The 57,232-nt window shown below is 51.8% G+C and carries 55 protein-coding genes and 17 tRNA genes (2 of these 72 only partly in view); 56 read left to right on the plus strand and 16 right to left on the minus strand.

From position 1 onward, the window contains the following. On the plus strand, positions 1-265 hold the end of the coding sequence (gene kdpD, locus FDW98_RS02170) for a two-component system sensor histidine kinase KdpD (RefSeq protein ID WP_096757861.1). The gene continues 2,420 nt to the left of window position 1, outside the view; the window shows 265 of its 2,685 coding nt (coding positions 2,421-2,685); the start codon falls outside the window, past its left edge; its stop codon occupies positions 263-265. Continuing rightward, the gene (kdpE, locus tag FDW98_RS02175) at positions 262-939 is read left to right on the plus strand and encodes a two-component system response regulator KdpE (RefSeq protein WP_096757862.1); all 678 of its coding nucleotides are present in this window, start codon (positions 262-264) and stop codon (positions 937-939) included. Before kdpD ends, kdpE begins: the two co-directional genes overlap by 4 nt. Positions 940-1,037: 98 nt before the next feature. Here the strand turns inward: kdpE and pgm are convergent, their stop codons facing one another. Together pgm and seqA are read right to left on the minus strand one after the other, a co-directional pair. After that, a complete protein-coding gene (gene pgm, locus FDW98_RS02180) occupies positions 1,038-2,678 on the minus strand; it encodes a phosphoglucomutase (alpha-D-glucose-1,6-bisphosphate-dependent) (RefSeq protein ID WP_096757863.1) in 1,641 nt (546 codons plus the stop codon). Between the two features lie 24 nt (positions 2,679-2,702). Further along, entirely contained in the window at positions 2,703-3,245 is a 543-nt protein-coding gene (gene seqA, locus FDW98_RS02185; RefSeq protein WP_096757864.1) for a replication initiation negative regulator SeqA, read from the minus strand. Between the two features lie 195 nt (positions 3,246-3,440). On the opposite strand from seqA, the gene ybfF reads away from it, so the two are divergent. The 5 genes from ybfF to fur all read left to right on the plus strand — a co-directional run bounded on the left by ybfF (position 3,441) and on the right by fur (position 6,250). Continuing rightward, on the plus strand, positions 3,441-4,214 hold the full coding sequence (gene ybfF / locus FDW98_RS02190; RefSeq protein WP_096757866.1) for an esterase: 774 nt from the start codon (positions 3,441-3,443) through the stop codon (positions 4,212-4,214). A gap of 128 nt (positions 4,215-4,342) precedes the next feature. Then, on the plus strand, positions 4,343-4,630 hold the full coding sequence (gene ybfE, locus FDW98_RS02195; RefSeq protein ID WP_096757867.1) for a LexA regulated protein: 288 nt from the start codon (positions 4,343-4,345) through the stop codon (positions 4,628-4,630). Positions 4,631-4,983: 353 nt separating this feature from the next. Next, entirely contained in the window at positions 4,984-5,514 is a 531-nt protein-coding gene (gene fldA / locus FDW98_RS02200; RefSeq protein WP_167456047.1) for a flavodoxin FldA, read from the plus strand. A 210-nt stretch (positions 5,515-5,724) separates the two neighbouring features. Then, positions 5,725-5,811, plus strand: coding sequence for a ryhB-regulated fur leader peptide (locus FDW98_RS02205; protein WP_117342237.1), 87 nt, complete (start codon positions 5,725-5,727; stop codon positions 5,809-5,811). Continuing rightward, positions 5,804-6,250 (plus strand): ferric iron uptake transcriptional regulator, encoded by a 447-nt coding sequence (gene fur / locus FDW98_RS02210; RefSeq protein ID WP_096757870.1) that lies wholly within the window; start codon positions 5,804-5,806, stop codon positions 6,248-6,250. Before FDW98_RS02205 ends, fur begins: the two co-directional genes overlap by 8 nt. A 102-nt stretch (positions 6,251-6,352) precedes the next feature. On the opposite strand, the gene chiQ is transcribed toward fur, so the two are convergent. The 4 genes from chiQ to nagE form a co-directional block, all read right to left on the minus strand. Next, on the minus strand, positions 6,353-6,685 hold the full coding sequence (chiQ, locus tag FDW98_RS02215) for a ChiQ/YbfN family lipoprotein (RefSeq protein ID WP_096757871.1): 333 nt from the start codon (positions 6,683-6,685) through the stop codon (positions 6,353-6,355). A 49-nt stretch (positions 6,686-6,734) separates the two neighbouring features. Then, positions 6,735-8,141: a chitoporin gene (chiP, locus tag FDW98_RS02220; RefSeq protein WP_096757872.1), complete on the minus strand. Its 1,407-nt coding sequence runs from the start codon at positions 8,139-8,141 to the stop codon at positions 6,735-6,737. A gap of 566 nt (positions 8,142-8,707) precedes the next feature. After that, positions 8,708-10,375 (minus strand): glutamine--tRNA ligase, encoded by a 1,668-nt coding sequence (glnS, locus tag FDW98_RS02225; RefSeq protein ID WP_096757873.1) that lies wholly within the window; start codon positions 10,373-10,375, stop codon positions 8,708-8,710. A 212-nt stretch (positions 10,376-10,587) separates the two neighbouring features. Next, positions 10,588-12,534, minus strand: a complete 1,947-nt coding sequence (gene nagE, locus FDW98_RS02230; RefSeq protein WP_096757874.1) for a PTS N-acetyl glucosamine transporter subunit IIABC — start codon at positions 12,532-12,534, stop codon at positions 10,588-10,590. 344 nt (positions 12,535-12,878) lie between these two features. Between nagE and nagB the strand changes: the two genes are divergently transcribed. The 22 genes from nagB to FDW98_RS02340 all read left to right on the plus strand — a co-directional run bounded on the left by nagB (position 12,879) and on the right by FDW98_RS02340 (position 20,979). Continuing rightward, positions 12,879-13,679, plus strand: coding sequence for a glucosamine-6-phosphate deaminase (nagB, locus tag FDW98_RS02235; protein ID WP_003022803.1), 801 nt, complete (start codon positions 12,879-12,881; stop codon positions 13,677-13,679). 61 nt (positions 13,680-13,740) lie between these two features. Beyond that, on the plus strand, positions 13,741-14,889 hold the full coding sequence (gene nagA / locus FDW98_RS02240) for an N-acetylglucosamine-6-phosphate deacetylase (protein WP_096757875.1): 1,149 nt from the start codon (positions 13,741-13,743) through the stop codon (positions 14,887-14,889). 8 nt (positions 14,890-14,897) lie between these two features. Further along, positions 14,898-16,118 (plus strand): N-acetylglucosamine repressor, encoded by a 1,221-nt coding sequence (locus tag FDW98_RS02245; RefSeq protein WP_096757876.1) that lies wholly within the window; start codon positions 14,898-14,900, stop codon positions 16,116-16,118. A gap of 103 nt (positions 16,119-16,221) precedes the next feature. Further along, a complete protein-coding gene (gene nagD / locus FDW98_RS02250; RefSeq protein WP_096757877.1) occupies positions 16,222-16,974 on the plus strand; it encodes a ribonucleotide monophosphatase NagD in 753 nt (250 codons plus the stop codon). Between the two features lie 253 nt (positions 16,975-17,227). Further along, the gene (asnB, locus tag FDW98_RS02255; protein ID WP_096757878.1) at positions 17,228-18,892 is read left to right on the plus strand and encodes an asparagine synthase B; all 1,665 of its coding nucleotides are present in this window, start codon (positions 17,228-17,230) and stop codon (positions 18,890-18,892) included. Positions 18,893-19,115: 223 nt separating this feature from the next. Beyond that, a tRNA-Met gene (locus tag FDW98_RS02260) sits at positions 19,116-19,192 on the plus strand. 8 nt (positions 19,193-19,200) lie between these two features. Then, positions 19,201-19,285, plus strand: a tRNA-Leu gene (locus FDW98_RS02265). Positions 19,286-19,308: 23 nt separating this feature from the next. Beyond that, positions 19,309-19,383 (plus strand) — tRNA-Gln (locus tag FDW98_RS02270). 36 nt (positions 19,384-19,419) lie between these two features. Next, positions 19,420-19,494: transfer RNA gene (locus FDW98_RS02275), tRNA-Gln, on the plus strand. A 36-nt stretch (positions 19,495-19,530) separates the two neighbouring features. Beyond that, positions 19,531-19,605, plus strand: a tRNA-Gln gene (locus FDW98_RS02280). Positions 19,606-19,641: 36 nt separating this feature from the next. Then, positions 19,642-19,716, plus strand: a tRNA-Gln gene (locus tag FDW98_RS02285). Between the two features lie 36 nt (positions 19,717-19,752). Next, positions 19,753-19,827: transfer RNA gene (locus tag FDW98_RS02290), tRNA-Gln, on the plus strand. Positions 19,828-19,848: 21 nt separating this feature from the next. Then, positions 19,849-19,925: transfer RNA gene (locus FDW98_RS02295), tRNA-Met, on the plus strand. Positions 19,926-19,969: 44 nt separating this feature from the next. After that, positions 19,970-20,044: transfer RNA gene (locus tag FDW98_RS02300), tRNA-Gln, on the plus strand. 36 nt (positions 20,045-20,080) lie between these two features. Next, positions 20,081-20,155: transfer RNA gene (locus FDW98_RS02305), tRNA-Gln, on the plus strand. Positions 20,156-20,243: 88 nt separating this feature from the next. Beyond that, positions 20,244-20,318, plus strand: a tRNA-Gln gene (locus FDW98_RS02310). Between the two features lie 36 nt (positions 20,319-20,354). Next, positions 20,355-20,429: transfer RNA gene (locus tag FDW98_RS02315), tRNA-Gln, on the plus strand. A gap of 21 nt (positions 20,430-20,450) precedes the next feature. Beyond that, positions 20,451-20,527, plus strand: a tRNA-Met gene (locus FDW98_RS02320). 44 nt (positions 20,528-20,571) lie between these two features. Continuing rightward, positions 20,572-20,646 (plus strand) — tRNA-Gln (locus FDW98_RS02325). A gap of 36 nt (positions 20,647-20,682) precedes the next feature. Then, positions 20,683-20,757 (plus strand) — tRNA-Gln (locus FDW98_RS02330). Between the two features lie 36 nt (positions 20,758-20,793). Beyond that, positions 20,794-20,868, plus strand: a tRNA-Gln gene (locus FDW98_RS02335). 36 nt (positions 20,869-20,904) lie between these two features. Continuing rightward, positions 20,905-20,979 (plus strand) — tRNA-Gln (locus FDW98_RS02340). Positions 20,980-21,099: 120 nt separating this feature from the next. On the opposite strand, the gene ubiF is transcribed toward FDW98_RS02340, so the two are convergent. After that, entirely contained in the window at positions 21,100-22,275 is a 1,176-nt protein-coding gene (ubiF, locus tag FDW98_RS02345; protein ID WP_096757879.1) for a 3-demethoxyubiquinol 3-hydroxylase, read from the minus strand. Between the two features lie 145 nt (positions 22,276-22,420). Here ubiF and miaB point away from each other — a divergent pair, with 145 nt between their 5' ends. The 5 genes from miaB (at position 22,421) to lnt (ending at position 28,175) form a co-directional block, all read left to right on the plus strand. Further along, the gene (miaB, locus tag FDW98_RS02350; RefSeq protein WP_096757880.1) at positions 22,421-23,851 is read left to right on the plus strand and encodes a tRNA (N6-isopentenyl adenosine(37)-C2)-methylthiotransferase MiaB; all 1,431 of its coding nucleotides are present in this window, start codon (positions 22,421-22,423) and stop codon (positions 23,849-23,851) included. 273 nt (positions 23,852-24,124) lie between these two features. Next, positions 24,125-25,171 carry a PhoH family protein gene (locus FDW98_RS02355; protein ID WP_167456046.1) on the plus strand — a complete coding sequence of 349 codons (1,047 nt, stop codon included), beginning with the start codon at positions 24,125-24,127 and terminating at the stop codon, positions 25,169-25,171. Beyond that, positions 25,168-25,635 (plus strand): rRNA maturation RNase YbeY, encoded by a 468-nt coding sequence (gene ybeY / locus FDW98_RS02360; RefSeq protein ID WP_096757883.1) that lies wholly within the window; start codon positions 25,168-25,170, stop codon positions 25,633-25,635. Before FDW98_RS02355 ends, ybeY begins: the two co-directional genes overlap by 4 nt. Before the next feature lie 98 nt (positions 25,636-25,733). Next, positions 25,734-26,612 carry a CNNM family magnesium/cobalt transport protein CorC gene (corC, locus tag FDW98_RS02365; protein WP_096757884.1) on the plus strand — a complete coding sequence of 293 codons (879 nt, stop codon included), beginning with the start codon at positions 25,734-25,736 and terminating at the stop codon, positions 26,610-26,612. Positions 26,613-26,636: 24 nt separating this feature from the next. Further along, positions 26,637-28,175 carry an apolipoprotein N-acyltransferase gene (lnt, locus tag FDW98_RS02370; RefSeq protein ID WP_096757885.1) on the plus strand — a complete coding sequence of 513 codons (1,539 nt, stop codon included), beginning with the start codon at positions 26,637-26,639 and terminating at the stop codon, positions 28,173-28,175. A 33-nt stretch (positions 28,176-28,208) separates the two neighbouring features. Here the strand turns inward: lnt and FDW98_RS23355 are convergent, their stop codons facing one another. Further along, positions 28,209-28,550, minus strand: coding sequence for a hypothetical protein (locus FDW98_RS23355; protein WP_170975190.1), 342 nt, complete (start codon positions 28,548-28,550; stop codon positions 28,209-28,211). Here FDW98_RS23355 and gltI point away from each other — a divergent pair. The 5 genes from gltI to rihA all read left to right on the plus strand — a co-directional run bounded on the left by gltI (position 28,545) and on the right by rihA (position 32,803). After that, entirely contained in the window at positions 28,545-29,453 is a 909-nt protein-coding gene (gene gltI, locus FDW98_RS02375) for a glutamate/aspartate ABC transporter substrate-binding protein GltI (RefSeq protein WP_096757887.1), read from the plus strand. The genes FDW98_RS23355 and gltI overlap by 6 nt on opposite strands. Positions 29,454-29,611: 158 nt before the next feature. Then, positions 29,612-30,352 carry a glutamate/aspartate ABC transporter permease GltJ gene (gene gltJ, locus FDW98_RS02380; RefSeq protein WP_096757888.1) on the plus strand — a complete coding sequence of 247 codons (741 nt, stop codon included), beginning with the start codon at positions 29,612-29,614 and terminating at the stop codon, positions 30,350-30,352. Further along, a complete protein-coding gene (gene gltK, locus FDW98_RS02385) occupies positions 30,352-31,026 on the plus strand; it encodes a glutamate/aspartate ABC transporter permease GltK (protein WP_096757889.1) in 675 nt (224 codons plus the stop codon). The genes gltJ and gltK overlap by 1 nt, the downstream gene beginning before the upstream one ends. Then, positions 31,026-31,751, plus strand: a complete 726-nt coding sequence (gene gltL / locus FDW98_RS02390; protein ID WP_096757890.1) for a glutamate/aspartate ABC transporter ATP-binding protein GltL — start codon at positions 31,026-31,028, stop codon at positions 31,749-31,751. Before gltK ends, gltL begins: the two co-directional genes overlap by 1 nt. 116 nt (positions 31,752-31,867) lie before the next feature. Further along, entirely contained in the window at positions 31,868-32,803 is a 936-nt protein-coding gene (gene rihA, locus FDW98_RS02395; protein WP_096757891.1) for a pyrimidine-specific ribonucleoside hydrolase RihA, read from the plus strand. Positions 32,804-32,848: 45 nt separating this feature from the next. Here the strand turns inward: rihA and FDW98_RS02400 are convergent, their stop codons facing one another. Further along, positions 32,849-33,331 (minus strand): zinc ribbon-containing protein, encoded by a 483-nt coding sequence (locus tag FDW98_RS02400; protein WP_096757892.1) that lies wholly within the window; start codon positions 33,329-33,331, stop codon positions 32,849-32,851. A gap of 235 nt (positions 33,332-33,566) precedes the next feature. Between FDW98_RS02400 and leuS the strand changes: the two genes are divergently transcribed. The 4 genes from leuS to nadD are packed head-to-tail and all read left to right on the plus strand — an operon-like array spanning position 33,567 to position 38,431. Beyond that, a complete protein-coding gene (gene leuS, locus FDW98_RS02405) occupies positions 33,567-36,149 on the plus strand; it encodes a leucine--tRNA ligase (protein ID WP_096757893.1) in 2,583 nt (860 codons plus the stop codon). A 14-nt stretch (positions 36,150-36,163) separates the two neighbouring features. Beyond that, positions 36,164-36,757: an LPS assembly lipoprotein LptE gene (lptE, locus tag FDW98_RS02410; RefSeq protein WP_096757894.1), complete on the plus strand. Its 594-nt coding sequence runs from the start codon at positions 36,164-36,166 to the stop codon at positions 36,755-36,757. Next, positions 36,757-37,788 (plus strand): DNA polymerase III subunit delta, encoded by a 1,032-nt coding sequence (gene holA / locus FDW98_RS02415; RefSeq protein ID WP_096757895.1) that lies wholly within the window; start codon positions 36,757-36,759, stop codon positions 37,786-37,788. The genes lptE and holA overlap by 1 nt, the downstream gene beginning before the upstream one ends. Position 37,789: 1 nt before the next feature. After that, positions 37,790-38,431, plus strand: coding sequence for a nicotinate-nucleotide adenylyltransferase (gene nadD, locus FDW98_RS02420; RefSeq protein WP_096759450.1), 642 nt, complete (start codon positions 37,790-37,792; stop codon positions 38,429-38,431). Here the strand turns inward: nadD and cobD are convergent. Then, complete coding sequence (cobD, locus tag FDW98_RS02425; RefSeq protein ID WP_096757896.1) at positions 38,406-39,500, minus strand: threonine-phosphate decarboxylase CobD; 1,095 nt, start codon at positions 39,498-39,500, stop codon at positions 38,406-38,408. The two genes, nadD and cobD, sit on opposite strands and share 26 nt — an antisense overlap. A 96-nt stretch (positions 39,501-39,596) precedes the next feature. Between cobD and FDW98_RS02430 the strand changes: the two genes are divergently transcribed. The 10 genes from FDW98_RS02430 to lipA all read left to right on the plus strand — a co-directional run bounded on the left by FDW98_RS02430 (position 39,597) and on the right by lipA (position 49,066). Continuing rightward, positions 39,597-40,208, plus strand: a complete 612-nt coding sequence (locus FDW98_RS02430) for an adenosylcobalamin/alpha-ribazole phosphatase (RefSeq protein WP_096757897.1) — start codon at positions 39,597-39,599, stop codon at positions 40,206-40,208. Positions 40,209-40,462: 254 nt separating this feature from the next. Beyond that, positions 40,463-40,780 carry a ribosome silencing factor gene (gene rsfS, locus FDW98_RS02435; RefSeq protein WP_096757898.1) on the plus strand — a complete coding sequence of 106 codons (318 nt, stop codon included), beginning with the start codon at positions 40,463-40,465 and terminating at the stop codon, positions 40,778-40,780. Positions 40,781-40,783: 3 nt separating this feature from the next. Further along, the gene (gene rlmH, locus FDW98_RS02440; RefSeq protein WP_003022725.1) at positions 40,784-41,251 is read left to right on the plus strand and encodes a 23S rRNA (pseudouridine(1915)-N(3))-methyltransferase RlmH; all 468 of its coding nucleotides are present in this window, start codon (positions 40,784-40,786) and stop codon (positions 41,249-41,251) included. Positions 41,252-41,281: 30 nt separating this feature from the next. After that, a complete protein-coding gene (mrdA, locus tag FDW98_RS02445) occupies positions 41,282-43,183 on the plus strand; it encodes a peptidoglycan DD-transpeptidase MrdA (protein WP_096757899.1) in 1,902 nt (633 codons plus the stop codon). A 2-nt stretch (positions 43,184-43,185) separates the two neighbouring features. Continuing rightward, on the plus strand, positions 43,186-44,298 hold the full coding sequence (gene mrdB, locus FDW98_RS02450; protein ID WP_096757900.1) for a peptidoglycan glycosyltransferase MrdB: 1,113 nt from the start codon (positions 43,186-43,188) through the stop codon (positions 44,296-44,298). Between the two features lie 10 nt (positions 44,299-44,308). Next, positions 44,309-45,412 (plus strand): endolytic peptidoglycan transglycosylase RlpA, encoded by a 1,104-nt coding sequence (gene rlpA, locus FDW98_RS02455; RefSeq protein ID WP_096757901.1) that lies wholly within the window; start codon positions 44,309-44,311, stop codon positions 45,410-45,412. Positions 45,413-45,554: 142 nt separating this feature from the next. Continuing rightward, positions 45,555-46,766 (plus strand): D-alanyl-D-alanine carboxypeptidase DacA, encoded by a 1,212-nt coding sequence (dacA, locus tag FDW98_RS02460; RefSeq protein WP_096757902.1) that lies wholly within the window; start codon positions 45,555-45,557, stop codon positions 46,764-46,766. Between the two features lie 106 nt (positions 46,767-46,872). Next, positions 46,873-47,136, plus strand: coding sequence for a DUF493 family protein YbeD (gene ybeD, locus FDW98_RS02465; RefSeq protein ID WP_003022706.1), 264 nt, complete (start codon positions 46,873-46,875; stop codon positions 47,134-47,136). A gap of 117 nt (positions 47,137-47,253) precedes the next feature. Beyond that, positions 47,254-47,895, plus strand: a complete 642-nt coding sequence (gene lipB, locus FDW98_RS02470) for a lipoyl(octanoyl) transferase LipB (RefSeq protein ID WP_096757903.1) — start codon at positions 47,254-47,256, stop codon at positions 47,893-47,895. Positions 47,896-48,100: 205 nt separating this feature from the next. After that, positions 48,101-49,066 carry a lipoyl synthase gene (gene lipA / locus FDW98_RS02475; protein WP_049269752.1) on the plus strand — a complete coding sequence of 322 codons (966 nt, stop codon included), beginning with the start codon at positions 48,101-48,103 and terminating at the stop codon, positions 49,064-49,066. 96 nt (positions 49,067-49,162) lie between these two features. Here lipA and tatE read toward each other — a convergent pair whose 3' ends face one another. Then, on the minus strand, positions 49,163-49,366 hold the full coding sequence (tatE, locus tag FDW98_RS02480; RefSeq protein WP_045441030.1) for a twin-arginine translocase subunit TatE: 204 nt from the start codon (positions 49,364-49,366) through the stop codon (positions 49,163-49,165). A 128-nt stretch (positions 49,367-49,494) separates the two neighbouring features. Beyond that, entirely contained in the window at positions 49,495-50,283 is a 789-nt protein-coding gene (locus FDW98_RS02485; RefSeq protein WP_096757904.1) for a deaminated glutathione amidase, read from the minus strand. 90 nt (positions 50,284-50,373) lie between these two features. On the opposite strand from FDW98_RS02485, the gene crcB reads away from it, so the two are divergent. Next, positions 50,374-50,757, plus strand: a complete 384-nt coding sequence (crcB, locus tag FDW98_RS02490) for a fluoride efflux transporter CrcB (protein ID WP_096757905.1) — start codon at positions 50,374-50,376, stop codon at positions 50,755-50,757. Between the two features lie 51 nt (positions 50,758-50,808). Here crcB and cspE read toward each other — a convergent pair whose 3' ends face one another. Beyond that, positions 50,809-51,018 carry a transcription antiterminator/RNA stability regulator CspE gene (gene cspE, locus FDW98_RS02495; protein ID WP_000034826.1) on the minus strand — a complete coding sequence of 70 codons (210 nt, stop codon included), beginning with the start codon at positions 51,016-51,018 and terminating at the stop codon, positions 50,809-50,811. Between the two features lie 188 nt (positions 51,019-51,206). Next, positions 51,207-51,770, minus strand: coding sequence for a lipid IV(A) palmitoyltransferase PagP (gene pagP / locus FDW98_RS02500; RefSeq protein WP_096757906.1), 564 nt, complete (start codon positions 51,768-51,770; stop codon positions 51,207-51,209). Between the two features lie 461 nt (positions 51,771-52,231). Between pagP and dcuC the strand changes: the two genes are divergently transcribed. Further along, entirely contained in the window at positions 52,232-53,614 is a 1,383-nt protein-coding gene (gene dcuC / locus FDW98_RS02505) for an anaerobic C4-dicarboxylate transporter DcuC (RefSeq protein WP_096757907.1), read from the plus strand. Between the two features lie 116 nt (positions 53,615-53,730). Here the strand turns inward: dcuC and dpiA are convergent, their stop codons facing one another. Together dpiA and dpiB are read right to left on the minus strand one after the other, a co-directional pair. Then, positions 53,731-54,411: a two-component response regulator DpiA gene (dpiA, locus tag FDW98_RS02510; RefSeq protein WP_096757908.1), complete on the minus strand. Its 681-nt coding sequence runs from the start codon at positions 54,409-54,411 to the stop codon at positions 53,731-53,733. Next, positions 54,380-56,041 (minus strand): sensor histidine kinase DpiB, encoded by a 1,662-nt coding sequence (dpiB, locus tag FDW98_RS02515; RefSeq protein WP_096757909.1) that lies wholly within the window; start codon positions 56,039-56,041, stop codon positions 54,380-54,382. The genes dpiA and dpiB overlap by 32 nt, the downstream gene beginning before the upstream one ends. A 387-nt stretch (positions 56,042-56,428) precedes the next feature. Between dpiB and citC the strand changes: the two genes are divergently transcribed. Beyond that, positions 56,429-57,232: the 5' portion of a [citrate (pro-3S)-lyase] ligase gene (citC, locus tag FDW98_RS02520; RefSeq protein WP_137398732.1), read on the plus strand. The gene runs 273 nt beyond the window's last position; 804 of the gene's 1,077 nt are visible here — the first part of the coding sequence; its start codon is at positions 56,429-56,431; the stop codon falls past the right edge of the window.

Genomic DNA, 57,232 nt, shown 5'->3' on the forward strand with positions numbered 1-57,232 from the left:
TGAGCATCTGCTTCTGGATGTATGGGATAATGGCCCCGGCATTCCAGCGGGCCAGGAGCACGCTATTTTCGACAAATTCTCCCGGGGAAACAAAGAATCCTCTGTACCGGGCGTAGGGCTGGGACTGGCTATTTGTCAGGCGATTGTGAACGTACACGGCGGGACGATTACCGCCCACAATCGACCGCAGGGTGGCGTATGCTTCCGTGTTACACTCCCGCAGGAAACGCCCCCTGAACTTGAAGATTTTCATGAGGATATGTGACAAACGTACTGATTGTTGAAGATGAACAGGCCATTCGCCGCTTTCTGCGCACCGCGCTGGAAGCCGATGGCCTGCGCGTTTACGAAGCAGAAACGCTGCAACGTGGCCTGCTGGAAGCGGCCACGCGAAAACCCGATCTCATCATTCTCGATCTCGGCCTGCCGGACGGTGACGGCATCGATTTTATTCGCGACCTGCGACAATGGAGTGCTATCCCGGTGATTGTGCTTTCTGCCCGCAGTGAAGAGAGCGACAAAATCACCGCGCTGGACGCCGGTGCCGACGATTATCTCAGCAAACCGTTTGGTATTGGTGAGCTGCAGGCGCGTTTACGCGTGGCCTTACGCCGCCACGCAACCGGGCAAACGCCCGAACCGGTGGTTCAATTCTCAAACATTAAAGTGGATATTGCCGCGCGGCTGGTACACCGTGGTGAAGAGGAAATACATCTGACGCCGATTGAGTTTCGCCTGCTGGCAGTCCTGCTGAACAACGCAGGTAAAGTGCTCACCCAACGCCAGTTGTTAAACCAGGTATGGGGACCTAATGCCGTCGAACACAGCCACTACCTGCGAATCTATATGGGGCACTTGCGCCAGAAGCTCGAGCTGGACCCGGCCCGTCCACGTCACTTTATTACCGAAACAGGGATCGGCTATCGATTTATGCCGTGAACAGATGCTGAATAAAAAAGCCGGATCAGCATATAAGCTATCCGGCTTTTATAATTCATGCCGGATGGCGACACGAGCATCGTCATCCGGTCTACGCCTTACGCGTTTTTCAGCACTTCGCTGACAATCTCTACTGCTTCTTTCTCTATCTGTTGGCGATGCTCAGCGCCGAGGAAGCTTTCACAGTAAATTTTGTAGGCGTCCTCGGTGCCGGACGGGCGTGCGGCAAACCAGCCGTTGTCGGTCATCACCTTCAGACCGCCAATGGAGGCACCGTTACCTGGTGCAGCGGTCAGACGTGCAGTGATCGGGTCACCGGCAAGCGTACTGGCGCTAACCATTTCCGGAGACAGTTTAGACAGCGCAGCTTTCTGCGCAGACGTCGCGGGAGCCTGTAAACGGTTGTAGCTTGGCGCACCAAAGCGCGCGGCCAGTTCATTATAGTGTTCCTGCGGATTTTTACCGGTAACCGCGGTAATTTCCGCCGCCAGCAGGCACATGATGATCCCGTCTTTGTCCGTCGACCATGGCGTACCGTCGAAACGCAGGAATGACGCGCCCGCGCTCTCTTCACCGCCAAAGCCAAAGCTGCCGTCAAACAGACCGTCAACGAACCATTTAAAGCCAACCGGCACTTCCACCAGCTTGCGACCCAGGTCATTCACCACGCGGTCAATCATCGCGGAGGACACCAGCGTTTTACCGACAGCAACCTCTTTGCCCCACTGCGGACGATGCTGGAACAGGTAGTTGATTGCCACCGCCAGATAATGGTTCGGGTTCATCAACCCAGCCGGGGTAACAATGCCGTGACGGTCGTAGTCCGGATCGTTGGCAAACGCCAGATCGAACTTATCACGCAGCGCCAACAGACCCGCCATGGCACACTCAGAGGAGCAGTCCATACGGATGGCGCCATCTTTGTCGAGATGCATAAAGCGGAAGGTCTGATCAACCTGATCGTTAACGATGGTCAGATTCAGTTTGTAGTGCTCAGCAATACGCTTCCAGTATTCGATACCGGAGCCACCCAGCGGATCAACACCCAGCGTCAGGCCCGCTTTCTGGATCGCGGCCATATCGATGATGTCTGCCAATCCTTCAACGAACGGTTGCACCAGATCCTGTTCTTTCACATGACCCGACGCCAGCGCCGCATCCAGTGAAATACGTTTCACGCCGTTAAGGCCATCGGCCAGTAGTGCATTGGCCCTGTCTTCCACCACTTTAGTGACGTTAGTATCTGCCGGACCACCGTTTGGCGGGTTGTATTTAATCCCGCCATCTTCCGGCGGGTTATGGGACGGTGTGATCACAATACCGTCAGCCAGCGGGCCGCCTTTTTTGTTGTGGACCAGGATAGCGTTAGACACGGCGGGCGTTGGCGTATAGCCGTTATTTTCCTGCACGATGACATCAACACCGTTTGCCGCGAGCACTTCCAGTACAGAGATAAATGCCGGTTCAGACAGCGCGTGAGTGTCCTTGCCCACATAACAAGGGCCAGTAATTCCGTTTTTCGCACGTTCTTCAGCAATCGCTTGAGCGATAGCCAGAATATGCGGTTCGTTAAAACTGTGACGACCTGCACTGCCGCGATGCCCGGACGTACCGAACTTAACGGCGTGCTCTGCATTCCCTGCTTCTGGTTTCAGTACATAGTACTGTGCCGTCAGTTGGGCGACGTTAATCAAATCACTCTGTTGTGCAGGTTGACCTGCACGATTGTGGATTGCCATTGCCTGGTCCTTCTAATGCAAGGATTAAATTGTTCCGCAAACCTTTTCAATCAATTCCGCAGGGAATTGCATTGACTGCATGATATGTTCAACCATGCTGCATTTACGGCCGGTATTCGTGTTGGTGATCACCCAATACGGCGTGCCTGGCACGTGTTTCGGCTTGGTTTGATTACCATTTTTCAGCAACGTCTGTTCATCCGCTGCAAAATAGACGCGCGTGCGACCATGCAACGATTCTGTTGCCTCGGCAAACGCGTGTTGATCCAGTGAATAGAGTGTAGACAGCACCAGCATAAAGCGATTCACTGCTTTTTTCTGTTCCGCATATTCATCGGAAAGCAGCAGTTCACGCATGGCGCGCACTTTGTCTTTTACAGGGTTGACCGGCTTGGCTTCCACGACAGGTTGCACGGCGCGGACGTCTTTCACCACCGGCGTGGCAGGCTGTGATGCGGCGGAAAACTTCAACATACGCCGTAAAATGTCGGATGCGCTCTCGCCGATATGCTTGGTATGGCTGGCAATATAGCTATAGAGTTCATCATCAACTTCAATCGTTTTCATCTTAATCCAGTGCGGTGTTTAGCTGAATACAAGTTGTTGGGACTGTACACGCGTAGTGTAAAGGCAAATCCCAACAGCGGATAGCGTCAAGCCCGATGGCCGGAAAAACTCGGAGTAACCGTAGTTGTTGCAGCCGTGTGGCAGAATGGTCAACATGATACCCTAACCCGCTAGCGTGAAAAAAAGAACTTTGCCATGAAATTGAATATCCGAGCGCAATCTGCACAAAACCTGCACAATAATTCTCCCATCGTCCTGGTGCACGGGCTGTTTGGCAGCCTGGACAATCTGGGCATACTGGCCCGCTCTCTGGTTGTCGATCACAATATCATCCAGGTTGATATGCGAAATCATGGCCTCTCACCCCGTTCTCCGGAGATGAACTACCCGGCGATGGCGCAAGATCTGCTGGATACGTTGGATGCCCAACAGATAGAAAAAGCCACCTTTATTGGCCATTCAATGGGAGGCAAGGCCGTGATGGCGCTAACCGCCCTGGCACCGGAACGTATCGATAAGCTGGTGGCTATCGATATTGCCCCGGTTGATTACCAGGTCCGCCGTCACGATGAGATATTTGCGGCGATTAATGCGGTGACGGATGCAGAAGCCGCGTCGCGCCAGCAAGCGGCTAGCGTGATGCGCCAACATCTTAAAGAAGAAGGCGTGATCCAGTTTCTGCTGAAATCATTTATAGACGGTGAATGGCGCTTTAACGTCCCGGTATTGTGGGATCAGTATCCGCATATTGTCGGCTGGGAAACCATTCCGGCCTGGGATCACCCGGCGCTGTTCATCCCCGGGGGTAACTCACCGTACGTTACTGAAGCGTATCGTGCCCCATTGCTGGCGCAATTTCCCCAGGCACGGGCACATGTCATTGCCGGCGCGGGCCATTGGGTGCATGCAGAAAAACCCGAAGCCGTGCTGCGCGCCATCCGTCGTTATCTGACAGAACAGGCTAACTGATTAAAAACTCAGCGTCCGCGCGCGATTACGTGCGTGGGCGTTGGCGCGCCTCCCCTGCTGATGTATGATGGCGCGCTATCCATCCGGGCAGACGCCTGGCTGATTGTTTCCCCGAAGTCACCAAGATCATGGCCAAAGAACAAACGGACCGTACGACATTAGATCTGTTCGCGCAGGAGCGTCGCCCGGGACGACCCAAAACCAATCCGCTTTCGCGTGATGAACAGTTACGTATTAACAAACGTAATCAGCTTAAACGCGACAAAGTTCGTGGGCTTAAGCGTGTCGAACTGAAACTGAACGCCGACGCCGTTGACGCGCTGAATGAGCTGGCTGATGCGCGTAATATGAGCCGCAGTGAACTCATTGAAGAGATGCTGATGATCCAACTCGCCACATTGCGTGGTCAGGCATAGTCTGAAATTCTGCTCTATACCCTAAATAATTCGAGTTGCATCAAGGCGGCGACGCAGCGAATATCCAGGAGTGTACATAAGTACGTGACTGGGGTGAGCGAGGAAAGCCAACGCACATGCAGCTTGAAGTATGACATCCAGGAGTGTACATAAGTACGTGACTGGGGTGAGCGAGGAAAGCCAACGCACATGCAGCTTGAAGTATGACGGGTATAAATCATAAATCGTGTAGCACAGAGTGCAGTCCTGCGTGTTTGCTGTTTCCGCATGCCTGACTGTTCTGCTATGATTGCCCTTATCCGTGGGCAATGCGCCACCACCATTTCAATAAGTTTCAAGAGGTTATTTTACTCATGGCAATCACTGGCATCTTTTTCGGCAGCGACACCGGTAATACCGAAAACATCGCAAAAATGATTCAAAAACAGCTTGGTAAAGACGTTGCCGATGTACATGACATTGCAAAAAGCAGCAAAGAAGACCTGGAAGGGTATGACATTCTGCTGCTCGGCATCCCGACCTGGTACTACGGTGAAGCGCAGTGTGACTGGGACGACTTCTTCCCGACCCTCGAAGACATTGATTTTAACGGTAAACTGGTTGCTTTGTTTGGCTGTGGCGATCAGGAAGATTACGCAGAATATTTCTGCGATGCGTTAGGCACGATTCGCGACATCATCGAACCGCGCGGCGCAACCATCGTCGGTCACTGGCCAACGGCGGGCTACCACTTTGAAGCATCCAAAGGTTTGGCTGACGACGACCACTTTGTCGGCCTGGCTATCGATGAAGATCGCCAGCCTGAACTGACCGCAGAACGCGTTGAAAAATGGGTTAAGCAGATTTCAGCGGAACTGCATCTCGACGAGATTATTAACGCCTAATTTCGTGCGGCGCAGATCTTCATCTGTGCCGCATCAATAGATAAAACCAATCAAAATAATTGCTACAAATTTGTAACTTTCTCGCCTGACCCTGTACAATGGCTGGATGCCAATCGGGTATTGCACAGTGTGTTTGTTGGCGATACCACGTTTTGATTAACAATATTTGCCAGAGGCTTGCAGTTTTCATTTAGGCGTGGCAGTTCTATAATGATACGCATTATCTCAAGTGCATTTTCTGTCACTTCTTTTAATGAAGTGAACCGTTTAGCTACAGGACAGATTCCGCATGACTGACAACAATACCGCATTAAAGAAGGCTGGCCTGAAAGTAACGCTTCCTCGTTTAAAAATTCTGGAAGTTCTTCAGGGACCGGATAACCATCACGTCAGTGCGGAAGACTTATATAAACGCCTGATCGACATGGGTGAAGAGATTGGTCTGGCGACCGTGTATCGCGTGCTGAACCAGTTTGATGATGCCGGTATCGTAACCCGCCATAATTTCGAAGGGGGCAAGTCCGTCTTTGAACTGACTCAACAGCATCATCACGATCACCTGATTTGCCTCGACTGTGGCAAAGTGGTCGAATTCAGCGATGACTCTATCGAAGCGCGCCAGCGTGAGATTGCCACTAAACATGGTATTCGTTTAACGAATCATAGCCTCTATCTTTACGGCCACTGCGCTGAAGGCGATTGCCGCGAAGATGAGCATGCACACGACGGCAAGTAATCTCCTGAGTTCTGAAAAGCCAACCTGAAGGTTGGCTTTTTTTATACGCATAAAAAAGACCCGCTGTACTTGCGAGTCCTTTTACCTACCGATGTTGACATTTTACTGCGCGGTATTCTTGCTGCGAATTTCCTGCCAGACCTTGTCGCAATCGGCCGAAACGGCCTGATCGTTGCCCGTACGCGTCGCCTGGATACACTGCTGATAGTCCAGTACCCGTACACTTTCTTCATTGGCAAACTGCTGATGCTGCTTTTCTTTCTTCAGCACGTTTAACACGCTTTGGCAGGCCTCAATTTTCTCTGGCGATCCCTGCGCGGTGTTAATACAGGCGCTGTAGGCTTCTTTCAAACGACTGTCTTCTTTTGGCGCCGGAGATTGCGCGCAGGCCACCAGCCCAGATGCCATAACGGCGATGAGTATCAGTTTTTTCATAGAACAGTCCTCAACGGTGCGGCAGGCACCTGGCCTGCCGCGGTTGGCATTAGAAGATGGTGAATGGTGCAATAACAATGAACTTCACGTCGCGCTCATCCTGGAAGATGTTGCCGTAACCACCGCCCCAGCTCGGGATGTTTGAATGGTTGTCGTATTCGGTGAAGTGCAGTTTAAACATGGTGCCTTTCGCGCGACCATCCTGCAGGGTATAGACCGCATCCAGGCTGTAAGACGACTCTTCGATGGTACGATTTTTGTCGTAGTACGCATCCGGGTTAATCTGCCAGGTCGATGGCTTCGCGTCCCAGGCGTAAACGTAGGAGGCACCCACAGCCCAACCCGGCAGGTTCCAGTTTTTCAGGTCATACATTGCGCCGAAGAAGACCGCTTTTTCGCCGTTGGCGTTGAAGTCAGAACGGTTATCCCACCACACGTCCAGACGACCGTTTGAAGAGGCGTAGGTTGGGGTCATACGCTGCAGGAAGAAGCCCTGCTGCCCGTCCGCTTTCACCCAGGTACCTTCCAGACGCAGATCAACCACTTCCGCTACTTTGTAGCCAAAAGTCAGCGCCTGCAGCCAGGCGGTACCGTCATAAATGTTGTTAACGGTACGGTCATCAACCTTATCGCGTGCGCCGTAAAACTGGTAGCTGGTGGTGAACGGGTTGCCACCCAAGTCAAATTTGTAACTAGCTTTCGCGAAGTATTGATCGACATAGCCTTCGGACTGACCAAATGCCGCTTCCAGCAACAGATTGTTTTTGAAGTCATATTTCGCGCCGACTGAATGAAGGTAATCTACCTTGGTCTTTTTATCGGCCTGATAGAATTTATCGACTTCGGTGTGCCACGGTGCTTTATATTCGTTAGCCCACATGTAGGAGAAGCTCAACGCACCGGCATCACCATAGTCAAAGTTAGCACCGGCTTCAGCACCCTGATAGGTGCCCGGCATAAAGCTCCAGTGCGGAGCCAGCAACGTCTGCCCGGTGGGTTGAATATAACCAGCGCGCGCCCAGGTTGGGCCATATTTGAATTTCGCCGCCGCTTTATAAAGGCTAATCCCGCTCTTATCGCCGGAGTAATCTTCGTCATAGCCTTTATTTTTTTTCGAGAATGCAATTTCGTTTGGATGTCCGCTGTCACCGTTTTCCGCCATCTCTATCGCGGTAAAGGCTGCCACATCAAGACCGAACATATCGGCTACGTAGCCAGACTGGAAATCAAGGTTGGCGTTCCAGGTCGCGTGAGAAAGGTTGGTTTTGTATTTGTCGTCGTCAGTGACATCTTTACGGTCACGCTCACGCTGCCAGTAATAGATGCCGCCGGTCAGGGTGGAATCATCAAAAAAACCTTCAGCCTGAGCCTGGGGAACGACAACTAAACCGGACATTGCTGTGATACCGGCGATAGCAAGCGCCAGCGTACTACGTTTGCCACTAAACGTACGCATATGTTAATCCTCTTTGACGTATAACCCTTCGTCTTTCAAGCCGCATCTGCGTTGGCGTTCCTCGCTCATCCCAGTCACGTACTGATGTACGCTCTTGGGAATTCGCTGCGTCGCCGCCTTGATGCAACTCGAAATCCATTGGGTATAAAATGCTGCCGATAAAAGCGGTCAGCGAAAAAACAAAAAGTAAAAAAGTAAAAAAGTAGCGCTGAGAAAACCTCATTGACTACAATGAATAGACTATTTTTCGCGACGCGAATTATCAATCTCTTTTTATAACCAGTATGTAAGAATATGAGCAACCGCACATATTTGATTGCTTTCTGTTACATTTTCATGTGCAGATATAAAAACGTTGAAAAATGAAAAAATGCTTGTTTTCCATATGGATGAAAGCGGTTACAGTCAAAGTCATCCTCGGGCATAAGGTTTTGATAGGTAATTAACTAATTCTCAGGACACGACGTAATAATAATTAATTCGCTCTGCAAACAGAGCCAGTAATGCAGGATGTCGAGATAAAAAAAACGCCGCAGAGCGCGGCGTTTGACAGGGGGGATTGCAGCTTACTCGCCCACTTTAGCCCACGTATCACGCAGACCCACAGTACGGTTAAACACCAGCTTATCCGCCGTTGTATAGCAGCTATCGAGGCAGAAGTACCCTTCACGTTCAAACTGGAAGGCTTTACCCGCAACGGCAGCCTGCAGCGATGGTTCGCCATAGCCCTGTTTGATAACCAGTGAATCCGGGTTAATAACGGACAGGAAGTCATCCGCCGCCCCTGGGTTCGGCACGCTGAACAGACGATCGTACAGACGGATTTCAATTGGCAGTGCATGTGCCGCACTGACCCAATGAATAACGCCTTTGACTTTACGCCCATCGGCCGGATCTTTGCTCAGCGTGTCAGCGTCATAGGTGCAGAAAATAGTGGTGATATTGCCTTCTGCGTCTTTCTCAACACGCTCGGCTTTAACAACATACGCATTGCGCAGACGCACTTCTTTGCCCATCACCAGACGCTTGTACTGCTTGTTGGCTTCTTCGCGGAAATCTGCGCGATCGATCCAAATCTCACCGCTGAACGGCACTTCACGGCTGCCCATTTCCGGTTTATTCGGATGGTTCGGCATAGTAACCAGTTCGCTTTCACCCTGCGGATAGTTTTCGATAACCAGTTTCACTGGATCGATAACCGCCATCGCGCGCGGTGCGTTTTCGTTGAGATCTTCACGAATACAGGATTCCAGAGAAGCGATCTCAATGGTGTTATCCTGCTTGGTCACGCCAATACGTTTACAGAACTCACGGATAGCGGCAGCAGTATAGCCACGGCGACGCAGACCAGAGATAGTCGGCATACGCGGATCGTCCCAGCCTTCAACGTGCTTGTCGGTGACCAGCAGGTTCAGCTTACGCTTGGACATCACGGTATATTCCAGGTTCAGGCGCGAGAATTCGTACTGGCGCGGGTGAACCGGAATGGTGATGTTGTCCAGTACCCAATCGTACAGACGACGGTTGTCCTGGAACTCCAGCGTACACAGGGAATGCGTGATGCCTTCCAGCGCATCGCTGATGCAGTGGGTAAAGTCGTACATCGGGTAGATGCACCACTTATTACCGGTCTGGTGGTGCTCGGCAAATTTAATGCGGTACAGCACCGGGTCGCGCATGACGATAAACGGCGAGGCCATATCGATTTTCGCGCGCAGGCAGGCTTTCCCTTCTTCAAAACCACCGGTACGCATTTTTTCGAACAGCGCGAGGTTCTCTTCAACGCTACGATCGCGGTACGGGCTGTTTTTACCAGGCTGCGTCAAGGTGCCACGGTATTCACGGATCTCGTCAGCTGACAGTTCGTCGACGTACGCCAGGCCTTTGTTGATAAGCTCTACCGCATAGGCATGCAGCTGGTCGAAGTAATCCGACGAGTAGCGAATATCGCCAGTCCAGTGGAAACCTAACCATTCAACGTCATTTTTGATGGATTCAACGTACTCGATGTCTTCTTTGACCGGGTTCGTATCATCAAAACGCAGGTTGCACTGGCCCTGGTAATCTTGCGCAATACCAAAGTTCAGACAAATGGATTTCGCGTGGCCAATGTGCAGATAGCCATTTGGCTCCGGCGGAAAACGGGTATGGATAGTGGTGTGCTTACCACTGGCCAGATCTTCATCGATGATCTGACGAATAAAGTTACTCGGGCGGGCTTCAGCCTCACTCATCGTGGATTCCTCAAAGCGTAAACAACGTATAACGGCGTATGATCTTATAAGCAGGACTGACTGACAACCTTTAGTTACGCAAAATACGTATCAGACAGTCATTATGCGGGCATTTGCTGCAAAAAAAAGCGGCGGAGATTGCTCCCCGCCGCTGGTGACGCATTTCATGTTGCCGGATGGCAGCGCTTACGCCTTCTCCGGCCTACGCGCGATTACTTACTTTTAATCTCGTACAGTGGCGTTTGACCGGCAACCACATGGCCTTCGGCTTTGATCACCAGGCCACCGAAGTCATCGCTGTTGCTGCAGACAACCGGGCTAATCATTGAACGAGCATTGGCGTTCAGGTATTCCAGATCCATTTCCAGGATTGGCTGACCTGCTTTGACTTCCGCACCTTCTTCCACCAGACGCGTAAAGCCTTTACCTTCCAGCGCCACGGTATCGATACCCATGTGGACCACGATCTCCGCGCCTTTCACCGTTTCCAGGCAGAACGCATGGTTGGTATTGAAGATTTTCACAATGGTACCCGCTGCCGGAGAAACCACGATTTTGTCGGTTGGTTTCACCGCCACGCCGTCGCCGACCGCTTTGCTGGCGAAGGCTTCATCAGGCACCTGCTCCAGCGCAACCACGTCACCGGTAATCGGAGAAACCAGCGCTTCAACGGTGACAGCATTCGCCACAGCCTGCGGTTTTGCAACCGGGGCTGCTGCAGGCGCGCTGTCAGCAGACGCTGCGGCAACTGGACCACGTGCGACAACTTTCTTCATTTCGTCGCCAATAGATTCCGCTTTCGCACCGACGATAACCTGAATAGTCTGCTTGTTCAGCTTAACCACACCGGAAGCACCCAGGCGTTTACACATTGCATCGCTCACTTTCGCGGAGTCGGCAACGGTCAGACGCAGGCGAGTGATACAGGCATCAATGGCTTTCAGGTTATCGGTACCGCCAACCGCAGCAATGTAGCTGGTGGCCAGTTGGGCTAAACCTTCTTCGGTGTTGCTGTTGGCTTCGTCAGTAACAATTTCATCGTCTTTATCTTCGCGGCCCGGCGTTTTCAGGTTAAACATACGAATAACCGCGCTGAACAACACAAAGTAGATGACGAAGAACACCAGCCCCATCGCGACCAGCATCCAGACGTTCTTACTTGCAGCCGGCAAGTTGTACATCAACACGTAGTCGATAGCACCTGCGGAGAAGGAGAAGCCCGCGTGGATCCCCAGTAATGTCGCAACGAACAGGCTGATACCCGTTAACAGTGCGTGCAGGAGATACAGCAATGGTGCCAGGAACATGAACAGGAATTCCAGCGGCTCGGTCACACCGGTCAGGAACGCGGTGATGGCCACGGACAGCAGCATACCGCCAACCATCGGACGACGCGCTTTCGGAGCGGCAAAGTACATCGCCAGCGCCGCACCCGGCAGACCAAACATCATGATCGGGAAGAAGCCGGACATGAACATACCTGCAGTGCCGTCACCCGCGTAGAAGCGGTTGATGTCACCGTGGAAGACCGCACCTGCCGCGTTGGTGAATTCACCAATCTGGAACCAGGCGATGGTGTTCAGAACCTGATGCAGACCGGTTGGGATCAGCAGACGGTTGATGAAACCAAAAATACCGGAACCCAGCGCGCCAGCGCCCACGATCCACTCACCACCCGCATGGATGGCATTTTGTACCGGCGGCCATACGTAGCCGAAGATAGCCGCCAGAACCAAACAGAAGAAACCGGTGGCGATTGGCACAAAGCGTTTACCGCCGAAGAAGCTCAGGAAGTCAGGCAGTTTGATGCCAGACCAGCGGTTATACACGGCACCGCCGACCAGACCGGTAATGATACCAGCCAGCACACCCATGTTGATCGCCGGGTTAATAGTAACCATTGCTTTGGTCAATATGAAATAACCAACGGCACCTGCCAATGCTGCCGCACCCGCACTGTCTTTAGACCAGCTGGATGCCACACCGATGGCAAATATTAACGCGAGGTTATCAAAGATGGCCCCACCCGCTTGCGCGATGAAGGCGACGTTAAGCAAATCTGGTTGGCCAAATCGCAGCAACAGTGCCGCGACAGGCAGCACAGCGATGGGGAGCTGTAACGCCCTACCCAGCCGCTGGAAAAAACCTAAAATATTCATTTTATTCCCCCTACGAGACCCCGATTAGGCTCCTTTGAAGCCATATTTTTATTGTGCGACCAATTCTGACAGCAAAATATTCTGGAACAACGATATTAACCATTCATCTACATTCAGAGTGTGTGGAAAATTAATTCGTATCGCAAATTAAAAGCATGTTTTTTGTGATTACAGTCACCAAATATCGTTATTAACCTTCCCTCATACTGGCTAACTACGAAAACTTATTTTATCATTAAAAAAATCGAAACGGATTGATCCTGACCGATGCAAAACCAGGTTACGCTTAATACTACACAGCGACTCAATCCGCCAACTGCTTACATTGACTACTGAGGTGAAGAATGAGACTGATCCCCCTGAATACCGCTGAACAAGTCGGCAAATGGGCTGCTCGCCATATCGTTAACCGTATCAACGCGTTCAAACCAACGGCAGATCGTCCGTTCGTTCTGGGCCTGCCGACTGGCGGCACTCCACTGACAGCCTATAAAGCATTAGTCGAAATGCACAAAGCGGGCCAGGTTAGCTTCAAACATGTTGTCACATTTAATATGGACGAGTATGTTGGCCTGCCGAAAGAGCATCCAGAAAGCTACCACAGCTTCATGCATCGCAACTTCTTTGATCATGTTGATATTCCAGCAGAAAACATCAACCTCCTCAATGGTAACGCACCAGATATCGATGCAGAATGCCGTCAGTATGAAGAAAAAATCCGTTCCTACGGTAAAATCCACCTGTTTATGGGGGGTGTAGGCAACGACGGGCACATCGCATTTAACGAACCGGCGTCATCTTTAGCCTCTCGTACGCGTATCAAAACGCTGACCCACGACACACGCGTGGCGAACTCTCGTTTCTTTGACGGTGACGTAAGCCAGGTGCCGAAATATGCGCTGACCGTTGGCGTGGGCACACTGCTTGATGCCGAAGAAGTGATGATTCTGGTGCTGGGCCACCAGAAAGCGCAGGCTCTGCAGGCTGCCGTTGAAGGTAACGTCAACCATATGTGGACCATCAGCTGCCTGCAGCTGCATCCAAAAGCCGTTGTGGTTTGCGATGAACCTTCCACAATGGAACTGAAAGTGAAGACGCTGAAATACTTTAACGAGTTAGAAGCCGAAAATATTAAAGGTCTGTAATGCTGTTTCCGCCCAGCCGAAAGCGTTGCAGGGCGGCATTTTTTTGAAATCGGGGGTCGGAATGTATGCTTTAACCCAGGGCCGGATCTTTACCGGTCACGAAATTCTTGATGACCATGCGATTGTCGTCGCTGATGGCCTGATAGCCAGCGTTTGCCCACTGGCTGAATTACCGCCGGAGATTGAACAACGCGCATTGAATGGGGCCATTCTTTCCCCCGGTTTTATTGATGTGCAGTTAAACGGCTGCGGCGGCGTGCAGTTCAACGATACGGCAGAAGCCGTGACCGTTGAAACACTGGAAATCATGCAGAAAGCCAACGAGAAATCGGGCTGCACTAACTACCTGCCTACGCTTATCACCACCAGCGATGAGTTGATGAAACAAGGCGTTCGCGTGATGCGTGAATACCTGGCAAAACACCCGAATCAGGCATTAGGACTTCACCTTGAAGGCCCATGGCTGAATCTGGTGAAAAAAGGTACCCATAACCCAAGTTTTGTTCGTCAGCCTGACGCTGCGCTGGTCGACTTCCTGTGCGATAATGCCGATGTGATCACTAAAGTCACGCTGGCACCAGAAATGGTTCCTGCTGACGTGATCACCCGACTGGTCAATGCCGGTATTGTCGTTTCAGCGGGTCACTCAAACGCGACGGTAAAAGAAGCCAAAATCGGTTTCCGTGCGGGCATTACCTTTGCAACACACCTGTTCAACGCCATGCCTTACATTACTGGCCGCGAACCGGGTCTGGCTGGTGCCATCCTTGATGAAGCCGATATTTATTGCGGTATCATCGCCGATGGTCTGCACGTCGATTACGTTAACATCCGTAACGCTAAACGCCTGAAAGGTGACAAGCTGTGCCTGGTGACCGACGCCACCGCGCCGGCGGGTGCAAATATTGAACAGTTCATTTTCGCTGGTAAAACAATATACTACCGCAATGGACTGTGTGTGGATGAGAATGGCACCCTGAGCGGCTCGTCATTAACCATGATTGAAGGTGTACGTAATCTGGTTGAACATTGCGGCATTGCGCTGGATGAAGTGCTGCGTATGGCAACACTTTACCCCGCTCGCGCCATCGGCGTGGACAAGCAACTCGGCAGTATCGCCCCAGGCAAAGTCGCCAACCTGACCGCGTTCACACACGACTTTAAAATTATCAAGACCATCGTTAATGGCAACGAGGTCATTACAGAGTAAGAGACAGAATGACACCAGGCGGACAAGCTCAAATAGGTAATGTTGATCTCGTAAAACAGCTTAACAGCGCGGCAGTTTATCGCCTGATTGACCAGCATGGGCCAATCTCGCGCATCCAGATTGCCGAACAGAGCCAGCTTGCTCCCGCCAGCGTAACTAAAATTACGCGCCAGCTTATTGAACGCGGGCTGATCAAAGAAGTGGATCAGCAGGCCTCCACCGGGGGCCGCCGCGCTATCTCTATCGTCACTGAAACACGCAATTTCCACGCCATTGGCGTACGCCTTGGCCGTCATGACACTACGCTAACGCTGTACGATATGAGCAGCAAAACCGTCGCCGAGGAGCACTACCCCTTGCCCGAGCGCACCCAGGAAACGCTGGAACATGCGCTACTCAATACCATTGCCACCTTTATGGACAGCTGCCAACGGAAAGTCCGTGAGCTAATTGCCATCTCCGTTATTCTACCAGGCCTGGTTGACCCGGAAAGTGGCGTCATTCGCTATATGCCGCATATTCAGGTCGAAAACTGGGGGCTGGTCGAGGCGCTGGAAAAACGGTTCCAGGTGACCTGCTTTGTTGGTCACGATATCCGTAGTCTGGCACTTGCCGAGCACTATTTCGGGGCAAGTCAGGACTGCGAAGACTCCATTCTGGTGCGAGTGCATCGCGGAACCGGTGCCGGGATCATCTCCAATGGCCGCATTTTTATTGGCCGTAACGGCAACGTTGGCGAGATTGGCCATATTCAGGTAGAGCCGTTGGGCGAGCGCTGCCACTGCGGTAACTTTGGTTGTCTGGAAACTATCGCGGCCAACGCGTCCATCGAGCATCGCGTGCAAAACTTACTCAAGCAAGGTTATCCAAGTCGGCTAACGCTTGATGATTGCAGTATCAAATCTATCTGTAAGGCTGCCAACAAAGGCGATAACCTGGCATCGGAAGTGATTGAGCACGTGGGCCGCCACCTGGGTAAAACTATCGCTATAGCCATCAACCTGTTTAACCCACAAAAAATCGTTATTGCTGGTGAGATTACAGAGGCAGATAAGGTCCTGCTGCCAGCGATCGAAAGCTGCATTAATGCCCAAGCGTTGAAGGCATTTCGCCACAATTTGCCCGTGGTACGCTCCACGCTGGACCACCGTTCCGCCATTGGCGCATTTGCGCTGGTGAAACGCGCCATGCTCAACGGAACGTTGCTACAACGTTTGCTGGAAAGCTAATACACCTCACTCTTCAAGCTGCCTCTGTGTCGCTGAGGCAACTCGAATAATTGAGTGTATTTTATGTATAGTAACGCCTTCTTATTTTGATGTCGGATTGTCCATGGCCATTAAGAATGTAATTTGTGATATCGACGGCGTGCTGATGCACGACAATGTTGCCGTACCGGGTGCGGCAGAATTTTTGACCGGCGTGATGGAGAAAGGCTTGCCGTTAGTCCTGTTGACTAACTACCCTTCGCAGACCGGACAGGATCTGGCAAACCGCTTTGCCACCGCAGGTGTCAATGTTCCTGACAGCGTGTTTTATACCTCCGCCATGGCTACCGCCGATTTCCTGCGTCGCCAGGAAGGAAAAAAAGCCTATGTTGTCGGTGAAGGCGCACTGATCCACGAACTGTACAAAGCGGGCTTTACCATTACCGACGTTAATCCTGATTTTGTGATCGTCGGCGAGACGCGTTCCTACAACTGGGACATGATGCATAAAGCGGCATACTTTGTGGCCAATGGCGCACGTTTCATTGCCACCAACCCGGATACGCACGGTCGCGGTTTTTATCCTGCCTGTGGTGCGCTGTGCGCCGGTATTGAGAAGATTTCAGGCCGTGAGCCCTTCTACGTAGGTAAACCCAGCCCGTGGATTATCCGCGCGGCACTCAACAAAATGCAGGCGCACTCGGAAGAGACCGTCATTGTTGGCGACAACCTGCGTACCGATATTCTGGCTGGCTTCCAGGCCGGTCTTGAAACTATCCTGGTGCTGTCTGGCATTTCCACCCTTGATGATATCGACAGCATGCCGTTCCGACCAAGCTGGATCTACCCATCCGTTGCCGAGATAGATGTTATTTAAGCAACGCTGTGCCGGATAACCCTAAGAACACGTTAACCGGCACACTAAATAACCCCATCTAATAAAACCGCCATTTTTCTGGCGATTCATCAATAAATACGCTCATTACATACTCTTTTTTCACTATTCAACAATCATCATTGAGTTTTTTCTTTTCTCCTCACCAAACTCCTTGCGCCCTCTGCGGCTTTACGGCATTTTCTTTATTAAGCAAACATAAAAAGCATCACGCAACGGGTTAACGGAGAAGGTTATGTGTTCTATTTTTGGCGTATTTGATATTAAAACCGACGCAGTTGAGCTGCGTAAAAAAGCCCTTGAGCTGTCTCGTCTGATGCGCCACCGCGGCCCGGACTGGTCGGGTATTTACGCCAGTGATAACGCGATCCTGGCACATGAACGTCTGTCCATTGTCGACGTTAACGCCGGTGCTCAACCGCTATACAACGTGAAAAAGACGCATATCCTGGCGGTAAACGGCGAGATTTATAACCATCAGGCGTTACGTGCTGAATACGGCGATCGCTATCAGTTCCAGACCGGTTCCGACTGCGAAGTTATCCTTGCGCTGTACCAGGAAAAAGGGCCTGAATTCCTTGACGACCTGCAGGGCATGTTCGCCTTCGCACTGTACGACAGCGAGCAGGATGCGTATCTGATCGGCCGCGATCACATTGGGATTATCCCTCTGTACATGGGTCATGATGAACACGGCAACTTGTACGTGGCGTCTGAAATGAAAGCGCTGGTTCCTGTTTGCCGCACCATTAAAGAATTCCCGGCCGGTAGCTACCTGTGGAGCAAAGACGGGGAAATCCGTCAGTACTATCAGCGCGACTGGTTCGAATACGATGCCGTAAAAGACAATGTGACGGATAAAGACGAACTGCGTCAGGCGCTGGAAGATGCGGTTAAAAGCCATCTGATGTCAGATGTGCCTTATGGTGTGCTGCTGTCCGGTGGACTGGACTCCTCCGTGATTTCCGCTATCACCAAAAAATACGCAGCGCGCCGTGTTGAAGATCAAGAGCGCAGTGAAGCCTGGTGGCCGCAACTGCACTCCTTCGCCGTGGGCCTGAAAGGCGCACCGGATCTGAAAGCCGCTCAGGAAGTCGCCAACCACCTGGGGACCGTACACCACGAGATCCATTTCACCGTACAGGAAGGCCTGGATGCCATCCGCGATGTGATTTATCACATTGAAACCTATGATGTCACCACCATTCGCGCCTCAACACCAATGTACTTAATGTCAAGAAAAATCAAAGCGATGGGCATTAAAATGGTGCTGTCAGGCGAAGGTTCTGATGAAGTATTTGGCGGCTATCTTTATTTTCACAAAGCGCCGGACGCCAAAGAACTGCACGAAGAAACGGTACGTAAACTGCAGGCACTGCATATGTTCGACTGCGCCCGAGCCAACAAAGCCATGTCGGCCTGGGGCGTTGAAGCCCGCGTACCGTTCCTCGACAAGAAATTCCTCGATGTCGCGATGCGCATCAACCCACAGGATAAAATGTGCGGTAACGGAAAGATGGAAAAACATGTCCTGCGTGAATGTTTTGAATCCTACCTGCCGGCCAGCATTGCATGGCGTCAGAAAGAGCAGTTCTCTGACGGCGTCGGTTATAGCTGGATTGACACGCTGAAAGAAGTGGCGGCAGAGCACGTTTCCGATCAACAACTGGAAACCGCCAGCTTCCGCTTCCCATACAACACCCCATCGTCTAAAGAAGCGTATTTGTACCGTGAGATTTTCGAAGAGCTGTTCCCGGTAGCCAGCGCCGCCGAGTGTGTGCCGGGTGGCCCGTCCGTCGCCTGTTCTTCTGCCAAAGCCATCGAATGGGACGAAGCGTTCAAAACAATGAACGATCCATCAGGCCGTGCGGTTGGCGTGCACCAGTCGGCTTATAAGTAAGCCCATCATCCACTAAGAGCCCTGAGGGGCTCTTTTTTTATGTCGGTTTTACGTGCGGAAAAACAATTAATAACGAATAATTGCCGAATATTGCGTCACGCTGTTCGCAACCTAACCAAACAGTCACATTCCAGCTATTTTCAATGAAAAAGGGGTTGACGCTTCAAGGCTCAATACGCATAATGCGCCCCGCAACGCCGATAAGGTAACGCGAAAAAAAGATGGCTACGTAGCTCAGCTGGTTAGAGCACATCACTCATAATGATGGGGTCACAGGTTCGAATCCCGTCGTAGCCACCATCTTTTTTGCGGGAGTGGCGAAATTGGTAGACGCACCAGATTTAGGTTCTGGCGCCGCAAGGTGTGCGAGTTCAAGTCTCGCCTCCCGCACCATTCACCCGTAAGCGTTGCACGGATGGGGTATCGCCAAGCGGTAAGGCACCGGTTTTTGATACCGGCATTCCCTGGTTCGAATCCAGGTACCCCAGCCACTTTTCTTCGATATAGCGGTTCACCGCAACGGTCATTGGGGTATCGCCAAGCGGTAAGGCACCGGTTTTTGATACCGGCATTCCCTGGTTCGAATCCAGGTACCCCAGCCACTTTTCTTCGATATAGCGGTTCACCGCAACGGTCATTGGGGTATCGCCAAGCGGTAAGGCACCGGTTTTTGATACCGGCATTCCCTGGTTCGAATCCAGGTACCCCAGCCACTTTTCTTCGATATAGCGGTTCACCGCAACGGTCATTGGGGTATCGCCAAGCGGTAAGGCACCGGTTTTTGATACCGGCATTCCCTGGTTCGAATCCAGGTACCCCAGCCACTTTTCTTCGATATAGCGGTTCACCGCAACGGTCATTGGGGTATCGCCAAGCGGTAAGGCACCGGTTTTTGATACCGGCATTCCCTGGTTCGAATCCAGGTACCCCAGCCATCGAAGAATATGATAGTATTTGGCTACGTAGCTCAGCTGGTTAGAGCACATCACTCATAATGATGGGGTCACAGGTTCGAATCCCGTCGTAGCCACCATATTAAGGGCGTATCGATTTAATTCGGTAAATCCAAAAAATTGTTGGGGTATCGCCAAGCGGTAAGGCTCTGGTTTCTGATACCAGCATTCCGAGGTTCGAATCCTCGTACCCCAGCCAATTTCAAAAAGTCGTCCACTCTGTGGGTGCACCCGTTGGGGTATCGCCAAGCGGTAAGGCTCTGGTTTCTGATACCAGCATTCCGAGGTTCGAATCCTCGTACCCCAGCCATTTTAGTTTTTGATACCGGCATTCCCTGGTTCGAATCCAGGTACCCCAGCCACTTTTCTTCGATATAGCGGTTCACCGCAACGGTCATTGGGGTATCGCCAAGCGGTAAGGCACCGGTTTTTGATACCGGCATTCCCTGGTTCGAATCCAGGTACCCCAGCCACTTTTCTTCGATATAGCGGTTCACCGCAACGGTCATTGGGGTATCGCCAAGCGGTAAGGCACCGGTTTTTGATACCGGCATTCCCTGGTTCGAATCCAGGTACCCCAGCCATCGAAGAATATGATAGTATTTGGCTACGTAGCTCAGCTGGTTAGAGCACATCACTCATAATGATGGGGTCACAGGTTCGAATCCCGTCGTAGCCACCATATTAAGGGCGTATCGATTTAATTCGGTAAATCCAAAAAATTGTTGGGGTATCGCCAAGCGGTAAGGCTCTGGTTTCTGATACCAGCATTCCGAGGTTCGAATCCTCGTACCCCAGCCAATTTCAAAAAGTCGTCCACTCTGTGGGTGCACCCGTTGGGGTATCGCCAAGCGGTAAGGCTCTGGTTTCTGATACCAGCATTCCGAGGTTCGAATCCTCGTACCCCAGCCAATTTCAAAAAGTCGTCCACTCTGTGGGTGCACCCGTTGGGGTATCGCCAAGCGGTAAGGCTCTGGTTTCTGATACCAGCATTCCGAGGTTCGAATCCTCGTACCCCAGCCAATTTCAAAAAGTCGTCCACTCTGTGGGTGCACCCGTTGGGGTATCGCCAAGCGGTAAGGCTCTGGTTTCTGATACCAGCATTCCGAGGTTCGAATCCTCGTACCCCAGCCATTTTAGAAAAGCTCGCTTCGGCGAGCTTTTTGCTTTTCTAACGCCGGGTGACGGCAAGCCTTACCCGGCCTACATGACGCGTAGGCCTGATAAGCGCAGCGCCATCAGGCACCACTTGAGCTACAACCCTAACGCATACTTCAGCGCCTGACGTTTTAACACGCCTGCACGCTCGGCGGCCATTAGACCAAGATTGCGCATAATACGCAGGGGCTGCAGGTTGTTGCTGAATCCGGCGTAAAACAGATCCATACCACTTTGCATGATGAAGTTATCGGTCATACGACGCGTTTGGTAGCGCTTCAGTACCCGCTGACTGGCCCACTGCTCACCATAGCTACGGGCGTTCACCAGCACATCAATTAACGCATCGACATCACGGTACCCCAGATTCACCCCCTGCCCGGCAAGCGGATGAATGGTGTGCGCGGCATCGCCCACCAGCGCCAGTCCTGGCTGTACATACTGCAACGCGTGGCGACGAGTAAGCGGAAACGCCCCTGCGGCAACAGGCGTAACGTCACCCAGACGTGAAGGGAAATATTTTGCGATTTCCACCTGGAGCTGAGCCATACCGAGACTCTGCAACTGGCGGATGCGGGCCGGAGAGTCATACCACACCAGCGAAGCCCAGTTATCGAACAGCGGTAAAAACGCCCGCGGTCCGTCAGGGGTAAACTGCTGCCAGGTACTGTCTCCCGGTGAATTCTCGCATTGCACGGTAATCAACATGCAGGATTGCGCGTACTGCCAGGCATGGATGCCAATCCCGGCCATTTGACGTACCTGAGAATTTGCGCCATCGGCACCAATCACCAGTTTTGCCGTTATCTTTTCACCGCCAGTCAGTTCAAGCTCATGCAGATCGTTATGTTGATGCAGAGAAATCAGTGATGCCGGCACGCGCAGGGTCACGTTGGGATGCGCCTCCATCGCCTGCCACAACGCCTGCTGCAGGACGTTGTTTTCGACCATATAGCCCAGCAATGGGAGTTTTAGCTCTGCCGCATCAAACACCACATGGGCATTCTCCCACTCCCAGGTTTCCAGACGACGATATGGATGACTGCGCATGCCCTGCACCGCATCCCAGACCCCCACCCCTTTCAGCAACGATGCAGAGGCGGAGCTAATGGCCGAAATACGGATATCAGGCTGACTGTCAGCCACAAACGGCACGGGCGCGGCATGCTCTATCACCGTCACCCTGAATCCATGCTGCGCCAGTCCCAGCGCCAGCGCGCCGCCGACCATCCCCCCGCCGACAATGGCAATTTCCGTTGGTTGATTTGTCATGGTCAATCATCCTGTTACATGTATTGTGTAAGTTTACAGGATTTTTTACCCCTTGAGGCTGACATCCGTCATACTGGTCACAACCGCGCCAACGCAGTACACTATGCGCCCTGCATTTCAGCCACAATTTCGCAAGAGCAAGTCGATGACTAAAAAACTCCATATTAAAACCTGGGGCTGTCAGATGAACGAATACGATTCATCGAAGATGGCCGATCTGCTGGATGCCACTCACGGGTATCAACTGACCGACGTGGCGGAAGAAGCGGATGTGCTGCTGCTGAATACCTGCTCAATTCGCGAGAAGGCTCAGGAAAAAGTTTTCCATCAGTTAGGTCGCTGGAAACTCTTAAAAGAGAAAAACCCGAATCTGATTATCGGCGTGGGTGGCTGTGTCGCCTCCCAGGAAGGCGACCATATTCGTCAACGTGCACACTACGTCGACATTATTTTTGGGCCACAAACCCTGCACCGCCTGCCGGAAATGATCAACAAAGTGCGCGGTAGCACCAGCCGTAGTCCAGTGGTGGATATCAGTTTCCCGGAAATCGAAAAGTTCGACCGCCTGCCGGAACCGCGTGCTGAAGGTCCAAGCGCGTTTGTGTCCATCATGGAAGGCTGTAACAAATACTGCACTTACTGCGTGGTGCCCTACACCCGCGGTGAAGAAGTCAGCCGTCCGGCGGACGATATCCTGCTTGAAATTGCCCAACTTGCGGCGCAGGGCGTACGTGAAGTCAACCTGCTGGGGCAAAACGTTAACGCCTGGCGCGGTGAGAACTACGACGGCACGACCGGCTCATTCGCAGATTTACTGCGTCTGGTAGCGGCGATCGACGGCATTGACCGTATCCGTTTCACTACCAGTCATCCAATTGAGTTCACCGACGATATCGTTGAAGTCTATCGCGACACCCCGGAGCTGGTAAGCTTCCTGCACCTGCCGGTACAGAGTGGCTCAGATCGTGTACTAAACCTGATGGGACGTACCCATACCGCGCTGGAATACAAGGCGATCATCCGCAAACTGCGCGCTGCACGCCCGGATATTCAGATTAGCTCCGACTTCATCGTGGGCTTCCCTGGCGAAACCACACAAGATTTCGAGCAGACCATGAAGCTGATTGCCGACGTTAACTTCGACATGAGCTACAGCTTTATCTTCTCAGCTCGTCCTGGCACGCCTGCCGCCGATATGGTTGACGACGTCCCGGAAGAAGAGAAAAAGCAACGTCTGTATATCCTGCAGGATCGCATCAACCAGCAGGCCATGGCCTGGAGCCGCCGTATGCTCGGCACCACCCAGCGTATTCTGGTCGAAGGCACGTCGCGTAAAAGCGTAATGGAGCTGTCGGGTCGTACTGAAAATAACCGTGTGGTGAATTTTGAAGGCACCCCGGATATGGTCGGTAAGTTTGTGGATGTTGAAATTACCGACGTCTGGACTAACTCCCTGCGCGGTAAAGTCGTGCGTACCGAGGACGAAATGGGCCTGCGCATCGCAGAAAGTCCGGAGTCGGTCATTGCGCGTACCCGCAAAGAAAACGATCTGGGTGTCGGCATTTATCAGCCGTAATTACCATACCCCCTCCTCTATCCCCTAAATAATTCGAGTTGCAGAAAGGCGACAAACGAGCAAATCCCCAGGAGCATAGATAACTATGTGACTGGGGTGCGCAAGTGCAGGCAACGCCTCTGCGGCTTGAAGTATGACGGGGAGGGTCTTGTATTTCCTCTCTACGCCCCCATCTTCATTGCAATGCTTGCGCCTTTTCCCTGTGGCGTGAATAATTTCCCTACATGCCGGTAAATGTTCGACGTCCGGCGATATCTGCATAAGAGGAACGGTTTGAACATAGACACTCGCGAAATTACCCTTGAGCCCGCAGACAATGCCCGTCTGTTGAGCCTGTGCGGTCCTTTTGATGACAACATCAAACAGCTGGAACGTCGCCTTGGTATCGAAATTAACCGCCGCGACAACCACTTTAAGCTGACCGGTCGCCCGATTTGCGTTACCGCTGCGGCAGATATTTTACACAGCCTGTACGTCGATACCGCGCCAATGCGCGGCAAGACGCAGGACATTGAGCCGGAACAAATTCACCTGGCAATCAAAGAAGCGCGTGTCCTTGAGCAGAGCGCAGACAGCGTGCCGGAGTTTGGCAAAGCGGTGAATATCAAAACCAAGCGTGGCGTGATCAAACCGCGTACGCCGAATCAAGCGCAATACATCGCCAATATTCTCGACCACGACATCACCTTCGGCGTCGGTCCTGCAGGGACGGGTAAAACCTACCTGGCGGTAGCCGCCGCGGTCGATGCGCTCGAGCGTCAGGAAATTCGCCGTATTCTGCTGACCCGTCCGGCGGTTGAAGCCGGTGAAAAACTGGGCTTCCTGCCGGGCGATCTCAGCCAGAAAGTCGATCCTTATTTACGTCCGCTGTATGATGCGCTGTTCGAAATGCTCGGTTTTGAGAAGGTGGAGAAGCTTATCGAGCGTAACGTCATTGAAGTCGCCCCGCTGGCTTATATGCGCGGTCGTACGCTGAACGATGCGTTCATTATCCTTGATGAGAGCCAGAACACGACTATCGAACAGATGAAAATGTTCCTGACCCGTATTGGCTTCAATTCCAAAGCGGTGATCACCGGCGACATTACCCAAATTGACCTGCCGCGCAGCACCAAATCCGGCCTGCGTCATGCCATCGAAGTGTTGGCTGAGGTCGATGAGATTAGCTTTAATTTCTTCCATAGCGAAGACGTGGTGCGCCATCCGGTGGTTGCCCGTATCGTGACGGCGTATGAAGCCTGGGAAGAAGCAGAACAAAAACGTAAAGCCGAACAGGCAGCGGAACGCAAGCGTGAAGCCCAGGAACAGGAACAAAAATGAGTCAGGTTATTCTCGATTTACAGCTGGCATGTGAAGATAACGCCGGTTTACCGGATGAGCGCCAGTTTCAGGCATGGCTGGATGCGGTGATCCCGCAGTTTCAGGAAGAGTCAGAGGTCACCATTCGCCTGGTCGATGACGCTGAAAGCCACGAACTGAACCTGACCTATCGCGGGAAAGACAAGTCAACCAACGTGCTGTCCTTCCCGTTTGAGGCCCCACCGGGCATCGAACTGCCGCTGCTGGGCGATCTGGTCATCTGTCGTCAGGTGGTCGAAAAAGAAGCGCAGGAGCAAGGTAAGCCTCTTGAAGCCCACTGGGCACACATGGTTATACACGGTAGCCTGCATCTCTTAGGCTACGACCATATCGAAGACGACGAAGCGGAAGAAATGGAATCCCTCGAAACAGAGATTATGCTTGCTCTGGGCTATGAGGATCCGTACATTGCCGAGAAGGAATAACCTGCTGCCGGTCAAGCCGGTGACAGGTCACGACGCCGGGCACTGAGTTTACGTGCCTTGAGCAATCTATTAACTAACATGAGAACCCATACGACGCCATGAGCGACGACAATTCACACAGTAGTGACACCTTACACAGCAAAAAGGGATTCTTTTCCCTGTTACTGAGCCAACTTTTCCACGGTGAACCAAAAAACCGCGACGAACTGTTGGAGCTGATCCGTGATTCCGGGCAAAACGACCTTATCGATGAAGATACGCGCGATATGCTCGAAGGGGTGATGGACATTGCGGACCAACGTGTTCGCGACATCATGATCCCCCGGTCCCAGATGATCACACTGAAACGCAACCAGACTCTGGATGAGTGTCTTGATGTCATCATCGAGTCCGCCCACTCGCGTTTCCCGGTGATCAGCGAAGACAAAGATCACATTGAAGGGATTCTGATGGCGAAAGACTTGCTGCCGTTTATGCGCAGTGATGCCGAAGCTTTCAGCATGGAAAAAGTGTTACGCCCGGCGGTTGTCGTACCTGAGAGCAAGCGTGTTGACCGCATGCTGAAAGAGTTCCGCTCTCAGCGGTACCATATGGCTATCGTTATCGACGAGTTCGGCGGTGTCTCGGGTCTGGTGACCATTGAGGACATTCTTGAACTGATCGTCGGTGAAATCGAAGATGAATACGACGAAGAAGACGATATCGATTTCCGTCAGCTCAGTCGCCACACCTGGACCATTCGTGCGCTGGCCCCGATCGAAGACTTCAACGAAGCCTTCGGCACCCACTTTAGCGACGAAGAAGTCGATACTATTGGCGGTTTGGTGATGCAGGCCTTTGGTCATCTGCCCGCACGTGGAGAGACTATCGACATTGATGGCTACCAGTTCAAAGTTGCCATGGCCGACAGCCGTCGTATTATTCAGGTTCATGTCAGAATTCCGGACGACTCACCCCAGCCAAAACTGGACGAATAAACCCGAAACTGGATCAAAGACTACATGGCATTTGCCCCCTTAATTGAACGCCAGCGCATTCGCCTGCTGCTGGCGTTATTATTCGGTGCATGCGGGACGCTGGCGTTCTCTCCGTATGACATCTGGCCTGCGGCGATTATTTCGCTGATGGGTCTGCAGGCCTTAACTCTCAACCGTCGCCCACTCCAGTCTGCCGCTATCGGCTATGTCTGGGGAATGGGTCTTTTTGGCTCCGGCATCAACTGGGTCTATGTCAGCATTGCGCAATTTGGCGGTATGCCAGGCCCGGTTAACGTATTCCTTGTGGTATTGCTTGCGGCATACCTCTCGCTGTACACAGGTTTGTTTGCGGGCGTTCTGTCGCGCCTGTGGCCAAAAACCAGCTGGCTGCGGGTGGCGATTGCTGCCCCGGTAGTCTGGCAGATAACCGAATTCCTGCGCGGCTGGGTGCTGACCGGCTTCCCATGGCTACAGTTTGGCTACAGCCAGATTGACGGCCCGCTGAAAGGCCTGGCGCCGGTAATGGGCGTCGAGGCGATTAACTTCCTGCTGATGATGGTCAGCGGCCTGCTGGCGCTGGCGTTAGTCACACGTAACTGGCGTCCTCTGGTTACTGCCGTGGTATTGTTCGCTCTGCCCTTCCCGCTGCGCTACATCCAGTGGTATACGCTGGAGCCAGAAAAAACCACCCAAGTTTCGATGGTGCAAGGTGACATTCCGCAGTCGCTGAAGTGGGATGAAGGTCAGCTCATCAACACGTTGAAGATTTACCTTGATGCCACGCAGCCCGAAATGGGCAAATCACAGCTTATCATCTGGCCAGAGTCCGCTATTCCTGATCTGGAGATCAATCAGCAGCGTTTCCTCGGCATGATGGATGACCTGCTAAAATCTAAAAACAGCACGCTAATCACCGGTATTGTTGACGCGCGCCTTAACAAGCAAAACCGCTACGATACCTACAACACCATCATCACGCTGGGTAAAGACAGTCCGTACAGCTATGACTCCAGCAATCGTTACAACAAAAATCACCTTGTCCCGTTTGGTGAGTTTGTGCCGCTGGAATCGATTCTACGCCCGCTGGCGCCGTTCTTTGACTTACCCATGTCATCCTTCAGCCGAGGACCGTATGTGCAGCCACAGCTGCAGGCGCACGGCTTTAAGCTGACGGCGGCAATCTGCTACGAAATTATTCTTGGCGAACAGGTACGGGATAACTTCCGCCCGGATACGGACTACTTGCTGACCATCTCCAATGATGCCTGGTTTGGTAAATCCATCGGTCCATGGCAGCACTTCCAGATGGCACGCATGCGGTCACTGGAGCTGGCGCGTCCGCTGTTGCGTAGCACTAATAATGGCATCACGGCGGTGATTGGCCCGCAAGGTGAAGTGCAGGCCATGATCCCGCAGTTTACCCGACAGGTACTGACCACCAGCGTTACCCCGACAACGGGTCTCACGCCGTATGCGCGTACCGGAAACTGGCCGTTATGGCTGATTACCGCGTTGTTAGGCTTTGGCGCGATCGTCATGAGTCTGCGCCAACGTCGTAAATAATCTCTGCTCTGTCATATTGCCGGATGTTGGCGCTCACGCGCCTTGTCCGGCTAACACATCCCCTCTCATCTCCCATTCTGGCACGCCTATTGCTTTGTTATACAAGGCAAACGCTGTTTTGGTTGAATGTGCAACCTGGTCGCACCAAATTTGAGCACAGGTAGCACCTGAAATGTGCAACAAGATATTTTTGCCCTCAAACGGTGCGGCGCACTTCGCAAAAATAAACAATAACACAGCAAATTCTTTACATTCATCCAAACTAAATGTTAACAAACACATACAAGACTGCACTTTTAAGTAGCAAACAATAACAACATCACAATGGGTATCAATGCGTCCCTGACGCAGACGATAAAGGAGTTGGATATGCAATTACGTAAGCTCGCCACTGCCATGCTGGTCGTGGGAATGTCTGCCGGTCTGGCGCACGCGGAAGATGCCGCCCCTGCGGCAAGCAGCACCCTGGACAAGATCGCTAAAAATGGCGTCATCGTCGTCGGACACCGTGAATCCTCGGTCCCGTTTTCCTACTACGATAATCAGCAGAAAGTGGTCGGTTATTCACAGGATTACTCCAACGCAATTGTTGAGGCCGTGAAGAAAAAGCTGAACAAGCCTGACCTGCAGGTGAAGCTGATTCCGATTACCTCCCAGAACCGCATTCCGCTGCTGCAAAACGGCACCTTCGACTTTGAATGTGGTTCCACCACCAACAACGTTGAACGCCAGAAACAAGCGGCCTTTTCTGACACCATTTTCGTTGTCGGCACCCGCCTGCTGGCGAAAAAAGGCGGCGATATCAAAGATTTCGCTGACTTGAAAGGCAAAGCGGTGGTTGTGACTTCCGGTACCACCTCGGAAGTGCTGCTGCATAAGCTGAACGAAGAACAAAAAATGGATATGCGCATCATCAGTGCGAAAGACCACGGTGACTCTTTCCGTACCCTCGAAAGCGGTCGCGCTGTCGCCTTTATGATGGATGACGCCCTGCTGGCTGGTGAGCGCGCGAAGGCGAAGAAACCGGACAACTGGGAGATCGTCGGCAAGCCACAATCTCAGGAAGCGTACGGCTGTATGCTGCGTAAAGACGACGTCGCGTTCAAAAAGCTGATGGATGACACCATTGCACAGGCACAAACTTCAGGTGAAGCAGAGAAGTGGTTTGATAAATGGTTTAAAAACCCTATTCCGCCAAAGAACCTGAATATGAATTTCGAACTGTCGAGCGAGATGAAGGCCCTGTTCAAAGAACCAAATGATAAAGCACTCAACTAACTAAAATAAATGGGGCGAGTTCACCTGGCCCTCACGATTGTCGGGAAGCATGGACAGACTATACGCTGAGTGGCCGTTCCCCACTCAGCGCGAAAAATGAGCTTCTCAACAATCTTCGAGGGTAGCGCTGCTACCCTTTTTTTTTCTGGAGTAGATTTATGTCTATAGACTGGAACTGGGGGATTTTTTTACAAGAAGCCCCGTTCGGCAACACCACCTATCTCGGCTGGCTCTGGAGTGGTTTCCAGGTCACCGTCGCGCTTTCAATCACCGCCTGGATTATTGCTTTCCTGATAGGTTCCCTATTCGGCATCTTACGCACCGTTCCTAACCGTTTCCTTTCCGGGATAGGCACGTTGTACGTTGAACTGTTTCGTAACGTTCCGCTGATCGTACAATTTTTTACCTGGTATCTGGTGATCCCGGAACTGCTCCCAGAAAACATTGGCATGTGGTTCAAGGCTGAGTTGGATCCCAACATCCAGTTTTTCCTCTCCTCAATGCTTTGCCTGGGGCTGTTTACCGCCGCCCGCGTTTGTGAGCAGGTGCGCGCCGCGATTCAGTCTTTGCCTCGCGGACAAAAAAACGCCGCGCTGGCGATGGGGCTGACGCTACCGCAGGCCTATCGCTATGTTCTGCTGCCCAACGCCTACCGCGTAATCGTACCGCCGATGACATCAGAAATGATGAACCTGGTGAAAAACTCCGCCATTGCCTCAACCATCGGTCTGGTCGATATGGCAGCACAGGCAGGCAAGCTGCTGGATTACTCTGCCCACGCCTGGGAGTCGTTTACGGCTATCACCCTTGCCTACGTCTTGATTAACGCCTTTATTATGCTGGTGATGAATCTGGTTGAACGTAAAACTCGCCTGCCTGGCAATTTGGGAGGCAAATAATGTACGAATTTGACTGGAGTTCCATTGTCCCCTCCCTGCCGTATCTGCTGGATGGGCTGATGATCACGCTGAAAATTACCGTTACGGCGGTCATTATTGGCATCGTTTGGGGAACTATCCTCGCGGTAATGCGTCTGTCCAGCTTCGCGCCCATTGCCTGGTTTGCGAAGATCTACGTGAACGTATTCCGCTCTATTCCGCTGGTCATGGTGCTGCTGTGGTTCTATCTGATTGTACCGGGGTTCTTACAGAACGTATTAGGCCTGTCACCGAAAACCGATATTCGTCTGATCTCAGCGATGGTGGCGTTTTCGATGTTTGAAGCGGCGTACTACTCAGAGATTATCCGTGCCGGGATCCAGAGTATTTCTCGTGGACAGTCCAGCGCCGCGCTGGCGTTAGGGATGACCCACTGGCAGTCGATGAAGCTCATTATTCTGCCGCAGGCATTTCGCGCGATGGTGCCGTTGCTGCTGACCCAGGGCATCGTTCTATTCCAGGACACCTCGCTGGTCTACGTATTAAGTCTGGCAGATTTCTTCCGTACCGCCTCCACCATTGGCGAGCGTGACGGCACACAGGTCGAGATGATCCTGTTCGCTGGCGCCGTCTATTTTGTATTCAGTCTGAGCGCATCGTTGTTGGTCAGCTATTTGAAGAAAAGGACAGTTTAATGATTACCCTGAAAAATGTTTCTAAATGGTATGGTCACTTTCAGGTTCTGACCGACTGCTCCACGGAAGTTAAAAAAGGTGAAGTAGTGGTAGTTTGCGGTCCGTCAGGCTCCGGTAAATCGACGCTGATCAAAACGGTAAACGGCCTGGAGCCTGTGCAGCAGGGCGTGATCACCGTTGACGGTACCGTGGTGAATGACAAAAAGACCGATCTGGCCAAACTGCGTTCTCGCGTGGGCATGGTCTTCCAGCACTTTGAACTGTTCCCACATTTGTCGATCATCGAAAACCTGACCCTGGCCCAGGTAAAAGTACTTAAACGCGATAAAAAGCCTGCTCGCGACAAAGCACAAAAACTGCTTGAGCGCGTAGGACTGTCGGCCCATGCCGATAAGTTTCCGGCCCAGCTTTCTGGTGGACAGCAGCAGCGCGTGGCCATTGCCCGGGCGCTGTGTATGGATCCTATCGCCATGTTGTTTGATGAACCCACCTCAGCGCTCGATCCAGAAATGATCAACGAGGTGCTGGACGTCATGGTCGAGCTGGCTCATGAAGGGATGACCATGATGGTGGTCACCCACGAAATGGGCTTCGCTCGGAAAGTGGCGAACCGGGTAATCTTTATGGATGAGGGTAAGATTGTGGAAGACTCGCCGAAAGAAGAGTTCTTTGCCAATCCAAAATCAGACCGCGCCAAAGACTTCCTCGCCAAAATCCTGCATTAATCTTCCCGGCGCGCACATCAGAGTGCGCGCCAAATCACGCTTTCTTTCTTCGCTTCTCGAATCACATACAGCCCGGCGTTAACCTTGTCACAAAGTCCCACTCACAAGGAGTCACAATGGCACTTCCGATCCTGTTTGATTGCGATCCAGGTCATGACGACGCTATCGCAATTGTTCTCGCCCTCGCCTCACCGGAACTTGATGTTAAAGCCATAACATCCTCAGCGGGCAACCAGACGCCTGATAAAACCCTGCGTAATGTGTTGCGTATGTTAACGCTGCTCAACCGCCCGGATATCCCCGTTGCCGGTGGCGCGTTAAAGCCCCTGATGCGCGAGTTGATAATTGCCGATAACGTTCACGGAGAAAGTGGCCTGGACGGCCCCGTGCTGCCGGAGCCGGCATTTACCCCGCAAAGTTGTACCGCCGTGGAGTTAATGGCGAAAACCCTACGCGAAAGCCCGGAACCGGTCACGATTGTATCAACTGGCCCCCAAACTAACGTAGCACTGCTGCTGAACAGCCACCCCGAGTTGCATAAGAAAATCGCCCGTATTGTGATTATGGGCGGCGCGATGGGACTCGGAAACTGGACACCGGCTGCTGAGTTCAATATTTATGTTGATCCCGAAGCGGCAGAGATGGTGTTTCAATCAGGTATTCCGGTAGTGATGGCCGGGCTGGACGTCACACATAAAGCACAAATTCATCGTGAAGACACCGAGCGATTGCGCGCGATTGGCAATCCTGTGGCGAGCATTGTCGCTGAGTTACTGGATTTCTTCTTCGAATATCACAAAGACGAGAAATGGGGATTCATTGGCGCACCGCTACACGATCCGTGCACCATTGCCTGGCTACTAAAGCCCGAACTGTTTACCACCGTTGAACGCTGGGTCGGCGTAGAGACGCAGGGAAAATACACGCAGGGCATGACCGTAGTGGATTACTATTTCCTGAGCGGAAATAAACCCAACGCCACGGTTATGGTTGATATCGACCGACAAGGTTTTGTCGATCTGCTGGCTGAGCGCCTGAAGTTTTACGCGTAGTGAGTAGGCCGGATAAGACGCTTCACGTCGCATCCGGCACAAAAATCACGGTTCGAACGGTCTGCGCTGGAATTGATCGTGACCGCATTTCGGGCATAGCGGCAGCACGTCTGGCGTATAAACGGCTAAATGGAAGTGGCATTTCTCACAAACCAGATTCCCCAGCCCGACCACCTCGCCGCTGTGATAAACCCCGTGATGACTCAGATCCTGAAACACTTCGCGCCATTCAAGCTGGGTTTTATCAGTAATATCCGCCAGTTCTTGCCAGATACTCTCCTTGATGACCCGCATAAAAACGCTGTCAGTCTCCTCATCGAGACTCTCTTCATAACTGAGCGCGAACTCTTCAAGGTCGCGTCTGACGGCCCTGGTGAGTTCCTCTACCTCGGTTCGCGTTAACTCCCCGGTCTGCATAACTCGCTGACGTGCCTGGTCCACCAGCGCATCGATATCGCGTTCACCATTGCGCAGACGTTCGCTAAGTGACGTCACCAGTTCACGGTAATATTGAGCAACCTTGTTCATCGCTTCGCCTCCTGGGTCGTTAACTGTCTATAATAATAGACGTTATTTACACTACGCTTTGCAAGACTGTCCACAGAGTATGTAAATTCGTGCAATATTTATCCTTGCGGGAATTCAATGCTGAATGCGCGAAAGGCTGTTTTGACGCGGACGTTTGGGCTATGCTATGCGGATCTGAAACACCACATCTAAAGCTACGTTTGTAGCTGTATTGAAAACAGGACCACTGGCTGCCATGCAAGAGCAATACCGCCCGGAAGAGATAGAATCCAAAGTACAGCTTCACTGGGATGAGAAGCGCACATTTGAAGTTACCGAAGACGAGAGCAAAGAGAAGTATTACTGCCTGTCTATGCTTCCCTATCCTTCTGGTCGACTACACATGGGCCACGTACGTAACTACACTATCGGTGATGTGATCGCCCGCTATCAGCGTATGCTGGGCAAAAACGTTCTGCAGCCGATTGGCTGGGATGCATTCGGCCTGCCAGCTGAAGGCGCGGCGGTGAAAAACAATACCGCGCCTGCTCCGTGGACGTACGACAACATCGCTTACATGAAGAACCAGCTCAAAATGCTGGGCTTCGGCTATGACTGGAGCCGTGAGTTGGCGACCTGCACCCCGGAATATTACCGTTGGGAGCAAAAGTTCTTCACTGAACTGTACAAAAAAGGTCTGGTGTACAAGAAAACCTCTGCGGTTAACTGGTGCCCTAATGACCAGACAGTACTGGCGAACGAACAGGTTATTGACGGCTGCTGCTGGCGCTGTGATACCAAAGTTGAGCGGAAAGAGATCCCGCAGTGGTTTATCAAAATCACCGCATACGCTGACGAACTGCTGCGTGACCTGGACCGCCTGGATCACTGGCCTGACACCGTAAAAACGATGCAGCGCAACTGGATTGGCCGCTCTGAAGGCGTGGAAATCACCTTTGATGTCAACGGCTATGACAACACGCTGACCGTGTACACCACCCGCCCTGACACCTTTATGGGTGCCACTTACCTGGCGGTTGCCGCAGGTCACCCGCTGGCGCAGAGAGCCGCGGCGAATAACCCAGAGCTGGCTGCATTCATCGACGAATGCCGCAACACCAAGGTTGCCGAAGCTGAAATGGCGACCATGGAGAAGAAAGGCGTCGACACTGGCTTTAAAGCCATTCACCCGCTGACCGGCGAAGAAATCCCCGTTTGGGCTGCAAACTTCGTGCTGATGGAATACGGCACTGGTGCCGTGATGGCCGTGCCGGGTCACGATCAGCGCGACTACGAGTTCGCAACCAAGTATGGTCTGAGCATCAAGCCAGTTATCCTGGCAGCGGACGGTTCAGAACCGGATCTGTCTGAGCAGGCACTGACCGAGAAAGGCGTGCTGTTTAATTCTGGTGAGTTCGACGGTCTCGATTTCGAAGCGGCTTTCAACGCCATTGCCGACAAGCTGGTCGAAAAAGGCGTGGGCGAGCGCAAAGTTAACTATCGTCTGCGTGACTGGGGTGTTTCCCGTCAGCGTTACTGGGGAGCGCCAATCCCAATGGTCACGCTGGAAGATGGCACCGTGTTGCCAACCCCAGAAGATCAGCTGCCGGTTATTCTGCCAGAAGATGTCGTCATGGACGGTATCACCAGCCCGATTAAAGCGGACCCGGAGTGGGCGAAGACTACCGTTAACGGTATGCCTGCTCTACGTGAAACCGACACCTTTGATACCTTTATGGAATCTTCTTGGTACTACGCGCGCTACACCTGCCCGCAGTATCAGGAAGGCATGCTGGACTCTAAGGCCGCCAACTACTGGCTGCCAGTTGATATCTACATTGGTGGTATTGAGCACGCCATCATGCACCTGCTCTACTTCCGCTTCTTCCACAAGCTGATGCGCGACGCGGGCATGGTAAACTCTGACGAACCGGCTAAACAGCTGTTGTGTCAGGGTATGGTGCTGGCTGATGCCTTCTACTATGTAGGCGTAAACGGCGAGCGTAACTGGGTTTCTCCGGTTGATGCCATCGTTGAACGTGACGAGAAAGGCCGTATCGTGAAGGCGCAGGACGCCGAAGGTCATGAACTGGTGTATACCGGCATGAGCAAGATGTCCAAGTCGAAAAACAACGGTATCGACCCGCAGGTGATGGTTGAGCGTTACGGCGCGGACACCGTACGTTTGTTCATGATGTTCGCCTCTCCGGCTGATATGACCCTGGAATGGCAGGAATCCGGCGTAGAAGGGGCAAACCGCTTCCTGAAACGTGTCTGGAAACTGGTTTACGAACACACCAGCAAAGGTGATGTTGCCGCCCTGAACGTTGAAGCATTGAGCGAAGATCAAAAAGCGCTGCGTCGTGATGTTCACAAAACCATTGCGAAAGTGACCGATGATATCGGCCGACGTCAGACCTTTAACACCGCGATTGCGGCAATTATGGAACTGATGAACAAGCTGGCAAAAGCGTCGCAGGAAGACGAACAGGATCGCGCCCTGATGCAGGAAGCGTTGCTGGCCGTTGTGCGTATGCTCAACCCGTTTACCCCGCACGTATGCTTCACCTTGTGGCAGGCGCTGAAGGGCGAAGGCGATATCGACAACGCACCGTGGCCGGTTGCTGACGACAGCGCAATGGTCGAAGACTCAACGCTGGTTGTGGTGCAGGTGAACGGTAAAGTACGTGGCAAAATCACCGTTCCAGTCAACGCCACCGAAGAGCAAGTTCGTGAGCGTGCTGGCCAGGAGCATCTGGTAGCAAAATATCTTGATGGCGTTACCGTACGTAAAGTGATTTATGTACCGGGTAAACTCCTCAATCTGGTCGTTGGCTAAGCGCGGGAGGAAGCGTGCGACATCTGACAACTCTGTTGTTATCCCTGGTGGTGCTGGTCACCGCTGGGTGTGGTTGGCATCTGCGTAGCACTACGCAGGTACCGCCCACAATGAAAACTATGATCCTGGACTCTGGCGATCCGAACGGCCCGTTAAGCCGCGCGGTACGCAACCAGTTACGTCTGAACGACATCGAACTGCTCGAAAGCGGTTCTATGCGTAAAGACGTGCCGTCCCTGCGTCTGGGAGCAGTCAGCATTTCTCAGGATACGGCGTCTGTATTCCAGAATGGTCAAACGGCTGAATACCAGATGGTGATGTCGGTCAGTGCCACCGTCCTGATTCCAGGTCATGACATTTACCCAATCAGCGCCAAGGTCTATCGTTCATTCTTTGACAACTCACAGGCTGCACTGGCGAAGGATAACGAGCAGGAAATGATCATCAAAGAGATGTATGACAAAGCGGCCGAACAGTTGATTCGTAAGCTGCCAAGCGTGCACATTGCCGATACTCAGTCATCCAGTGATGACGTACAGCCTGCTGAGAATGAAACAGCCGCGCCAACGTCTTCTCCGGCGCGTGTCTCCACCACGCTGGGTAACTGATGCTCAAGTTGTACCCTGAACAACTCCGCGCACAGCTCAAAGAAGGGCTGCGCGCGGCGTACTTATTACTGGGCAACGATCCCCTCTTGTTGCAGGAAAGCCAGGATGCCGTCCGTCTGGCCGCCACTGTGCAAGGGTTCGAAGAACACCACACGTTCACCCTCGATACCAGTACTGACTGGGGGGCGATTTTTTCCCTCTGTCAGGCCATGAGCCTGTTTGCCAGCCGGCAGACATTACTTCTACAGCTGCCTGAAAACGGCCCTAATGCCGCCATTAACGAACAACTCGCCACGCTGGTTACCCTGCTACATGACGATCTGCTGCTGATTGTTCGCGGCAACAAACTGACCAAAGCACAGGAAAACGCCGCCTGGTATACCAGTCTGGCGAGCCATGCTGTTCAGGTGAGCTGCCAGACGCCAGAGCAGGCGCAGCTCCCTCGCTGGGTTGCCGCCAGAGCGAAACAAAGCAACCTGCAACTGGACGAAGCCGCCAATCAGCTATTATGTTATTGCTATGAAGGTAACCTGTTAGCCCTGGCGCAGGCGCTGGAGCGGTTATCATTGCTGTGGCCTGATGGAAAACTCACGTTGCCTCGTGTGGAGCAAGCGGTTAACGATGCGGCGCACTTTACCCCCTTCCATTGGGTCGATGCGCTGTTGATGGGCAAAAGTAAACGCGCGCTACATATCCTGCAGCAACTGCGCCTTGAAGGCAGTGAGCCGGTTATTCTGCTGCGCACGATACAGCGTGAATTACTGTTACTGGTCAACCTGAAAAGGCAATCAGCCCACACACCATTACGCGCCTTGTTTGATAAGCATCGGGTATGGCAAAACCGCCGCGGCATGATGGGTGATGCGCTAAACCGGCTGTCATCTGAGCAATTACGCCAGGCGGTACAGTTGTTAACGCGCACGGAAATTACGCTTAAACAAGATTATGGTCAGTCAGTATGGGCCGAGCTTGAGGGACTTTCTCTTCTGCTCTGCCATAAATCACTGGCAGATATTTTTATTGATGGTTGATATGAAATCATTACAGGCTTTGTTCGGTGGCACCTTTGATCCGGTGCATTATGGTCATCTTAAACCCGTGGAAATTCTGGCTAATCTGATTGGCCTGTCACGGGTGATTATCATGCCTAATAATGTGCCGCCGCATCGTGCGCAACCCGAAGCCTCCAGCGCACAGCGTAAACAGATGCTTGAGCTGGCAATTGCTGACAAGCCTTTGTTTATCCTGGATGAACGTGAGCTAAAACGAGATACGGCCTCTTACACCGCCCAAACTCTCAAGGAGTGGCGCGAGGAGCAAGGGCCACTCGCGCCGCTGGCGTTTATTATTGGTCAGGACTCACTGCTCACCTTTCCTTCCTGGCACAATTCCGACACCATTCTGGACAATACCCATCTCATCGTCTGCCGACGACCGGGGTATCCGCTGGAGATGGCGCAGGCGCAGCACCAGCAGTGGCTCGAACGTCATCTGACTCATTCGCCAGATGACCTGCACCAGCTTCCTGCCGGGAAAATTTACCTGGCAGAAACCCCCTGGTTCAATATCTCCGCTACCCTTATCCGCGAACGACTGGAACACGGTGAGCCGTGTGACGATTTAATGCCGGACTCCGTGCTGGACTATATCAATCAGCAAGGGTTGTACCGCTAAGCGCGTAGCGTAATGCCGCCAGCAGGCGGTTGTTCTCTTCAGCGCCACGGACAGCCACCCGGTAGTAACGCGCATCCAGCCCCGGATAGTTAGCGCAACTGCGGATCAACACATGCTGTTCAAGCAATGATTTTTGCAAATCTAAACCCGGTCTTTCGCAGCGTAACAGGCGATAATTTGCCCGTCCGGGATACACCGTCAGGCCAGGCAGATTTTGCAGTTGTTGATCGAATCGGTTCCCCTCATGCGCCAGCCATTCCCATGTCGCCTGCTGATAGACGCTATCGTGGAGAATCATTTCGCCCGCCAGTGCGGCAAAGGCATTGATTGACCAGGGCATTTGCCGGCTGCGCAGGTGTGCTACCGCCTGCTCGTTGCTGTTAACCAGATATCCCAGGCGCAGGCCGGGTATCGCATAAAATTTGGTGAGTGAACGCAAAACCCAGATGTGCGGATTCTCTTGCAACAGCGGAATAAACCCCTGTTCCCCGGCGATAAAATCGATAAACGCTTCATCGAGGATCAATGCGATCCCGAGCTGTTTACAACGCCGTGCTATCTCCTGCAACAGGTGATGTTCGGGCAACAGCCCTGTGGGATTGTTAGGTGTACACAGGAACAGGCAATCCAGCTCCGGGGTGAGTACATCGAGAATCTCTCCGGTCAGTTGCCAACCGTCCTCTTCGCGCAGCGCAAACTCGTGTATTGCGCATTCGCCCCATTGCAGTGCCCGGCGATATTCCGCAAATCCGGGAATGACGATCATCGCATGACGCGGCTTAAGACCATCAACCAACGTAAAGATCGACTCCGTCTCCCCGTTACCGGCGAGGATCCACGACGCAGGAACATGATGGTGCTCCGCCAGCGTGGCATGCAAGTGGGCGTAATCCACGTCCGGATAGCGCTCAGCACGGTCCAAATTGTCGATTAGTGCGCGTTTTAAGCTTGCCGGCATACCCAGCGGGTTAATATTCGCGCTAAAATCCAGCAATTGCTCAGGTGAGATGCCCAATAATGCGGCGGCTTCCCGGGTATTACCGCCATGCGCGCTCTTTAATAAAGACATCGTGCCGCTCCAGTTTTAAAAGGGTATTTTATTGAAAAGTCACTGCGCAATCAGGGCAAATATCATGTTTCGTGCGAATAGCCTCACGAGGGAAAAATGAGACTCTGGTTAGTACGTCATGGAGAAACCGACGCCAACGTTGCCGGGTTATACAGCGGTCATGCCCCTACATCGCTCACTCAGCGGGGAATAACCCAAGCTGAAACACTGGCCGCACTGTTACACAACGTTCCTTTCGACCACGTCCTCTGCAGCGAGCTTGAACGCGCGCGCCATACCACGCAGTTGGTCTTAGCGGGGCGCGACGTTCCACTGCGGATCATGCCCGAGCTTAATGAAATGTTCTTTGGCGACTGGGAAATGCGCCACCATCGCGATCTGGCGCGTGAGGACGCAGAAAACTATGCGCTGTGGTGTAACGACTGGCAGAATGCGACCCCCACCAACGGCGAAGGTTTTCAGGCATTTTCACAGCGAGTTGAGCACTTCATTGCACAACTCGCTGATTATAAAGATTCGCAGAACCTTCTGGTGGTCAGCCATCAGGGTGTACTCAGCGTGCTGATCGCCCGGCTCATGTCAATGCCCGCGGCATCAATGTGGCATTTCCGCGTTGAACAGGGGTGCTGGAGCGCAATTGATTTTTGCGACGATTTTGCGGTGCTGAAAGTGTTAAACAGCCGGGCCATATGGCGCGAGGGGGAGTGAATACGCGGTTTTTTCTGTCGAAGGGGCTCGCGCCCATTGACACCCCATGACAGGCTGCTATTCTCCGCAGCCTGACTTTTCCCGCCTTTCAGAGCTTTGCAGAAATTGTTTTACAAAAATGGCGATGCATTCTGTTGCGTGGGGTGGGATGATAGCGCACCTCAAAAGCGTTTTCGGAGACATTTGTCCCGATATCGCCTCTGGTTCAGGTATACTAACAAGCCTTTTTAACTCTTTTCACCCAGGGGGAACACTTGCAGGGTAAAGCACTTCAGGATTTTGTAATCGACAAAATTGATGACCTTAAAGGTCAAGACATCATCGCCTTAGACGTTCAGGGCAAATCCAGCATCACTGACTGCATGATTATCTGCACCGGCACATCCAGCCGCCATGTCATGTCTATCGCTGACCACGTTGTTCAGGAATCTCGCGCCGCTGGCCTGCTGCCGCTTGGCGTTGAAGGTGAGAACGTGGCCGACTGGATCGTCGTTGATCTCGGCGAGGTGATTGTCCACGTTTTACAGGAAGAAAGCCGTCGCCTGTATGAACTGGAAAAACTCTGGAGTTAATGCGTGAAGCTGCAACTTGTCGCTGTGGGTACGAAAATGCCTGACTGGGTGCAAACCGGTTTTACGGAGTATCTCCGTCGGTTTCCAAAAGACATGCCTTTTGAGCTTATCGAGATCCCAGCAGGAAAACGCGGCAAGAACGCGGATATTAAACGCATACTCGATAAAGAGGGTGAACAGATGCTGGCTGCCGCTGGCAAAAATCGCATCGTCACCCTTGATATCCCAGGAAAACCCTGGGACACGCCGCAACTGGCAACCGAGCTGGAACGCTGGAAACTGGATGGTCGTGACGTCAGTCTGCTGATTGGCGGACCGGAAGGATTGTCTCCTGCCTGTAAGGCTGCCGCGGAGCAAAGCTGGTCACTCTCTGCATTAACCCTTCCCCACCCTCTTGTTCGGGTTCTGGTGGCAGAGAGTCTGTACAGAGCGTGGAGCATTACCACCAACCACCCTTATCACCGTGAGTGATCATTGAGTCTTGAGTAGATTAAGCAGCGGATGAAACTACAGAATTCTTTTCGCGACTATACGGCTGAGTCCGCGCTGTTTGTGCGTCGGGCGCTGGTTGCTTTTTTGGGGATTTTGCTGCTCACTGGCGTGCTGATCGCCAACCTGTATAATCTGCAAATCGTTCGTTTCACCGATTATCAGACCCGTTCAAACGAAAACCGCATCAAACTGGTGCCAATCGCCCCCAGTCGCGGCATCATTTATGACCGTAACGGCATTCCCCTGGCCCTCAACCGCACCATTTACCAGATAGAAATGATGCCTGAGAAGGTCGATAACGTTCAGCAAACGCTGGATGCGCTGCGGGAAGTGGTTGATCTCAATGACGACGATATTGCCGCCTTTAAAAAAGAACGCGCACGTTCCCACCGCTTTACGTCCATTCCGGTGAAAACCAATCTGACGGAAGTGCAGGTAGCACGCTTTGCCGTCAATCAATATCGTTTTCCCGGTGTGGAAGTCAAAGGCTATAAGCGCCGTTACTATCCCTACGGCTCTGCGCTAACTCACGTCATTGGTTACGTCTCAAAAATTAACGATAAAGACGTTGAACGCCTGGACAAAGACGGCAAGCTCGCCAACTACGCCGCTACCCACGATATCGGCAAGCTGGGTATTGAACGTTATTACGAAGACGTTCTGCATGGTCAGACCGGTTACGAAGAAGTTGAAGTCAACAACCGTGGTCGCGTAATTCGCCAATTGAAAGAAGTGGCGCCTCAGGCCGGGCACGATATCTATTTAACGCTGGATTTAAAGCTCCAGCAGTATATTGAAACCCTGCTGGCCGGCAGTCGTGCCGCCGTGGTGGTTACTGACCCGCGTACCGGCGGCGTGCTGGCGCTGGTTTCTATGCCCAGCTACGATCCCAACCTGTTTGTGGACGGTATCTCCAGCAAAGATTATGCAGGGTTACTCAATGACCCCAATACCCCACTGGTTAACCGCGCGACGCAAGGTGTTTACCCCCCTGCCTCAACCGTTAAACCTTACGTGGCGGTATCCGCGTTAAGCGCGGGCGTGATTACCCGGAATACCGGGCTGTTCGATCCAGGCTGGTGGCAGTTGCCCGGTTCAGAAAAACGTTACCGCGACTGGAAAAAGTGGGGGCATGGTCATCTGAACATCACCCGCTCACTGGAGGAATCTGCGGATACGTTTTTCTACCAAATCGCCTATGATATGGGGATAGACCGTCTTTCAGAGTGGATGAGTAAATTCGGCTATGGCCATTATACGGGGATCGATCTGGCCGAAGAGCGGGCCGGTAATATGCCAACGCGTGAATGGAAGCAAAAACGGTTTAAAAAGCCATGGTACCAGGGTGATACTATTCCGGTGGGCATCGGTCAGGGGTACTGGACAGCAACCCCTATTCAGATGAGTAAATCGCTGATGATTCTTATCAACGACGGCGTGGTAAAAGTCCCACATCTGCTGATGAGCACCACGGAAAACGGCAAGCAGGTGCCATGGGTTCAGCCGCATGAGCCGCCGGTGGGTGACATTCATTCCGGTTACTGGGAAATTGCCAAAGACGGTATGTACGGTGTTGCAAACCGTCCTAACGGTACCGCGCATAAATATTTTGCCGGTGCACCGTATAAAATTGCGGCAAAATCCGGTACCGCTCAGGTCTTCGGTCTGAAAGCCAATGAAACCTATAATGCGCATAAAATTGCCGAACGTTTACGCGACCATAAGCTGATGATCGCATTTGCGCCCTACGATAAACCCGAGGTCTCTGTCGCGATTATCCTCGAAAACGGCGGGGCCGGTGCACCTGTAGGTACCATCATGCGCCAGATCCTTGACCATATTATGTTGGGCGACAACAACACCAATCTGCCTGCGGAAAACCCGGTGGCTACCGCAGCTGAGGACCAATAATCGTGACGGATAATCCGAACAAAAAAACGTTCTGGGATAAAATTCACATCGATCCCACGATGTTGCTTATTTTGCTGGCACTGCTGGTTTACAGCTCGCTGGTTATCTGGAGCGCCAGCGGCCAGGATATTGGCATGATGGAGCGTAAGGTCGGCCAAATAGCCATGGGTCTGGTCATCATGGTGGTGATGGCGCAGATCCCTCCCAGGGTCTACGAAGGCTGGGCCCCCTATCTCTATATTGTCTGTATTATTCTGCTGGTAGCGGTAGATGCCTTTGGGGCCATTTCTAAAGGCGCACAGCGCTGGCTGGACCTCGGCATTGTGCGTTTTCAGCCGTCTGAAATTGCTAAAATTGCAGTCCCGCTGATGGTAGCACGCTTTATCAACCGTGATGTTTGTCCGCCGTCGCTGAAGAATACCGCTATCGCGCTGGTGTTGATTTTCATGCCTACGCTGCTGGTTGCCGCGCAACCTGACCTCGGGACCTCTATCCTTGTTGCCCTTTCCGGCCTGTTTGTGCTGTTCCTGTCGGGCTTAAGCTGGCGCTTAATCGGTGTGGCTGTGGTTCTGGTCGCCGCATTTATCCCGATACTGTGGTTCTTCTTGATGCATGATTACCAGCGTCAGCGCGTGATGATGCTTCTCGACCCTGAAACCGACCCACTGGGCGCGGGATATCACATTATTCAGTCTAAAATTGCTATTGGTTCCGGCGGCCTGAGCGGCAAAGGCTGGCTGCACGGTACGCAGTCACAGCTTGAATTTTTACCCGAACGCCACACCGACTTTATCTTTGCGGTGTTAGCCGAAGAGCTTGGGCTAGTAGGGATCTTAATTCTGCTGGCGCTGTACATTTTGCTGATTATGCGTGGGCTATGGATTGCCGCCCGAGCGCAAACCACTTTTGGTCGCGTCATGGCCGGTGGTTTAATGTTGATATTATTCGTTTATGTCTTCGTAAATATTGGTATGGTGAGCGGTATTCTGCCCGTAGTAGGGGTTCCACTCCCGCTGGTCAGTTACGGAGGCTCTGCACTGATTGTGCTGATGGCCGGGTTCGGGATTGTGATGTCGATCCACACCCATAGAAAAATGTTGTCGAAAAGCGTGTAAGGGGTACGCAATGCGTAAGCAGTGGCTTGGAATCTGCATCGCAGCAGGAATGCTCGCGGCGTGTTCGAATGATGATGGTCAGCAACAGGGTGCTGTCGCGCCGCAGCCGGCGGTGTGTAATGGTCCGATTGTTGAAATCAGCGGAGCCGATCCGCGTTTTGAACCCCTGAACCCAACGGCTAATCAGGATTACCAGCGTGATGGTAAAAGCTATAAAATTGTTCAGGATCCCTCTCGCTTTAGCCAGGCCGGATTGGCCGCAATCTATGATGCGGAACCCGGCAGCAATTTAACCGCATCCGGTGAGGCATTTGATCCCATGCAGCTCACCGCTGCGCATCCGACATTACCGGTTCCCAGCTACGCCCGAATTACCAACCTGGCAAACGGCAGGATGATCGTCGTACGGATTAACGATCGTGGTCCTTATGGCAACGATCGCGTGATTTCACTTTCACGCGCTGCGGCCGATCGTCTGAACACCTCGAACAATACGAAAGTGCGTATTGATCCGATAATCGTCGCGCAAGACGGTTCGTTGTCAGGCCCCGGAATGGCGTGTACGACGGTCGCAAAACAGACTTACGCCCTGCCGTCTCGTCCTGATTTAAGCGGGGGTAACACTATGCCTTCTGCACCGGACGCAGGCCAGCCGCAAGGCGATATTCGTCCTATCAGTAATTCGACGCTGAAAAGCGATGACGCTACCGGTGCGCCAGTTAACAGCAATGGTTTCCTTGGTGCGCCAACTACGCTGGCCGCAGGCGTGCTCGAAGGCAGCGAACCCACACCGGCTCCACAGCCCGTAACAACAGCGCCTGCAACAGCGCCTGCAACAGTGTCAGCACCGGTATCTGCTCCGGCCGCTGCTACACCCGTTGCTTCAACCAATGGCCGTTATGTCGTTCAGGTGGGCGCCGTCAGCGAGCAGGCCCGTGCGCAGCAGTACCAAAAACGACTGAGCCAGCAGTTTGGCGTGCCGGGCCGCGTGGTACAAAACGGTGCCGTATGGCGTATCCAGATGGGGCCGTTCGCCAGCAAAGCGGAAGCCAGTACATTGCAGCAGCGCCTGCAATCCGAAGCGCAATTACAGTCCTTCATCACCGGCGTGTAGTAACGTAAAGCAGGCACCCGTTCTGTCAATTTCTGTCAATGACATTAACAAAGTCATGTGGAAAGTCGGATGCCTGTAAGTTACGCATTTGCTATAGTAGGGTACTTTTTTTACTTTCATCACGGACGTCGTAGTTCAGACCATGAAGACCACTTTTTCCGCTCGTTTCGTGCAGCGCATCGCGCTCACCGCGGCTCTCTGCGCAGCCTCTCTCTCTGCTGCCCATGCCGATGACCTGAATATTAAAACCATGATCCCGGGCGTTCCGCAGATCGACGCGGAGTCCTATATCCTGATTGATTACAATTCAGGCAAGGTTCTGGCCGAACAGAATGCGGACACTCGCCGCGACCCCGCCAGCCTGACCAAAATGATGACCAGCTATGTCATCGGTCAGGCCATGAAAGCCGGGAAATTCAAAGAAACCGATTTGGTCACCGTGGGCAATGACGCGTGGGCTACCGGTAACCCGGTGTTTAAAGGTTCATCGCTGATGTTCCTGAAACCGGGAATGCAGGTTCCCGTTTCACAATTGATCCGTGGTATTAACCTGCAATCCGGCAACGACGCTTGCGTGGCAATGGCTGACTTTGCTGCCGGTAGCCAGGATGCTTTCGTCGGCCTGATGAACAGCTATGTGAATGCGCTGGGACTGAAAAACACCCACTTCCAGACCGTCCACGGTCTGGATGCTGAAGGTCAGTACAGCTCAGCACGTGACATGGCGTTGATTGGTCAGGCGCTGATTCGCGACGTGCCTAACGAATACTCTATCTACCGAGAAAAAGAGTTCACTTTCAACGGCATTCGTCAGTTAAACCGTAACGGCCTGCTGTGGGATAACAGCCTGAATGTTGACGGGATTAAAACCGGTCACACCGATAAAGCGGGCTATAACCTGGTGGCATCCGCTACCGAAGGTCAGATGCGTCTGATCTCTGCCGTCATGGGCGGTCGCACCTATAAAGGTCGTGAAACCGAAAGCAAAAAGCTGCTGACCTGGGGATTCCGTTTCTTCGAAACCGTGAACCCACTGAAGGTCGGCAAAGAATTTGCCTCTGAACCGGCCTGGTTTGGTAATACCGATCGTGCCTCGTTAGGTGTTGATAAAGATGTCTACCTGACTATTCCGCGCGGCCGTATGAAAGACCTGAAAGCGAGCTATGTACTGAACACCACTGAACTGCACGCGCCGCTGCAGAAAAACCAGGTTGTCGGCACCATCAATTTCCAGCTTGATGGCAAAACCATTGAACAGCGCCCGCTGGTGGTCCTGCAGGAAATCCCTGAAGGCAACTTCTTTGGTAAAATCATTGATTACATTAAATTAATGTTTCATCACTGGTTTGGCTAAAAATTGAACACTTGAAAGTGTGATTTACGTCCCCATATACTAGGTATCCAGATAACTCCCACTCAGCGTGGGAGTTATTATTTTTTGATGTAACGCCGGAGCTGACATGAAAACCAAACTTAACGAACTGCTTGAATTCCCTACTCCATTTACTTACAAAGTAATGGGGCAGGCGTTGCCGGAGTTGGTTGATCAGGTGGTTGAAGTGGTACAGCGCCATGCGCCAGGTGATTACTCTCCAACAGTAAAACCGAGCAGCAAAGGCAACTACCACTCGGTCTCTATCACCATCACTGCTACGCACATTGAGCAGGTTGAAACCCTGTACGAAGAATTAGGCAACATCGACATCGTACGTATGGTGCTGTAACAGCCTGTCGGTTACCCGCTGCATCCTGCTCGGGTAACCTCTCTCTCCTTCCCCTGTGATATACTTTCCCCTCATTAATATTCTCTACTCGATGTGAGTATCTACGGAGATACCGTTTTGTATCAGGATAAAATTCTTGTCCGCCAGCTCGGTCTTCAGCCTTACGAGCCCGTCTCTCAGGCCATGCACGAATTCACCGATACCCGCGATGAAAACAGTCATGATGAAATCTGGCTGGTAGAGCATTATCCGGTCTTCACTCAGGGGCAGGCAGGCAAAGCAGAACACGTTCTGGTGCCGGGTGATATCCCCGTTATTCAGAGCGATCGTGGTGGTCAGGTAACGTACCACGGCCCAGGCCAACAGGTGATGTATGTCCTGTTGAACCTCAAACGCCGAAAACTGGGCGTTCGCGAACTGGTCACGCTGCTGGAACAAACCGTGGTAAACACGCTTGCAGAAATGGGTATCGATGCACACCCACGAGCCGATGCGCCAGGCGTTTACGTCGGTGAAAAGAAAATCTGTTCGTTAGGGTTACGGATTCGTAGAGGATGTTCATTCCATGGCTTAGCGCTTAACGTGAATATGGATTTGTCGCCTTTCCTGCGCATCAACCCTTGCGGCTACGCCGGAATGGAGATGGCGAAAGTTTCACAGTGGGACAGTCATGCCACCACCGAAAGCGTTCGTCCTCGTTTGCTGGCAAACATATTAGCGCTACTCGGTAACCCACCACACGAGTACGTCGCAGACTAAAAATGGGGCAGACATTGCCGCAGCATATGTTGTGGCAAATGGCACAAAACAACAACTATTTTACATTTTGCCAGCCTGTCAGGCTGCTTTCTGGCCCGTTTCAATGATATACTGCGTATCACTAATTCAAAAATAGTTGATAAATACAACATTCCCTTGAATTGAAACGCTTTCCTTCGTTATTCGCAACTGGAACACGCAAGCTATGAGTAAACCCATTGTGATGGAACGCGGTGTTAAATACCGCGATGCCGATAAGATGGCTCTTATCCCGGTAAAAAATGTGGCAACAGAGCGTGAAGCCCTGCTGCGTAAACCGGAATGGATGAAAATAAAACTGCCAGCGGACTCCACTCGCATCCAGGGCATCAAAGCGGCAATGCGCAAAAATGGCCTGCACTCTGTCTGCGAAGAAGCGTCCTGCCCTAACCTGGCTGAATGTTTCAATCACGGCACCGCAACCTTTATGATCCTCGGCGCGATTTGTACCCGCCGCTGCCCATTCTGTGACGTTGCCCATGGTCGTCCGGTTGCCCCGGATGCCAACGAACCGTTAAAACTGGCTCAAACTATTGCGGACATGGCGCTGCGCTATGTCGTCATCACCTCCGTCGATCGCGACGATCTGCGCGATGGCGGTGCTCAACACTTTGCGGACTGCATCACAGCTATCCGTGAGAAAAGCCCGTCGATTAAAATCGAAACGCTGGTACCTGACTTCCGTGGTCGTATGGATCGCGCGCTGGATATCCTCACCGCAACGCCGCCAGACGTGTTTAACCACAACCTTGAAAACGTACCGCGTATTTACCGCAATGTACGTCCGGGTGCAGATTACAACTGGTCACTGAAGCTTCTGGAGCGTTTCAAAGAAGCCCATCCGGAGATCCCAACCAAATCAGGTCTGATGGTGGGTCTGGGTGAAACCAACGCGGAAATCATTGAGGTCATGCGTGACCTGCGTCGTCATGGCGTTACCATGCTAACGCTGGGGCAGTATTTACAGCCAAGCCGTCACCATCTGCCGGTTCAGCGCTATGTTAGCCCGGATGAGTTCGATGAAATGAAAGCGGAAGCTATGGCAATGGGCTTTACCCATGCAGCTTGCGGTCCATTTGTACGTTCTTCATATCATGCAGACATGCAGGCAAAAGGGCTGGAAGTGAAGTGATCGCGTAATACTCACTTACATTTCAGCAATAAAAAAACCGGCAAATGCCGGTTTTTTTCATGCAGAGTTTGCAGTATGAGCATCATGCTCCTGACATCACTCTTTATGAGAAAGCTTCTCAGCCTGAACGCTACCATCAGCATCTTTCTTCGCATCGGCATTTTCATCGTTCATCGCTTTCTTGAAGCCTTTAATTGCCGTTCCCAGGTCTCCACCCAGAGTACGTAACTTCTTGGTACCAAACAGCAGAACGACCAGTGCGGCAACCACCAGCAGTTTGGTAATACTAATCTCACCCATAGATACCTTCTTCACTTAAACCAGGCTGCATAAAGCGCCATATTAACCTGAGAATTTTAACGGCCTTTCGACGCGGGCACACAATAGCAATCTGTAACAAGGTGAATCAAGTCTTGTTTAAAAAAACGTCATAATAATTGCGGTGGCGCAAAGCGTCGGTTGCGTAACACCGGAAGTTGCGCCCTGACCTGTCGCACTCGTTCGGCAGAAACCTCAGTAACAATCAGCGCGGGTGTTTCTGCGGCAGCGGCAATCGTTACGCCAAACGGATCGATTATCCGGCTTTGACCAATATTCTTATTGCCACACTCACCGGCAGCAATCAGATAGCAGGTTGCATCCAATGATCTGGCCGCCAGCAGCGTAGCCCAGTGATGTTCTTTTAGCGCGCCGCGTACCCAGGCCGCAGGGAGTACCAGAATATCTGCCCCCTGCAAAGCATATGCTAATGCCAGCTCAGGGAAGCGTAAATCGTAACAGGTCATCAAACCGACTTTAAGACCTTCCACGTCCAACAGCGGCGGTACGACATCGCCTGCATCAACATTACGCGACTCCTGAATCGAAAAAGCATCATAGAGATGTAATTTGGCGTAATGAGCCACAACCTGACCTCTTCGTACCGCCACCAGCATGTTAAACGCCCGTCCCGGCAGCGAGGGAACATGAATCGTCAGGATCGTTGTCATCTCATTCTGCACGCTTTCTCGCAGTAATCGCGTCAGAAATCCCCCTTCCAGCCATTGAGCAGATTTCACTGACAGGTCAGGGTCAAGATCGTCACGGGCCAGCAACGCTTCGGGTAAGACCAACAATGAGACGCCCTCGCCCGCGGCCTGGGACATCAATGACACGCACGTTTCGGCATTTTTCTCCCATGAGGGACCCACGGCGAATTGCCCTGCAGCAACGAACATACTCCCTCCTGAAAAAACGGTTAGGCTCGCCAATAATGATTATTCAGCGTTACACTCACACTATATACAATCAAATAGCAGGATTATGCAGTGTCACAACTCCTTTTAGCGGTTTTTATTGGCGGTGGTACAGGTAGCGTAGCCAGATGGCTGTTGAGTATGCGATTTAACCCCCTTCATCAAGCGATTCCCTTCGGCACGCTGGCTGCAAACTTAATTGGGGCGTTTATCATTGGTATGGGGCTGGCGTGGTTCAATCGCATGACCCACATTGACCCTATGTGGAAGGTATTGATTACGACAGGCTTTTGCGGCGGGCTGACCACCTTCTCAACATTCTCAGCAGAGGTGGTGTTTTTACTGCAAGACGGACGTTTTGGCTGGGCAATGGTGAACGTACTGATCAATCTGTTGGGGTCTTTTGCGATGACCGCCCTGGCGTTCTGGCTGGTTTCCGCTTCTTCGGCACACTGAAGATAAAAAAACCCGCAATTAAGCGGGTTTTGAATTCTTGCTGTCGTATGCTTACAGAGCGGTTACGTTTGCAGCAGAAGGGCCTTTGGCACCGTTAGTGATTTCGAACTCTACACGCTGACCTTCAGCCAGAGTTTTAAAACCATTGGTCTGGATTGCAGAGAAGTGTACGAACACATCTTTGCTGCCATCTTCCGGAGTAATGAAACCGAATCCTTTGGACTCATTAAACCACTTAACGTTACCTTTAATCTTAGACATCAAAATTACCTTTACATGAAAAATAGACACAAATGCTGTGTCGGGTATCAGTACAACAATTGTGGTGGACTTTGTCCAGTCGAACTTTGCCAAAAAGTGATAAATGTCGCGTTATTTTTGCAGTAACGTTCGTAATTAATTGTTTTTTAATGATTTATACTTGGCCACATATCAATACACATCGTTCATCAAAACTGGAAACGCATCCAGGCAAAATAGACATTCCCGTTATTATACGTACCGGGTATGTAGGTCATCTGAAATGTTGCCGGACCATAACCTATCGATGCCAGTGGCAGTATCACCGGCACAGGAATGTAGTTCCAGTTATCACGCGCGGTGAAACCGGCGGTAAAGCCCAGACCAGTATGGAAGTTATCATCGGCCAGCGGGCGCCAGGTTTTTTCCCAGCCATATCCTCCGATGGGTTCCCACTTATTGTAGGAATCCTTAAAGGCCATAATATACAGCCCGTGCCAGTTGCCTTTATCATCCCAACGGGACTGACCAAATCCCGCTCCCCAGGGGCGTTCATTGTAACGATCTGTTTTATCTTTATCGTAGGCAAATCGCGCATGCCAGGTAATGGCGGGCACGTACAGGTCATAATGCTCCGGCTGCTGCCAGGTTTCGCTGACATTATCTTTGAAGGTATCAAACCAACCTTTATCTTCAGCGGTGGCCTGTGGAATAACAGCCAACTGAGTAAAAACAAATGAAATAAACAGGAAATAGCGCTTCGCGACAATCACAACATAATTACCATTCTGGGGTTCTGCATTAATTGTAGCAAAGCCATCCTTAATGTTAACTTAACGAAAATGCTTAGGGTTAAAAATCAGAATATTCCCTTCGTATGCGCGTAGTTTATTTCCCTTATATTTTTTGAGCCTTATCTGAAACGGTCATTACTCTATTAATATCAATAAATTGTTCATTTTGCATGCAAAAGTTAAATAAATTAACAATTAGAAAACAAAACAAGATCAATTCAATGTCAAATCCCACACAACCACAGATGACTTCACACTTTTTGATTGCAGCATTCCCGGTTCATCCGCTATGTTGAAAAAATGGCTCAGCCATTGGTTTAATCCGTATTTTTATTGATTTCAATCAGCGAGGGTTATCCGTTTATTAGGCACATTCTCTCACCGTTTTATGCTTTTTTTAGTTTTTTTACTTTCTGGGCGTCAATGTGACAGGGGAAATAATGTTGACATTTATAGAACTCCTTATCGGAGTTATGGTTATTGTGGGTGTAGCGCGCTACATCATTAAAGGTTATTCCGCGACCGGCGTACTGTTTGTCGGTGGCCTGGTTTTACTGATTATCAGCGCCCTGATGGGTCATAAAGTTTTGCCCGGTAGTGCCGAAAGCACGGGCTACACAGCAACAGACATCGTTGAATACATTAAAATTTTGCTGATGAGCCGCGGTGGCGATCTCGGCATGATGATCATGATGCTGTGTGGTTTTGCCGCCTACATGACGCATATTGGTGCAAACGATATGGTGGTTAAACTGGCTTCCAAACCACTGCAATATATCAACTCACCCTATGTGTTAATGATTGCCGCCTACTTTGTCGCCTGCCTGATGTCACTGGCGGTCTCTTCAGCGACGGGGCTGGGCGTACTGCTGATGGCAACCCTCTTTCCGGTGATGGTTAACGTGGGTATCAGCCGCGGTGCTGCGGCGGCCATTTGCGCCTCCCCTGCCGCCATTATTCTATCCCCCACTTCTGGTGATGTGGTTCTCGCCGCCAAAGCCGCAGAAATGCCGTTGATCGACTTCGCATTTAAAACCACGCTGCCGATTTCCATTGCCGCCATTATCGGCATGGCGATTGCCCACTTTTTCTGGCAGCGCTATCTGGACAAAAAAGAGAACGTTTCTCACGAAATGTTAGACGTGGCCGAAATCACCACCACCGCGCCATCGTTTTACGCCATCCTGCCGTTTACTCCGATTGTCGGGGTTCTCATTTTTGATGGTAAGTGGGGACCACAACTGCACATCATTACCATTCTGGTGCTGTGCATGCTTATTGCCGCAGTGTTGGAGTTTGTCCGCGGGTTCAATACCCAGAAGGTTTTCTCAGGTCTGGAAGTGGCCTACCGCGGCATGGCTGATGCCTTTGCTAACGTGGTAATGCTGTTAGTTGCCGCCGGAGTTTTCGCCCAGGGTCTGAGCACTATCGGCTTTATTCAGAGCCTGATCTCGATCGCCACCTCGTTTGGCTCCGCAAGCATTATTCTGATGCTGGTGCTGGTTATTCTGACCATGCTGGCAGCAATGACCACCGGCTCCGGTAATGCCCCGTTCTATGCCTTCGTTGAGATGATCCCAAAACTGGCGCATTCTTCAGGTATTAACCCGGCTTACCTCTCCATCCCAATGCTGCAAGCGTCGAACCTGGGGCGTACGATCTCCCCGGTCTCTGGTGTGGTTGTTGCCGTTGCGGGTATGGCGAAGATTTCACCGTTTGAAGTGGTCAAGCGCACGTCTGTGCCGGTGATGGTCGGGCTACTGATTGTCATTATCGCCACGGAAGTGATGGTACCCGCTACAACTGCCGTGATTGGAGGTTGATAGCGAACAAAATGTAGGCCGGATCAGGCGGTTACGCCGCCATCCGGCATTGCAACCGCACGTTGCCGGATGGCGATGCTAAAGCATCTTGTCCGGCCTACGTCAGAAATCCGCATTTAGCCGCCGTGGTAAATACGCTGCGGCCGCCCAACCTTCCCGTGAATAATCTCCGCAATAATCAAATGCCGGCTGGCACAGTACTCCAGATAACGCCTGGAGGTTGTGCGGCTGATGGTCAACGCCTGTGCAATGGTCTCAGCGGTATGGTGTACCGTCGGATCGGCGAATAATTTCAGCACCGCATTCAGCGTTAGCGCATCAATACCCGTAGGCAAATCCCCTTTTGGTTCACCCCGCGCATAAGCGTTAAACATTTCATCAATTTGCTTTTGACTGGCACTGTCGTTACCCGCCAGCATGCGTCTGCGCTGCTGATAACGCGTCAGCGTCTGCCCCAGTCGCTCGTAGGCAATCGGTTTGACCAGATAATCAAACGCCCCGCCGCGCACCGCCTCCGACACCGTATCCATGTCACTGGCAGCCGTAGTAAACACCACGCCGCCAGGGTAGCGTGCCTGAGTCAACTCATGTAGAAGGGTAATGCCCTTACCGTCCGGTAAATAGTTATCCAGAAGAATCAGACCGGGCTTAAAACGCGCGATCATCATCCGCGCCTGCTCCAGGTTCCCCGCCAACCAAATCTGGCTGAAACCGGGTATATGGCGGATATATTCAGCATGCATCTCCGCCAGCAGCGTTTCATCCTCAACGATCAATAGCGTTAATGGTTCCGTCATCGTTTTTTTTCACTTTCGGAAGAAATAGAGAAAATAAAGTGCCGCAGGGGGTGTTATCTTCAAGCGTAATAACCCCATCACAGCGCCTCACATAACTTGCAATCAGATACAAACCGATGCCATGTTCACCTGGTTCATCGGTACGGGTGCTCACACCCTGTTCAAATATTTTTTCACGTAACGCTTCCGGTACGCCGCACCCTTGGTCGGCAACTTCAATGATGACCTCTTCCCCTTCATCACTCAGAAACAGTTCAACAACCTTATTCCCTTGTTGGGTACGTAAGCTGGCCTCAAATGCATTATCAAGCAGATTGCCAACAATTGCTGCAAACTCTGTGCTATCCAGCCCTTCGGGAAGTTGATGAAGTTGACTTCCGGGAACAATCGTCATTTTGAGCCCCAATTCCCGCGCACGCTGGACTTTACCAAACAGCAGACCGGCAACCTGGCGATCGGCAAAGGCACCGCGCAGGTCATCAATCAGCTGCTGCTGGGCCTGGGATTCCCCCTGCACCATCTCAAGCACGCGATCGTATTCTTTCATTTGCAGCAGGCCGTTAATCGTCGACATCCAGTTCAGATGTTCATGACGCAGCGTTCTCAGGCTCTCAACATATTGTTTGATTTGTGTCAGTTGGGCATTGAGGGTGGCTATTTCATCTTTGCTACGAAAACTGATAATCGCCCCGAGTAATTCATCGCCGGAACGGATAGCCTCACGGTTGGCGATAACGCTTAGCCCGTTAAAATTCACCATCGCATCCTGACGTTGCTCCGCAATCTGCTGCGTAAAAAAGTCCGACGGATTAACAACCTCATCAATGGGTTTCCCCAACCACTGCCGCCCTGGCGACGGAAGCCCCAGCATTTTTCGCGCACTGCGATTGATAGCAGTTATGCACCCGTCCAGGTCAACGGCAATCAAGCCTTCGTATACCGAGCTAAATAACGCGTCCTGTTGGCGCACCACGCGGGCAATTTGTTTGGGCTCCATTCCCAACATCTGGCGGCGAATATGGGCGGCAAAAAACCAGGAGAGTAGCATCAGTAACAACAGCAGCAGAAGAAACACACCCGCCATCGGCAGTAAAAAATCCGATCGCCAACTGTCGATTTTACTGATCAGATAACCTATCGAAACCACGCCAATAATCTTGCCATCATCATCAAAAATGGGCGTTTTAGCGCGCATTGCCAACCCAATAGATCCCGTCCCGGTAATAAAGTAGCTTTCCCCATTTGCCAACGCACCGGGCTTGGTGAACTGCATTGGGTAGCCAATTTTTTGCGGATTCGGATGGTAGAGACGAATAGAGTTCTCATCACCGATCACCACATAATCGAAATCAGTCCCGCTCTGAAGCTTGTCGGCAATGGTCGCCAGACGCGTGTAATCGCGATGCTTCACCGCAGTGATGATACTGTCGTTAGAGGCGATGATTTTCGCCTGGTTCATTGCCATATCACGGACGTGCGTTGTCAGGTAGTCTTCAAAACTGGCGGTGAAGTATTTCGCCAGCGCGGCGATGATAAAAATGGAAACGACCAGGATCAGCAGGAAAATACGCAATGGAAACGCCAGTCTGCGGAAAAAAGAAAACCGTGTTTTATTTTTATGTTGTGACATTATTTTTCCTCAACGACGTTAACCGCAACTTATTTTTTTGTATTTGTAATGAAAATGTTTTATTTACAAGTCACGGCATAAAATAGGATCGTTACAGATTCCCCACCTTAAATCAATTAAACAAATTAAAACCACGCGCTATTTCAGAGTTAAATTAATTAAAAAACTTAAAACCATAAAACACATAAAAACCTTCTAACGTATTGTGAAATAAATCAAAATTTACCTCTAAAATACCCCTTACGATGTATGCAGTAGGGAAAAAAAGAAATACTCCGTAATAAAAAAACCTTCCCTTCATTTGCAAACAAAACGTTATCAGGTTGCTAAGCCTGGCAACAAAACCTAAAAGCCAGTAACAAATATACCATCAGGACACTTTTTATTATGTTCGGTAATAATATATTCTCGCACGTGAAGCGCTCAGAAAATAAAAAGATGGCGGCTATCGCTCAATTTCTGAAAGAGAATGATTTGAGCGTGGATACGACCGTTGAAATATTTATCACCGTCACCCGTGATGACCGCCTGATTGCCTGCGGCGGTATTGCCGGAAATATCATTAAATGCGTGGCTATCAGCAAAACCGTGCGCGGCGAAGGCTTAGCCCTGACGCTCGCCACTGAGCTGATCAATCTCGCGTATGAGCGTCACTGTACGCATCTCTTCATTTATACCAAAACCGAATACGAAGCGCTGTTTAAGCAGTGTGGCTTCTCTACGCTGACCAGCGTACCGGGCATTATGGTGCTGATGGAAAACAGCACCACGCGTCTGAAGCGTTACGCCGAATCGCTGACCAAACAGCGTCGCGAAGGAAAAAAAATTGGCTGTATCGTCATGAACGCCAACCCTTTTACCAACGGCCATCGTTTTCTGATCCAGCAGGCGGCCGCACAGTGCGACTGGCTACATCTGTTTCTGGTAAAAGAAGACACCTCACGCTTTCCGTATGAAGACCGTCTGGATCTGGTGCTTAAGGGAACAAAAGATATTCCGCATTTAACCGTGCATCGCGGATCGGAATACATCATTTCTCGCGCCACGTTCCCGTGCTACTTCATTAAAGAGCAGAGCGTCATTAACCACTGCTACACCGAAATAGACCTGAAAATCTTCCGCCAGTATCTGGCCCCGGCACTTGGCGTCACGCACCGCTTCGTCGGTACCGAACCGTATTGCACCGTCACC

Origin of the sequence: Citrobacter sp. wls711 (assembly GCF_005281055.1) — a bacterium.
Taxonomy (GTDB): domain Bacteria; phylum Pseudomonadota; class Gammaproteobacteria; order Enterobacterales; family Enterobacteriaceae; genus Citrobacter; species Citrobacter gillenii.

Bases quoted from the DNA above. Each gene is read 5' to 3' on its own strand.
- fur (WP_096757870.1), top strand. From the start codon at position 5,804: ATGACTGACAACAATACCGCATTAAAGAAGGCTGGCCTGAAAGTAACG.
- gltJ (WP_096757888.1), top strand. From the start codon at position 29,612: ATGTCTATAGACTGGAACTGGGGGATTTTTTTACAAGAAGCCCCGTTC.
- cspE (WP_000034826.1), bottom strand. From the start codon at position 51,018: ATGTCTAAGATTAAAGGTAACGTTAAGTGGTTTAATGAGTCCAAAGGA.
- cobD (WP_096757896.1), bottom strand. From the start codon at position 39,500: ATGTCTTTATTAAAGAGCGCGCATGGCGGTAATACCCGGGAAGCCGCC.
- asnB (WP_096757878.1), top strand. From the start codon at position 17,228: ATGTGTTCTATTTTTGGCGTATTTGATATTAAAACCGACGCAGTTGAG.
- chiQ (WP_096757871.1), bottom strand. From the start codon at position 6,685: ATGAAAAAACTGATACTCATCGCCGTTATGGCATCTGGGCTGGTGGCC.
- dpiA (WP_096757908.1), bottom strand. From the start codon at position 54,411: ATGACGGAACCATTAACGCTATTGATCGTTGAGGATGAAACGCTGCTG.
- FDW98_RS02485 (WP_096757904.1), bottom strand. From the start codon at position 50,283: ATGTTCGTTGCTGCAGGGCAATTCGCCGTGGGTCCCTCATGGGAGAAA.
- dcuC (WP_096757907.1), top strand. From the start codon at position 52,232: ATGTTGACATTTATAGAACTCCTTATCGGAGTTATGGTTATTGTGGGT.
- nagB (WP_003022803.1), top strand. From the start codon at position 12,879: ATGAGACTGATCCCCCTGAATACCGCTGAACAAGTCGGCAAATGGGCT.
- ubiF (WP_096757879.1), bottom strand. From the start codon at position 22,275: ATGACAAATCAACCAACGGAAATTGCCATTGTCGGCGGGGGGATGGTC.
- FDW98_RS02245 (WP_096757876.1), top strand. From the start codon at position 14,898: ATGACACCAGGCGGACAAGCTCAAATAGGTAATGTTGATCTCGTAAAA.
- lipA (WP_049269752.1), top strand. From the start codon at position 48,101: ATGAGTAAACCCATTGTGATGGAACGCGGTGTTAAATACCGCGATGCC.
- nagA (WP_096757875.1), top strand. From the start codon at position 13,741: ATGTATGCTTTAACCCAGGGCCGGATCTTTACCGGTCACGAAATTCTT.
- rihA (WP_096757891.1), top strand. From the start codon at position 31,868: ATGGCACTTCCGATCCTGTTTGATTGCGATCCAGGTCATGACGACGCT.
- tatE (WP_045441030.1), bottom strand. From the start codon at position 49,366: ATGGGTGAGATTAGTATTACCAAACTGCTGGTGGTTGCCGCACTGGTC.
- gltK (WP_096757889.1), top strand. From the start codon at position 30,352: ATGTACGAATTTGACTGGAGTTCCATTGTCCCCTCCCTGCCGTATCTG.
- mrdA (WP_096757899.1), top strand. From the start codon at position 41,282: ATGAAACTACAGAATTCTTTTCGCGACTATACGGCTGAGTCCGCGCTG.
- dpiB (WP_096757909.1), bottom strand. From the start codon at position 56,041: ATGTCACAACATAAAAATAAAACACGGTTTTCTTTTTTCCGCAGACTG.
- nagD (WP_096757877.1), top strand. From the start codon at position 16,222: ATGGCCATTAAGAATGTAATTTGTGATATCGACGGCGTGCTGATGCAC.
- gltI (WP_096757887.1), top strand. From the start codon at position 28,545: ATGCAATTACGTAAGCTCGCCACTGCCATGCTGGTCGTGGGAATGTCT.
- FDW98_RS02205 (WP_117342237.1), top strand. From the start codon at position 5,725: ATGATACGCATTATCTCAAGTGCATTTTCTGTCACTTCTTTTAATGAA.
- nadD (WP_096759450.1), top strand. From the start codon at position 37,790: ATGAAATCATTACAGGCTTTGTTCGGTGGCACCTTTGATCCGGTGCAT.
- FDW98_RS02430 (WP_096757897.1), top strand. From the start codon at position 39,597: ATGAGACTCTGGTTAGTACGTCATGGAGAAACCGACGCCAACGTTGCC.
- miaB (WP_096757880.1), top strand. From the start codon at position 22,421: ATGACTAAAAAACTCCATATTAAAACCTGGGGCTGTCAGATGAACGAA.
- ybfE (WP_096757867.1), top strand. From the start codon at position 4,343: ATGGCCAAAGAACAAACGGACCGTACGACATTAGATCTGTTCGCGCAG.
- ybfF (WP_096757866.1), top strand. From the start codon at position 3,441: ATGAAATTGAATATCCGAGCGCAATCTGCACAAAACCTGCACAATAAT.
- FDW98_RS02400 (WP_096757892.1), bottom strand. From the start codon at position 33,331: ATGAACAAGGTTGCTCAATATTACCGTGAACTGGTGACGTCACTTAGC.
- pgm (WP_096757863.1), bottom strand. From the start codon at position 2,678: ATGGCAATCCACAATCGTGCAGGTCAACCTGCACAACAGAGTGATTTG.
- nagE (WP_096757874.1), bottom strand. From the start codon at position 12,534: ATGAATATTTTAGGTTTTTTCCAGCGGCTGGGTAGGGCGTTACAGCTC.
- holA (WP_096757895.1), top strand. From the start codon at position 36,757: ATGCTCAAGTTGTACCCTGAACAACTCCGCGCACAGCTCAAAGAAGGG.
- rlpA (WP_096757901.1), top strand. From the start codon at position 44,309: ATGCGTAAGCAGTGGCTTGGAATCTGCATCGCAGCAGGAATGCTCGCG.
- leuS (WP_096757893.1), top strand. From the start codon at position 33,567: ATGCAAGAGCAATACCGCCCGGAAGAGATAGAATCCAAAGTACAGCTT.
- ybeY (WP_096757883.1), top strand. From the start codon at position 25,168: ATGAGTCAGGTTATTCTCGATTTACAGCTGGCATGTGAAGATAACGCC.
- chiP (WP_096757872.1), bottom strand. From the start codon at position 8,141: ATGCGTACGTTTAGTGGCAAACGTAGTACGCTGGCGCTTGCTATCGCC.
- dacA (WP_096757902.1), top strand. From the start codon at position 45,555: ATGAAGACCACTTTTTCCGCTCGTTTCGTGCAGCGCATCGCGCTCACC.
- seqA (WP_096757864.1), bottom strand. From the start codon at position 3,245: ATGAAAACGATTGAAGTTGATGATGAACTCTATAGCTATATTGCCAGC.
- corC (WP_096757884.1), top strand. From the start codon at position 25,734: ATGAGCGACGACAATTCACACAGTAGTGACACCTTACACAGCAAAAAG.
- fldA (WP_167456047.1), top strand. From the start codon at position 4,984: ATGGCAATCACTGGCATCTTTTTCGGCAGCGACACCGGTAATACCGAA.
- gltL (WP_096757890.1), top strand. From the start codon at position 31,026: ATGATTACCCTGAAAAATGTTTCTAAATGGTATGGTCACTTTCAGGTT.
- glnS (WP_096757873.1), bottom strand. From the start codon at position 10,375: ATGAGTGAGGCTGAAGCCCGCCCGAGTAACTTTATTCGTCAGATCATC.
- lnt (WP_096757885.1), top strand. From the start codon at position 26,637: ATGGCATTTGCCCCCTTAATTGAACGCCAGCGCATTCGCCTGCTGCTG.
- ybeD (WP_003022706.1), top strand. From the start codon at position 46,873: ATGAAAACCAAACTTAACGAACTGCTTGAATTCCCTACTCCATTTACT.